The sequence below is a fragment of the Pseudomonas boreofloridensis genome (assembly GCF_030580795.1).
Lineage (GTDB): Bacteria > Pseudomonadota > Gammaproteobacteria > Pseudomonadales > Pseudomonadaceae > Aquipseudomonas > Aquipseudomonas boreofloridensis.
Window position 1 is genome coordinate 1 of the sequence record NZ_JAUQOQ010000010.1, and the last position, 56319, is coordinate 56319.

The following is a 56319-nucleotide window of genomic DNA, read 5'->3' on the forward strand; positions in this document are numbered from 1 at the left end:
CCCCCCCCCGCCAGAGCCCCCCCCCGGGGGTTGACAAATTGGTTTTTTAATTAAATTTAATGTGCAGGCCGCCCCCCCCGGGGGCCCCCCCCCCCCCCCCCCCAGGTCCGCGCGGGTGAACGGTGGCCGGTGCAGGCCACCGCAGTACGTTTAGAAGCGAACCGTGATGCCCGCATTCACCGAGTGGAAGCGGGTGTCCGAACCGAACTGGCCCTGGTACGACAGGTCCAGGTCGGTCTGGCGGGTCAGACGCATCTTCGCGCCCACTTCGGTCAGTGCCACGTTGCGTGTCTGGGCGATGCCCTGCACTTCGAAGTCAGGACCGCCCGCGAAGGACTGCTCGTTGCGTGGGTCCAGGTCGCCATAGGCACGGCGCCAGCCGAGCGAGCCATACACCTGGGTGTCGCGGTTGGCCACGCGGGTATGGGTGGAGGCGCGCATGCCCACGGTCGAGAACCAGGTGTCCTGTTTCTCGCTGGACACGTCCAGCGCCGCGGCACCGCCTTTTTCGCGGAAGCTGTCGGCGTCGTACTTCACGTAGGACACGCCTACGAACGGTTCCAAGGCCACTGCGCCCAGGCCGATGCGGTAAGCCGCCTCGCCACTGGCTTGCAGGGTATTGGCGTCGCGCTTGCCCTTGAGGTGGTCGTTGAACCCGGCGAAGCCCACGTTGCGCTCGCTGTCGAGCTTGTGCCAGGTGTAGCCGACATCCGCACTCAGACGCAGGGCATCGAGCTGGGCACCGGTGTACAGACCCAGGTGGTAGTTGTCGCTGTTGCCCTTGGCGTCGCGGTCGTCAGCATCGAACTTCGAGCGGCTGTAGCCCCCGTAGACGCCCGCGCGCCAGTCCTGGGTGATGCTGCCGTCGGCACCGATCAGGACACCGCCGGTGCGCTGGCGCAGGCCGCTGGAGCCGTTGTTGCCGTCCAGGCGCGACCAGTTGCCGAAGGTCTGGGCCCAGGCGCCGCCCTGGTAATCGGGTGCGGCGGGCATGAAGCTCGAGGCGCCGAGCGGCATGCGCACGGTGTTGCTGTCGAGCAGCGTGCGCAGGCGCGAGCCCAGTACGCCGGACACCACCTGGCTGTTGGCGATCAGCGCGGTACCGGTGCTGCTGTGGTAGTCGCCGGAGAGCTGATCGATGGCGTTGCGCGCGCTGGCGGCATCGAGCACCAGCAAGTTGTTGTACAGGCGCAGCGGATCACCGCTCTGCTGCAGCACGCTCAGGGCTCCGGCGGTGTTCCACTGGTTCTCGGTGAGCGCCACGGTCTGGAAGATGCCTGGCGTGCCGCCGGTTGCCGGTGGCTCGACCGGAGGCTGCACAGGCGGTTGGACGGGTGGCTCGACCGGGGGCTGAACCGGCGGCTCTACGGGTGGCTCGACCGGGGGCTGAACCGGCGGCTCTACGGGTGGCTCGACCGGAGGCTGAACCGGCGGCTCTACGGGTGGCTCGACCGGAGGCTGAACCGGTGGCTCTACGGGCGGCTCGACCGGCGGCTGCACAGGTGGCTCGACTGGCGGCGTGGTGGTCTTCTGCGCGATGGTCAGGTTCAGGGCGTTGGCCGTGCGCTGCAGGCTGACGTCGAGGAAGGCCGAGTTGCTGAAGGCTTGCGCGTAAGCCGTGCCGGCCGCCGCACCGTCGACCACGCCGCCTTGGGCGGTGAGCAAGGTGTAGGTCTGGCCGTTCTGGTAGCTCTGCGCTTCGTTGAGCGTGGTGACGTCCACGCGGGTGCCACGCAGGGTGGCGGTGCCGCTGACGTTGACCTGGTCAGAGCCGCCATCGCCGGCGATGTCCGCCGCGTAACGCGAGCCCGCCGCCATGTCCAGGTCGCCTTTGATCGACAGGTTGCCCAGTGCGCCTTCACCTGGCGACAGGGTACCGCCGGAAGCCACTTGGGTGCTGCCGACCTGGCCGCGACCGGCCAGTACACCGCCGTCCAGCACCTGGGCGCGGTTGCTGTAGTTGCCGGAGGCGTCGGTGTGGCCGACGGTGCCGTTGACCACCAAGGTGCCGTTGCCCACGCTCAGCAGCGAGGTGCCGCGCGGGTTGGTCTGGTCGACGTCGCCGGCCAGCACCAAGCGACCGCCACGTACCACGGTGCTGCCGGACAGCCCGGTGAGGTCGCCGCTCAGGGTGGTGTTGCCGCTGAACGAGTAGACCCGGCCCGCGCCGCTGATGCGGTTGCTCAGTTGCAGGTCGCTGTCGGTATGGTTGAAGGCCAGCGCGCCGCTGCCGGCACCGAAGCGGATCGCCGTCTGCGGGTCGAGGCGACCGGCAGCCTGGGCGGCGCTGGCGGTGATCGAGTCGATGTCGGTACGGTCGTCGTCGCGCACCACGGCGCCACCGATGCTCAAGGCGCCACGGGCCGCGGAGTTGATGCTGGTCAGCACGCTGATGTCGATGCCGTCGGTGCTGCTCAGCTCGGCGCCATTGGCCAGCATCATGTTGGTGCTGCGGGTGGTGGTGCCCAGGGTCAGCGTACGGGTGGCCAGGCGCGTGCCTTCGCCGGAAACGCTGACCACGGTGTTGCGGCCGATGCTGGCTGCGCCCAGTTCCATGGAGTCGCTGGTCAATACGGCGCCGTCGCTCAGGCTGAGGTCGTTGCGGTTCTTGAAGGTGCCGGTATTGTCCCAACGCGTGCCGGCGCCGGTCAGGGTGCTGATCGAGTCGATGGCGACGCGTTCGCTGGCGAGCTGGCCGCCGTTCTGCAGGTTGATGCGCGAGTCGTAGATGAAGACGCCGCCGGAGGTCACGTTGACCGCATCCACCTTGGCGTTCTGGCCGCTGACCAACAGGTTCGCCCGGGACAAACCGTTGCCGGCGTTACCGTTGTCGCTGAGCTGGAGATCGCGCACCGACACCTGGCCGCCGTCGAGCACGTTCAGCGTCCCCTGGCCCGCACCGCCTATGACGATGGCGTTATCCAGCACCGCGTTGGTGCGTGGCACGACCCAGCGGGTGCCGGCGCCTTCGACCACGACGGTGGCCATGGCCGTGTTGGCTTCGCTGTTGGTCGATGAGCCGCCGATTCGTCCGCCTTTGCTGACGACTTGGGCACCGTTGTTGATGGTCAGGCCGGCTGGGGTGCCGTTACTGGGGCGAAGCGAAATCGCGCCATCGATGCCGCGATCGCTACTCCAGGTTTCCTGCCCACTGTTGATGTTGTAGTCCGCCGCCTGGGCATTCGGGAGCACGCTGAGCGTGATCGCAAACGCGAGCGGGGAGAGTTTGAATAGGGGGTTCATAGCGACTCCAGATACTCCATTAGAGGCCACGCTAGTGGCTGCCGGCCATCAAGGCCTTGGCGTTCCATAGGTGCGACGTGTCAACAGGGGGAGTATCCGGAGCGCTCGGCGCGCTGAAAATAGTACGCATGTGCTAGCGTCTTGCAGAACGTGATGCCGCGCACATCAAGGGCTGCAGCCCGATGTCGGGGTGCAGGTCGCGATCTGTCGCGCACACTGCGACAATTCGGTCATGAGGCCCTGTCACGCTGGCGCAGTGGGTCGAAGGTAAAGGGGAAGGCGATGGCAGGCAGGTTGATCTACCTCATCGGGCCGTCCGGTTCAGGCAAGGACAGCCTGCTGGACGCGGCTCGCGAACAGTTGACGGCCAAGGGCGCGTGCATCGCCCGGCGCGTCATCACTCGCTCGGCCGAGGCCACCGGCGAGGCCGCCATGGCGGTCAGCGCGGCGCAGTTCGAGCAGATGCGCGAGGAGGGCGCCTTTGCCTTGCATTGGCAGGCCAACGGGTTGCAGTACGGGATTCCACGGATCATCGACCAATGGCTCGAGCAAGGGCACGACGTGCTGGTGAACGGCTCACGCGGGCACCTGGCCCAGGCCCGGCTGCGTTATCCACAGTTGCAGGTGGTGTTGCTCAGTGTGGCGCAGGACGTGTTGCGTCAGCGGCTGCTGGCGCGCGGTCGGGAAACCCCGGAGGAAGTGGAGGCGCGCCTGGCGCGCAACGCCCGTTTCGCCAGCGAAGCGCGCGAGGCCAACCCCCGTTTGTTGCTGCTGGATAACTCAGGGCCGCTGGCTGAGACGGTGGCGCGGCTGCTCGCCCATCTGCAGCGATAGTCGGGCAAGGTTTCGGGGGAGCGCTTGAAGCGGCTCCCCCGATCGACTCAGTGCAGCTTCAAGCGCGGCTCGGTGCCGCGGCCGATCTTGCTGCCCAGCATCAGCATGGCCGTGCGGAACACACCGTACAACGCCATCTGGTGCATGCGGTACAACGACACATAGAACATCCGTGCCAGCCAACCTTCGAGCATCACGCTGCCGGTGAGGTTGCCCATCAGGTTGCCCACCGCCGAGAACCGCGACAGCGAGACCAGCGAGCCGTAGTCCTTGTAGGTGTAGGTGGCCAACGGCTTGTTCTCCAGCCGAGCCTTCAGGCTCTTGGCCAGCAGCGACGCCTGCTGGTGCGCCGCCTGGGCGCGCGGCGGCACGTTGCGGTCGCTGCCCGGCTGCGGGCAGGCGGCGCAGTCGCCGAAGGCGAAGATGTCGTCGTCGCGGGTGGTCTGCAGGGTCGGACGCACCACCAACTGGTTGATGCGGTTGGTCTCCAGGCCATCGATGTCCTTGAGGAAGCCCGGCGCGCGAATGCCCGCCGCCCACACCTTCAGGCTCGCCTGGATCACCTCGCCGCTGGCGGTCTTCAGGCCGTCCTCGGTCACCTCGCTGACGGCCGCGTTGGTCATCACCGTCACCCCGAGTTTTTCCAGGGTCTTGTGCACCGGCTGGCTGATGCGCTCGGGCAGCGCCGGCAGTACGCGCGGGCCGGCCTCGATCAGGGTGATGTGCATATCTTCCGGACGGATACGGTCCAGGCCATAGGCCGCCAGCTCGTGGGCCGCGTTGTGCAGCTCGGCCGCCAGCTCCACGCCGGTGGCACCGGCGCCGACGATGGCCACGCTGATCTTCTCGCTGGCGGTGTCGCCGGCGTGGGCGCGCAGGTAGTGATTGAGTAGTTGCTGGTGGAAGCGCTCGGCCTGCTTGCGGCTGTCGAGGAACAGGCAGTGCTGCGCCGCGCCCAGGGTGCCGAAGTCGTTGGTGTTGCTGCCTACGGCGATCACCAGCGTGTCGTAGCCCAGGGTGCGCGCCGGCAGCAACTCGCGGCCTTCTTCGTCGAGGGTGGCGGCCAGTTGGATGCGCTTGCCTTCACGGTCCAGGCCGCTCATGCGTCCGAGCTGGAAGTTGAAGTGATTCCACTTGGCCTGGGCCACGTAGTTGAGCTCGTCTTCGGAGGAATTGAGCGAACCGGCGGCCACTTCGTGCAGCAACGGTTTCCAGATGTGCGTCAGGTTGGCGTCGACCAGGGTGATCTCGGCGCGCTTGCCCTTGCCCAGGCTCTTGCCCAGGCGGGTTGCCAGTTCCACGCCGCCGGCGCCGCCGCCGACAATCACGATGCGATGAGTCATGGGGATATCTCACAAGTTTTACGGAATTCGGGGACACCAGGTCCGGCCGCTTCGACACAGGGGAGGGCGAGCGCAAGGCAGCTCATAGCACCGGTCCACGTGGCGGGCAGCTCGACGGGCAGCGTCCGGGGTAGGACGGCGCGTCGTGGGGTAGACGTCTTGGAGTGCAGGCGCGGTACAACGTTTCCTACAGCCTTGGAAAGAAGTTGAAACGAATGATAATACCTTTCATCTGCGCCGCCGAGTGTACGTCATTGCACCGTCACACGGCACACGATCAAAGGCTGATGCCGACGTCGAACACGATGCTGCGGCCCAGGTTGGCGCGCAGGAAATCCGGCGCGTCCGGGTGTGCGAACAGCACCCGGGCGAAGGTCGGTCCCACCAGCGACAGTGAGCGCCAGCCCTGGCGCAAGTACTCGGTGGGCGGCGGGAAGTGGCTGTTGAGGTCGAGCACTTCGCGCTTGAGGCTGGCGAAGGCGATGATGTCCAGCTCGCCCAGGTCCAGCCCGCGCTCGCGGTAATTGCGCGCTTTCTTGCCGAGCGTCGGCCCCAGGCGACCGATCAGCTCCTGAGCGCTGATGCGCCGTGGGCGCGCCTCGCGACGCACCAGTTGCGCCAGCGAAAAGGCGCTGCGCCGACGCTGCAGTTCCTCGCGCCATTCGTCGTTGAGCCGGCGGCCCTGGTCGAGCACGAAGAACACTTCGAAGGCCGCATCGCGAAACAGCACGTCCGGTGGCTCCTGGCCGGCCGGGGTGAAGTCTTCGCTGCGGTAGGGGATGTTCAGCCCTTGCAGCAGGCGCTGGCAGACCCAACGCTCACGCTCCCATTTGCGGGCATTGGACAGGAAGGCATTGGCTTGTTCGGCCTGGATGGTAAGCAGGCGCAGGTAATCTGAGTCATCCATGGCAACAAGCTTAGTCTGCAATTGTGAAGGATAAGGTCTTGTCTTCACGCAAGATTCGCGAACCGGCTTCGGGTGTAGACTCGGCGGCATCCGCCACCGATGCGAGGTCGTCATGATCAGCGCCCAGGTCCTGTCCAGCACCAGCCTGACCCTCGGTTGGCTGGCCTACGCACCGCTGCTGCTGTGGGCCGCCAGCCGCACCCGCTGGGTCGAGCTGTTCAGCGACCCGCGCCGCCAGCACCTGCTGTTCGGCACGGTGCTCGCGCTGTTCGCGCTGTGGATGGTGCGGCGCGATTTCGACTCGGGCGTGTCCTACCATTTCCTCGGCATGACCGCCGTGACGCTGCTGTTGGATTGGCCGCTGGCCGTGCTCGGCGGCTGCCTGGCGCAGCTCGGCCTGCTCGCCCTGGGGCGCCAGGACCTCGCCGCCCTGGGCATCAACGGCCTGCTGATCGTGGCCTTGCCCGTGCTGGTCACCGAAGCCTGCGCCACGCGGGTCGAACGTGCCCAGCCACGCAACCTGTTCGTCTACATTTTCTGCTCCGGCTTCTTCGCCGCCGCCCTGGCAACCCTGGTGTGCCTGCTGGCAGGCATGGCGCTGCTGTGGCTGGATGGCCTGTTCGCCATGCCCGAATGGCTCGGCGACTTCATCGGCTACCTGTGGCTGATGATGTTCCCCGAGGCCTTCATCAACGGCACCGTCATCAGCGCGTTGGTGGTGTTCTGTCCCGAGTGGCTGGAAACCTTCAACCGCACCCGCTACTTGCAGGCGCCGTGGAAGGAAGACTGACGGCGTTGAGCTCGCCGCGCTCAATGCCGGGGTTCAAGATCCCCCGAATACAGTTCGTCTTCGGACTCCGGTGCCGCCGGAATCTTGTGCTCTTCGGCCGCCCAGGCGCCCAGATCGATCAACTTGCAGCGGTCCGAGCAGAACGGCCGGTTCGGGCTGCTCGCGCTCCATTCCACGGGGGCGCCACAGGTGGGGCAATCGACGGTCATTGGCTGGCTCAAGGCTGGCCTCCTCGTAAAGTCAGGTAAAAGGCATGCAACTGATCGATCTGCTGATGTAGCCACGGCAGGTCGCGGTCGTTGACCACCACATCGTCGGCATGGCGCAGACGTTCCTCGCGCGACAGCTGCGCTGCCAGGATCGCCTGCACCTGGGCTTCGCTGGTGTCGTCGCGTTGCAGCGTGCGAGCGATCTGCACGCTTTGCGGCACGTCGATCACCAGGATGCGTTGGGTTTTCTGGTACTGGCCGGATTCGATCAGCAGCGGCGAGACATACACCGCGTAGGGCGATTGCGCTTTGGCCAGGTAGCTGAAGATCTCCTGGCCAATCAGCGGATGCAGCAACTGTTCGAGCCAGCGCCGCTGCGTGGGGTCGCTGAAGATGCGCTCGCGCAACGCCGAGCGGTTTAGCGTACCGTCCTCCAGCAAGACCCCCGCACCGAAGCGCTCGACGATGCTGGCCAGGGCCGGCCGGCCCGGTTCCACCACCCAGCGCGCGGCCTGGTCGGCGTCCACCAAGTGCACGCCGAGCTCGACGAAGCGTTCGGCCGCCGCACTCTTGCCGCTGCCGATGCCGCCGGTGAGGCCGAGAATCCAAGGGGTGAAGGCTGCAGTGGTCATCAGTATCCAAACAGTTGCAGGTAGGAAGCGTGTATTTCATCACCCCAGAGCCAGGCGATCCACCCCGCGATGGCCAGATAAGGTCCAAACGGCAGTGTGGTCTGCAACGAGGCCTTCTTGATCTTCAGCACACACACACCGACCAGCGCCCCCACCAACGAGGCCAGCAGCAAGGTCAGCGGCAGCACCTGCCAGCCGCCCCAGGCTCCGAGCAGCGCCAGCAGTTTGAAGTCGCCGTAGCCCAAGCCTTCCTTGCCGGTGATCAGCCGGAACACCCAGTACACCGACCACAGGCTCAGGTAACCGAGCACCGCCCCCCACAGCGCATCGGCCAACGGCACGAACACCCCGAAGGCATTGATCACCAGGCCCAGCCACAGGGTCGGCAGCACCAGTACGTCCGGCAGCAACTGATGGTCCGCATCGATCAGGCTCAGGGCCAGCAGGCACCAGGTCAGCAGCAGGCCCAGCAGCGCCTGCTCGCTCACGCCGAAATGCCACGCCACCAGCCACGACAACAGCGCGCAACTCAATTCCACCAACGGATAGCGCAGACTGATCCGCCCCCGGCACGCCGAGCAGCGCCCGCGCAACAACAGGTAACTGAGCAGCGGAATGTTTTCCCACGGCCGAATCCGATGCTGGCACGCCGGGCAGTGCGACGCAGGCAGGCACAGGTCGAAACGCGGGTAGGACACCTGGCCCAGGCCCAGCACCTCACGCGCCTCCCTCTGCCATTGGCGCTCCAGCATCACTGGCAACCGCAGCACCAGCACATTGAGGAAACTGCCCACCAACAGGCCAAGCAGCGCCGCACCGGCCAGGAACAGTCCTGGCTGGTCGACAAGCAATATCCACAGGTTCATGTCAGATCAGGCTACCCAACTGGAAGATCGGCAAGTACATGGCCACCACCAGGCCACCCACCAGCACGCCGAGGATCAGCACGATGGCCGGCTCCAGCAGGCTGGTCAACTGTTCCAATACCAGACCCACCTGTTCCTCGTAATGACAGGCCGCCTTGTCCAGCATCGCGTCCAGCGTGCCGCTGGACTCGCCAATGGCCGTCAACTGCACCAGCAACGGCGCGAACAGCGGCTCCAGCGCCATCGCCTGGTGCAGCCCCAAACCATTGGCCATGCCCTGACGCAACTGCCCGACCGCCCGCTCGTGCAGCGCATCGCCACACGCCGGCGCCACCGTGTGCAGCGCATCGAGCAACGCCACCCCCGCGCCATAGGCCGTCGCCAGACTGCGCGCGAAGCGCGCCAGCGCCGCATGGCTGAGCAGCCGCCCGAACACCGGCAGCCGCAGCGCCTGACGAATCATCCACAGGCGCGTCGGCAGATGCCCACGGTACAGTTGCACACAGCCCACCCCGATTATCCCCAACACCGTCAGTATCATCAGCAGATGCCGACCCAGCCCGTCGGACACATCGATCACCCACTGCGTGAACACCGGCAGCTCCTTGCCCACCCCCGTGAACATGCCCTCGAAGCGCGGCACCACCTCCAGCAACAACAAGGCCGCCACCGCCAGCCCGGTCAGCAGCAGGATCAACGGATACAGCATCGCCTTGCGCACACGTCGCTTGAGCGCCTGACGCCGTTCGAGCATGTCCGCCAACTGTTCCAGTTGCCGATCCAGCGTCCCCGACTGCTCACCCACCCGCACCAGGTTGCAGTACAACCCATCGAAGCCGCGCGGCTGACGCTGCAACGCCTGCGCCAAACCCAACCCCGCCGCCACCTCCTGCTGCACCCGCCCCAACAGCGCCACCATCGCCGCATCCGCGCCACTGCGCCCCATCACCTCGAACGCCTGCAACAATGGCACTCCCGCCTTCAGCAGCGTCGCCAACTGCCGCGAAAACCCCGGCGCATCCACCCCCTCGCGCCGCCCCGGCAACCGCCAGCCCACCTCGCTCGCCGGCCACACCCGCGCCGCCTGAACACCCTGGCGCAGCAACCCCGCCCGCACATACGCCGGACTGCGCCCCTGCACCCGACCCGTCAGCCGCGCCCCGTGCGCATCCGCCCCTTCCCACGCATACCACCGCATCGCCCCCATCACAGCCTCCTTGGCCACCGACAAGCCCGGTAACAGCTCGCCACGCCCTTCCCAGGGCAGAAATTGCAGACGCTCACTAGAGTAGGTCAGCGGACATGACGTCCCACCGCGCAGGGGTGACAAAAGGTGTCCATTGGGCTCTACTGCGCGCCAGCCGGCTCCCGACCCCAGGTCGCGGCCAGACCGAATCGACAAGGAACCTGTTATGAAAGGGCAACGCGGCATCACCCTCATCGAACTGATGATCGTCGTAGCGATCATCGGCATCCTCGCCACCATCGCCATTCCCATGTACACCAACCACCAGGCCCGCGGTAAAGCGGCCGCCGGGTTGCTGGAAATTTCCGCCCTCAAGACCCCGATGGATCTGCGTTTGAACGAAGGCAAGGACGTGACCGACGCCCCCAGCCTCGGCGGACAGGCCAGCACCGCGCACTGCGCCATCCTCGCCAGCGGCACGGCGGCGGCGGGCACCGGCAGCCTCGTCTGCACCCTGCTCGATGCACCCGCCAACGTGCTGGGCAAACGGCTGACGCTGACCCGTTCGGCCACGGGCTGGGCATGCAGTACGGACCTGGAAAGCGATCTCGCGCCCAGCGGTTGCGCCGGGTTGGCGGGGCAGGGCGAAGGGCAGGGGAATAAGTGAGGCGAAACAGAGGTTTGCGTAACGCGCACGGCAGTGGTAGCGTTGCGCACACGCCGGTGTAGCTCAGTCGGTAGAGCAGCGCACTCGTAACGCGAAGGTCGCAGGTTCGATTCCTGTCTCCGGCACCAGTTCAGGTTTCAGCGAAGGCTACCAAAATCTCTGGAACCCCCGTAAAACCCGCCTTTTGGCGGGTTTCTTCGTTATGGCGTTCCGTTGGATTTTGACAGATGTCGGCCGATTTAGGGGTAACGTTTGGGATAAAGTCGATTCGATAAAGCGGTTTACCCTTATGGCTCGTACTACTGCTCCCCTGACCGACACCGCATGCCGTTCGGCCAAACCCACTGACCGCCCCTACAAGCTTTTTGACGGTGACGGTCTTTACCTCCTCGTCTACCCCAACGGCCGCAAAGGCTGGCGTTTCCGGTATGTGAAACCGGATGGTCGAGAGGGGCTGACCTCGTTTGGCAACTACCCCGTCATCGGGCTCGCAGATGCTCGGCAGAAGCGTCTGCAGACTAAGCGGATGCTGGCTGAAGGCATTGATCCGATTGCGTCCAAGCAACAGGCCAAGGCCGAGGCGGTTGTCAGAGGTCACACATTCGAGCGCGTTGCCTTGGACTGGCATAAGGAAATGTCCGTGAAGTGGGCGCCTGGCCATGCGAGGACCGTGCTGAGTCGTTTGAAGACTCACGTTTTCCCGCTGCTCGGCGCACGCGCCGTCGTTGATCTGGATACCTTCGACCTCATGCAGCCACTTGAGGCGATAAAGACGCGCGGCACGATTGATGTGGCTTTGAGGGTACAAAACTACCTGCAGAGCATCATGCGTGAGGCGAAGAGGCTACGGCTGATCACGGTGAACCCTGCATATGACCTTGAGGGCTTCATCAGCGCGCCACGGGTTACGCATCGGCCTGCACTCCCGCTGTCACGCCTGCCTGAGTTGATGGACCGCATCGAGAACTACAAGGGGCGTACGCTCACTCGGCTGACAGTCATGCTGTCACTGCATGTGTTTGTTCGGTCCAGCGAACTGCGCTTCGCACGCTGGAGTGAGTTCGACCTGAAGCGCGGTATCTGGGAGATACCTGACACGCGGCCCGCGTTGGACGGCGTTCCGTATTCGGCCAGAGGCACGAAGATGGCGGGCGACATCCATCTGGTCCCTCTGTCACCGCAAGCGGTGGCGTTGCTCGAACAGATTCACGCGATCACGGGGTACTTCGATCTGGTGTTCACCAGTGACGCTCGCTCGTGGAAGCCTATGTCCGAGAACACGGTCAATAGCGCTTTGCGGAACATGGGCTACGACACCAAGACCGAAATCTGTGGGCATGGCTTTCGGTCCATGGCGTGCAGTGCCTTGGTCGAATCCGGGCTGTGGTCAGAGACCGCTATACAGGGCTGCAAAGCCGCCCTGTTTGGATGGACCTCACCTAAAAACATCAAAAGCATCACATCGGCCACTGGTTGCCACGGTAATCCGCTCACGCCCAATACCATTTTCAATCGCAAAACCATGCGGGACACATCGCTTGACCCTCTAGAATTACGGGCGTAGAAAAGATAGTGCAAAGGCTGTCGTTGACAGCACCCCAGGTGACCCGAGCCTTCAAGGTCACGCCGTTCTTGCGGTGGTTCTCCCCCCCAAATGGCGATTCGCGTCCGGCAGCTCGCCCGGTCACCTCCCCGGTGATGGATGCCTACTTCAGATCATGGCCCTCGTGCGCCAGACAATACTTTCTACTTCGCTGCCCTGCAGCAACCTGTCCGCTTGGTCGAATCTCGCGCCAACCTGCGCCCGTCTCTTTCTCCTGGAAAGAGACGGGCGCTTCTAACACTGCTGCAGCCCTTATCGCATTTGGTTTTGCGGCTACTCCACTCGTGACAATCGGCGTGACAAACGCCGATGTCACCAGCAACAGCCTTGTATATGATGGTGCCGCAGACCAGGGAATGGGCTGCCCTGACTGACAGTCAGGCACGCCCCGGTCATCGCATCGCTGTGTTCACCCGGCTCAGGATCTTCAGGCACTGGTCTCGTCAGCCAATGCAGCCTCCACCCGCCCACCGGTAACGGTGTTCAGGAGGCCAGATCATGAGATGCCCTTGCTTCTGGTCGTAAGGAGCCGCCAGTCCCGCGTTAGAGGACAACCCCACAGGTCGCGGGGGCCTTGATCCCTGATAACACTCAGCATTCTTGGCGGGATGACGTGGGGCGAGGATTTGAGAGCAGAAGATGAGGTGATCGACATGGCGTTGGTGGGTAGACGCGATGGCCGCAATTTCGGTTACGGCAGGCAGTTAAGCTACGCAGGGCCGCAAGCGCTAAAAGATATGTGTGGCGGAGGCCATTACGGCACGGTCAAGGCGCACTGTGATCGGTGGCAGGCATTCGTGAGGTGGTGCCGCTCCGAAAAGGGGCCCGGTATCAATGATGCGCGGCAGATTGATCGAAAGGTGTTGGCAGACTACGCGGCGTATCTGCGCGACATGGTTAGGCGCGGTGATCTCGCCGTCAGCACCGCACAAAACCGCCTATCCAGCGTTAACAGGACCATGGCGGCGCTTCGCGGTGATCAGTTTGTGAAATTGCCAAGTCCGAGCAAGGCTTTGGGTATGCAGCGCATCGGGGTTCGACAGTTGGTGCCTCAGGGCCAAGACCGCACTAAAGTTAAGCAGATCGTCGAGATGCTTTGCCGCCATCATCATCTGCGGGCTGCCGCGATTGTTCGGTTGGCGCGAGCCACCGGCATGCGCTTGCGCAAGGCCATCTTGGATGACCTGCCACGGCTAAGGAAACTCCGAACAAGTTGCTCATCAGCCGGAAGTGGGCGGCTGAGCGATGCCGACAAGCCCGATTTTCAGTCGCTGATTATTGGATAACCAAGGCAAAGCCTTGGTTTTCTGCCCTCACGGGCGCATCTCTCCCGCAGCAGGCAATAATTGCCGGCGCACCATCCACAGATTCGACAGGGCAAACAGTGTGGTCAGTTGCGCCGTGTTCTTGGCCAAGCCACGGAAGCGGGTTTTCACATAGCCGAACTGACGCTTGATCACACGAAATGGATGTTCGACTTTCGCTCGCGTTTGCGCTTTGACCTTCTCGATCTTGCGTCTGGCTTTGTAGAGCACGCTGCGTTTGCTCAAGTGCTTGTAGGTACTGCGGCGGGCTGCGACCTGCCAGATCACCGGCCGCCCTTCATGCTCCGGTCGCTTCTCTACGCCGGTATAACCCGCATCGGCACAGATTACATTTTCGTCGCCATGCAGCAGGTGAGCGACCTCCGTTACATCAGCCACATTCGCCGCTGTGCCGTGGACGTGGTGCACCAGGCCCGATTCAGCATCGGCACCGATATGCGCCTTCATGCCAAAGAAGTACTGGTTGCCTTTCTTCGTCTGATGCATCTCGGGATCGCGCTTGCCGTCCCTGTTCTTGGTCGAACTGGGCGCGTGAATGATGGTGGCATCGACAATGGTGCCCTGGTCGCAGGTAATTGTTGATGGTTTCCAGAATGCCCGCCGCCAGTTGGTGCTTCTCCAGCAGGTGCCGGAAATTCTTGATCGTCGTGTCTTCGGGGATCGGAGCGCTGAGCGTCAGACGAGCAAACTGGCGCATCGAAGTGATCTCGTACAGCGCCTCTTCCATGGCTGGGTCGCTCAACGGGAACCAGTTCTGCAGCAAGTGAATGCGCAGCATGGTTTCCAGTGGATACGGCTTGCGGCCACCGCCAGCCTTTGGGTAGTGAGGCTCGATCAACGCCACTAACCCGCTCCACGGAACCACCTGCTCCATCTCGGCCAGGAAACGCTCGCGACGGGTTTGCTTGCGCTTACCGGCGTACTCGAAATCGGAAAAGCTCATCTGACTCATGGAATGGCGGGCTTGTAGAGGGCAGTTGGACGGAGGGCTATTTCAGCACAGGTCATGTGGCCTGTGCTGACTTGATCGGAGAATCCCTAAGTCGTGAGGCTAACGACCTAGGCAGGATCAACATCTAGAACGGCCCCAAAGACGGTCGCTCCAGTGCCTCTGCCCCGCGTTGGATTACGGTGGATGACCATTTTTGTGATGCACTTGAATTTGCACAGAAGGTGTCACCTGAGGGTAGCCGCAACCCGATTGCGCCACACGAAAGTTACCTACATCTTCTGGAAGAAATCATCCGTCCTGCGCGGGACACCCTCCATGCACACAATCTTAAAGATTTCCATGAGCTACGAGCGGTGTACGCGTGCGAGTGTTATGAGCAGATCACCCAGAGTCGCTCGCCTATCAGCGGCGGTGCCTGTCGCCAGACGGATTGGTGCTTTGATCGTGAGGCCCGAAGGCAGATCAGCTACGAGCTTGGGCACGGCCGGATCGATGTGGTTGCTGCCTACGTTGGAGGACGGACATGAGCAAGCCCTTCGATATGGAGTTGTTCTTGGCTGGCGTGCTGACCGGATCGCGTGCCACGCAACACCGCCATTTACGGCAGGCAACAATCATCCAAACTGAAATCTCACACCGCTGGCAGCGACAGACGCCTCTGGCAGAGCAGCATGTAGCGTTGTATGTTCACCATCGTCTAGACGCTATTACTACGTACTGACTGGTTGGCTGCTTGCTCGTCGTTTGGGGAGGTCATGGGTATTCAACAGCTGAAGGAGGGCGGGCGTGAATCGTTCGACTGACCGAAATAGCCTTTCCACGTGCCTAGGAGGAGCCGCAATGTCCGTCATTACAGAAGGTTCGGCAAAAAAACACTCGATATACGGTAACTTTACGTTTTTTGGTACCGCGGACTTCGCATTGATTGCCGGATCTCGCACGAATGGCATACGGCTATCCATAACTGATCAAGGGTATGGCATTTCGGCATCATTGAATATAAGCTTAGTCATCTGCCAAAAAACAGCCGTTCGGAAGGGCACATGGAAAGCCTAAGAATCAAAAACCTCAGAAGCTTGAATGATACTGGTAAAATAAAGTTCAAAAAAATCAATGTATTCCTTGGCCAAAACAGCTCTGGGAAAAGCTCATTCATCAGAACACTTCCATTGTTGAAGCAAAGTGCTCAAGTTAAAACGCTGTCTGAGATACTATGGTATGGCCCGCTTGTCGATTTTGGATCTTTTGACGAGGCGATATCACGTAACGCGGAAAAGCGTGCAATTGAGTTCTGGTTCGAGTTAAGCATAAATAATAGAGCGTTGTTACGGCAGAGTAGGTATCGTCACAGAATTGCGGACGGGAATACTCATGTTGAACTAGGAGTGTCGATACGCCCCGAGAAGTCAGGCATAAACAGTCCGCTATCAACTGAATATAGTATTAAAATATTTGATAGTGATATAACTCTTGCAATAAATGAAAAATTAAAGATTACCAACTTTCTAATTAATGGCGAAGATTATACTTCGATAACAAGCAATTATTTGCTGTTTAGAAGCTTTAATCTGTTGCCTAATATTATCGAGACTAATCGCCCGGAACTCCGGATTCAGCTTCATAAGAACATTGTAGATGTTGTGAAGAAGCACACTCATAAAAATAAGCAAGACGAAAATATTGGTGCCACAGCTTCTCGACTTTATCCGGCTAGTCCGGAATTGGTTCTTGAACAGCTTAAGTTTCTAGACTTTGGTACGCATTGGAAATATAAGACAACTAGCTGGATAGCTGAGTCGGAAGATGTTCAGAAGATAACAGAGTTACTAATTGCAAAGCATTTCTGTGAGATTTTTGAAGGGATAGCGGAGTTCCTTTCTCGCACCTGTCATGGGATACAATATATTACACCATTGCGTGCGACAGCTGAGCGATATTATAGGATTCAAGGGCTTGCGGTGGATGAAATTGATCCGCAGGGGAATAACCTGGCAATGTTTTTAAAAAATCTCTCAGCAGAAGAGTCTGAAGGTTTTGCAAAATGGACAGGTAAAACCATGGGGTTTGAGGTCCGAGCAAAGTTATCTGAGGGGCACGTTTCCATCGTGTTAAGCGAGCGAGGGGGTAAAGAAAAAGTCAATCTTGCAGACACAGGGTTTGGCTACTCTCAAGTTCTTCCAATTATTGCTCAGCTTTGGACAATGACTAGGAAGAAGAATTACGCTCATTATACTAGGTTTTTTGCAATTGAGCAGCCAGAACTTCATCTTCACCCAAGAATGCAAGCGAAATTGGCTGACCTTTTTACATCCTTGATCAATGAGTATCCAGAATCAAATTTCAAGATAGCTATAGAGACGCACAGTGAAGTTATAATTAATCATCTAGGTAAGTCGATTGAAAAGGGCACTCTAGCGGCTGAAGATGTGGGGATTTATCTTTTCGATCAAGAGAATCTTGAAGGTTCTACGATTGTCAGGGAGTCAACCTTCGATAAGGAAGGTTATCTTTCCGACTGGCCTGTCGGTTTTTTTGACAGCGAGGCTTTGTGATGTTCTTTCGAATTGACGAAACCATCATGTCTCTGATTGATCAGCAAATGTTACCGGCCAATTTTACTATTTGCATTGATGAATTATTCAGAGCACGTAGGCTTGGGAAGCATTTAATCTACTGTAAACCGTCACTGCTAGAAAAAATTGAAGCCTTACCAGATATCAGTGGGGCAACAAAGCTTACAATTAGAAAAATTAAATCGCTGCAAAGGTTCAAGAAATCAATTTTTGAGGCAATGACAACTTATGTTAATGTTGTTGCAGCACCAGGAACAATAAGAACGGTCGTGGCAAATGGGAAAACCATCATAGAAATTTCTATTGATAATTTCGCGAGTGGAGATTTTCTTGAGTCGACCGTGCTTTTAGCTGAAAATATTACTGACTGTGCGATTTTTCAAAATATAGCAAAAATCAAGAATAGCAACTCTCCATTTTTGCAAAACTTGAGGCTAAATGCGCACTTTGTTTCAGGGGGCGGTAGCCAGACGCCGAGGCAATTTGGTATCAACTCTAGTGAGAAACGCTTGAGTCTATGTATAGTCGATGGTGATCTAGAGTATGAGGGAGCAAGTCTCGGTACGAATACCGCTACGCCAATACTGCAGCAGTATACAAATTCCCCAATGCCTCACTGCTATCCAGTGATACTTAACTGCTATTCAGTTGAGAATCTTATTCCTTTGAGCCTAATCACGAAGTCTACTAAGCAGGAGCTCAATCAGTCGGTTTATTTGCAAGAGATTGAAATCTTGCAAAAACAAGACTTTTGGCCGTATATACCTTTGAAGATAGGGAAGGATTGCACAGGTTTCGTGAATTCCGGCGCAAAAGGATCGTACTGGTATCAGCGGAAGTCGGTGTTTACCCCCAAGCAGCAGGGCTGCCTAACATGGAATGGTGGTAATTGTGCTCCTGGATGTATTGTTTTAGATAAAATGCCCGATAAAACGGCAAGAACTGTTGCTGAATATCTGGATTCGACAATTGCAAATGGGCAGTTTCGCGAAGTGGCGAGAAGCATTTCATCTCTCCCGTCTGAAATTGACAAGTTGTGGAATGAGATTTCTAGTCACGTTAATTCTTGGGCCTGTAGCGGTGATAGAATCACGGCATTCTAAATGACTTGCTCAAATCTAGGGGGACTAATAAGTACTGAGTACTGTTAAGGAAAGCATCGAATCTATTCGGCCCCCCTGTATTTTCAGCGGGGAGCCTGATCGTAATGTTGTGAGGGTCAGAGCTATACTTTATTCGAGGCTGTCGGCTAGGTCATAATCTGGTGAGCTTACCCCAATATCCATTAAGTCGTCGTATACAATCCACTCTTTAGGGAAGAACTGATGAGAGTCAGGGTTGAAATGGCCGACTATAATGCCTGTGGATGCATGCGAAGAAATAGAATGAAATTTTCTCATCTGCCTGGTGGTTTCTTCAATATCTAGCTCGTTCAAGCAAGTATAAACAACAATCGCTGCATCAAGCTTGTGTTTCGATAGCTGGTAATTAGCTTGCGACTGGAGTAGCGGTAAGCGACGGTTTATCTGAGCGACCAAGCTCTTGCTTGGTAGCGGTTCGACAATGATGCCTATGTTTTTGTCATTTTTGTATATAACAAAGTCCGGCTCACGATAGCCGCTTAAAACTTCATAGGGGTAAGTAGCGGCAACCCAGTTTTCGACTGCTGCCTTTGCGCTTGCGTGTAGCTCATCCATGCCAACTCTAGAGGGCTTTATGAAGTTGTCAGATATATCCCTTACTTCTGTAAGTGTTTCGTCGGATACACTGGCCTTGAGCATTTGCTTAGCATGGGATAAAAATTGTTCGGGTGAGTACATTAAAAAATGTCGCACGCCGGCCATAGATATGGCCTCATTTATTAGTTCTGGTCTAGGGCCGAGAACTTTGTTTGAGTCCCCTTTTAACCACCAGTCCTCTTTTCTATCATCAGTAATATAGATCAGCCAGTTTGCATCTGCTGACTTGGCGTATTCCAGCATCTGCCTCCATACCAGGTAATCTCCATATTTTCTCTTGTAAAATATTCCGTTGTGAAGATACTCGTCGGTCTGCCCCTTGTCTTTTTCCTTGTCTTTGTACCCCGGAGGGATTTTCAAATCATATCGAGCTTGAGCAAGCTTATATATGCTGTCTATTTCTTTTTGTTCAGTTGGGCTAGCTCCTACACGTCCTTCGAATAGTTGCTCTATTGTGTCTTTTATGAAGTCCAGAGAAGTTGGCGGCTGGTTTGCTTCCTCTAATGCTTTGAGTTCGTCAAGAAACCCTGTCATCGCCTCATTTATTTTGCTTTGAAGGTCATCCGTTTTGATCGAAGAATGACGTTTTCTAAGATTTAGATTTGCAATTCTGTTATGCAAGTCTTCAACAGACGTGCTGACAATTTCACGTACCTGCTTGTACTTTGAAAACTGCTCAAAGATTACTCCGGAGCGGTTTCTATAGAATTCAAGAGCTACGTGATGAGGAATCCATATTCGCTTTGAAAGAGATTTTAGTACGTTAATTAACTCGTCGCGTGTGGCCGCCTGATATCTGTAGAAATTCAGCAGTACATTAGTGTCGAAAACTAAAAGCCCACGCTTCCAAGCATCTTGATACTCTTTTTCGGTTAGTGTCTTAAATTCGGGGAATATAGATTTCATCGTCCAGTCCTTGTTCGTTGTGGCTAGTGTACCAGTACTTTGATGAGCGTTCGATAGGGATGGCGATCTGTTGGATCATTTATGTTAATAAGCCAGATTAAAAATTAGGATGCGGCTAAAATGACCCAAAGACGGCTAAAAGTCACGACTAGTTGGCAAGGACGCGAGCATTAAGGTGAATCTGTAATCGGGGCTATCGTAATGTTATATCTAGGTGATTGGATCCTAAAGCTTATAATCGCCAATTTGCATAGCGCTAATGTATGTGGTGCAATTGTGTTTCAATTGACCCAAGCCTTCTAGGATAAAAATTACCCCCTTTTTCTGATTTCTGCAGTTTACCATGTAGGACAATAAAATTAACTGGTCTCGCTTTTCAAAGAGACGTCCTCAAAAAATCTTGTCGTCAGCACAATCCATCATCTATAAGAGATTCGGCGAGTGGATCTCTAAATACCCAGTTCGATTCCACAGAAAGCCATAAATAGCGTCCTGTCTCAAAAATAAATGTCCCATTTGAGTTACGCTTCCTTAGTCAGACGGGACGCGGGGTGGAGCTATGAATTCTCAAGACATCGTGCTAAGTGTCGACGAGCAAGTTGAGCTAAACCGACGAGTTCGGTCTGTCACCATCAGCTAACGCGATGGTCGTCGAGCACGTGTAATCTTGCTGGCCTCTCAAGGTCATTCACGTAATGAAATCGCTGAGCTGACAGGCCTCTCCGTAGTTTCCTTCACCCGCTGGTGCGAGCGGTTTCAAGCACTGCGTCTTCAGGGTCTGGTAGATTTGCCGGGGCGAGGCCGCAAGCCTTCATTGCCTGCCGAGGCCTTGAAGCGAACACTTGAGCAGGTCACTCAACCGCGCATCGGTCAGCCACGCTGGAGCTGCCGTAGCATGGCGCGTGTCGCGGGTATTTCTCCCGCCAGCGTTCAGCGGATCTGGGCTGCCAACGGCATCAAGCCGCACCTCACCCGCACCTTCAAGCTGTCCAACGATCCTCAGTTCGAAGAAAAATTCTGGGACGTGATCGGCCTGTACCTGGCGCCACCGGATAAGGCGTTGGTGCTCTGCTGCGATGAAAAGAGCCAGGTTCAAGCCCTGCAACGCACGCAACCAGGCTTGCCATTGGGCATCGGCCACATTCGCACGCAAACCCATGACTATGTCCGCCACGGCACGCTAACGTTGTTCGCCGCCATGGACTATCTGCAAGGTCGGCTGATCAGCAGCATCGAAACCCAGCATCGGCATCAGGAGTGGCTGGCCTTCCTGAAAAAGATCAACCGAGAAACACCCAAAGGTCTGCAATTGCATTTGATCGTGGATAACTACGCCACTCACAAGCATCCCGTGGTCAAGGAATGGCTCAGGCGGCATCCACGATTCCACCTGCATTTCACCCCGACCTCAAGTTCCTGGATGAACATGGTCGAGCGCTTCTTCCGGGATATCACCGTTTACCTGCGCGACGGCAGCTTCAGTTCCACACGTGAACTGGCCAGCTCCATTACCACGTTTTTAGCGTTGCACAACGCTCAGCCCTGCCGGTACGTCTGGAGCGCGAAAGGTGAAGACATCTTGCGCAAGATCCAGGGTGCCCGAGAGGCCATGGCACGCGAGAACAAAGAGAACGTTTTATCGGAGACAGAACACTAGCTGATCTATTTATAGATACCCTATGAGGTACATCAAAAAATCCACCAAATTCCACTCCCTAGAGTACCGGGCCTTCACAGCCAACAACAGTCCGTCTGTCTCCGGCACCACATCCAGCTCCACTGCATTCCGCTGAATGCTTTGGAAACCTTCTAAACCGGCCTTCTGGCCGGTTTTTTCGCTCCCACGACCCACTGGCGGTCAGCTCACGGGCTTAGTTTTCCGATTCATGAGGTCATTAGGCTGCGCGCTGACCTCTCTTCAAATGCGAGGGTGACTATGCAGGAGCGCCTTGGCCAAGATGCCATTGAAGTCTTGTGCGGGGAGGTCATTCGTAATGTCGAGTTTCAATGCTAGCTTCTTTCCGATGCGTTGGCACTCCTCTGGTGCGATGGTAAGCAGCATCAATTTCTTCTGAGCTACGGCATTCGATTGTCTACCTAGAGCCGAGCGTACCGGCCATAGGCCGCTGAATAGCCGCAAGATCCTTGTGACTGCTCTAGGCCCAAAGTAGCCACCCATCCCAGCCTCTGATGTGTAAGCTTCATCCCTCACGCAACGACTCCCGATTGCGCCAGTCAGCAAGTCCCCGCTACTCGAGGCCCTCAACATCCCCCACCGAAACGATCCAGCCAACGCGCTCGCCTACATTCGATGATGCTCCAGCAGAAAATCCACGAATAACCGCACCCGCGCCGGCATCGTCGGGCCGCCAATGAAAACCGCATGAATCGGTTCTCGGTCACCGGGGTTCCAAGCTTGCAGCAGCGCTACAAGGTCGCCCCGCCGCAGGTCATCGCTGACGGTGAACTCGCCGATACGTGCAATACCAGCGCCGACTCGCGCAAGTTGGGCAAGCGCTTCTCCGCTGCTGCACTCGATGTTGCCGCTGACTTTGAGGGAAAATTCCTTACCGTCGCGCGCAAACGGCCAGTTGGGTTCAGCACGCCGGAAGTTGAAGCGCAGGCAGTTGTGCCGCAACAGGTCTTCAGGTTCCTGAGGGGTGCCGTGGCGCTGTAGGTATTCGGGCGATGCCACCACCACTTGACCAGTGTCGCCGATCCTGCGTGCGGTAAGCGGGCTGTCGGGCAGGTGGCCAAATCGTACGGCCACATCAGCTTGGCCGCCGAGGATGTCGACCACTTCGTCGCCCAAGGTGAGATCGACGACGATGTTCGGGTATTGCTCGCTGAAGGCCGCGACCAGCGGAACGATGGACAGGCGTCCATGGCCAAGGGCAGCGCTGACCCGCAATCGCCCCCTGGGTACGCCTTGGTCAGCAATGGACTCTTCCACCTCATCCATGTCGGCCAAGATGCGGCGAGCGCCGCGCAAAAACGCTTCGCCCTCGGCGGTGAAGGTGATCGCCCGGGTGGTGCGTAACAACAGCCGGGTACCCAGGCGTTTTTCGGCACGCGCGATGATTCGACTGACTGCCGAGGGCGTGAGCGCCAATGCACGTCCGGCGGCAGACAGACTGCCTTCTTGTGCCACGGTGGCGAATACGAACATTTCACCTGATCTACCGTTGAAGTCCATTTGTGCCTCTTAGGCAAAGGTGATTACCAAAACCGCCATCTACCGCCATAAAGCGCCGGATAATAGCATTGCGGGCATAGATAAGGAGCCTGCCATGCGTATCAATCCACCTCTTGTTGCACTCGCCGTAGGTGCCTTTGGCATCGGCGTGACCGAATTCGCCCCCATGGGCATGTTGCCGGGCATCGCTGCGGACCTCGGCGTTTCGATTCCGGCTGCGGGCTTGCTGGTAAGCGCCTATGCCCTGGGCGTGCTGCTGGGCGCGCCGCTGATGACACTCACCACCGGCAAGATTCCCCGACGCTATCTGCTGATAGGCCTCATGGCGATTTTCACCCTGGGCAACCTCATGTCCGCACTGGCGACCGACTACTACAGCCTCATGATCGCCAGGGTGGTGACCTCACTGAATCACGGTGCATTCTTTGGTGTCGGTTCCATCGTCGCCGCCAGCGTGGTGGCCCCTGAGAAACGTGCTGGCGCAGTAGCAGCCATGTTCATGGGGCTCACCCTCGCAACCATTGGTGGTGTGCCGCTGGCCGCCTGGTTTGGCGAATTGTTCGGTTGGCGCACCGCTTTCTGGGGGATCACCGGCCTCGGCGTGGTGACCATGGCCGCATTGTGGTTCGCCCTGCCCGACCTCCAGGCATCGCCAAGCGTCGGTGTCATGGCCGAAATCCGGGTAATGGGTCGAGCCCCGGTGTTGGGCGCGTTGGCCCTGACCGTCGTCGGCTCGGGGGCAATGTTCACCGTCTTCACCTACATCGCACCGATCCTCAGTAGCGAAACTCACGTCTCCTCTGCCTTCATCACCGCCATGCTGGTGTTGTTCGGCGTAGGGCTGACACTGGGCAATATGTGGGGTGGCAAAGCCGCCGACCGCTCGATAGACCGCACCCTGATCATCTCGCTGAGCGTGCTTATCCTGGTCCTGCTGGCGTTTACCGTATTAATGCGCTGGCCGCTGCCGGCCGCCGCAGCCATTTTGATCTGGGGCATCGCCAGCTTCGCCTTGGTGCCACCGCTGCAAATGCGCGTCATGGAAGCCGCCAAGGACGCGCCTAATCTCGCCTCGGCGGTGAACATCGGCGCGTTCAACCTTGGCAACGCAATTGGCGCGGCGCTGGGGGGCGCGGTGATCAAAGCAGGGTTGGGTTTTCCGGCGATTTCCCTGGCGGGGGCGGCGATGGCCGGGTTGGGTTTGTTGATGGTGTTGGGCTTTGCTTGGCGGGCGAGGGCCTCGGAGGTGGTGGCGGTGTGAGGAGGATTAGAAGGGCTCTTGGGCGTCATTTTTGAGTGTCGGCTAGCACCTCACTCGATGGCGAGGATCGCGTTCCGGGAGCCAGTCAAAGGCACCGCTCAGACGAGAGGATGCTCATGCGCCTTTTCCAGCACAGATTTGCTGTCTCAGGCATCAACGCCTTCTGGATCGCCTATGGCCCCACGCTTATCTACCGTATCAACCCTGCCAACACTTCGGCACTGAGAAAAAGTCCGGCCCCGAACACCAGGTGCGTGACCAAGCTCTTGATGCAATTAACCAACGGCGTCGGAGTTTTAGACGCGAAGAACCCCGCCCCCATGGCCGGCTGCAGGATGCAGAGCGGTGCAGCGACTGTAACGACCCCAACCACCAGCGCCGGCCCTAGCGTAGGTGCCAACAACCAACCCGTGCCCATGACACCCACTAACACCACCGCGAACATCACGCCAACGGCGTAATGAATCACCCAGCCCACCCATCGTTCATGCCGCACCGGCTCCGCTTTGGCAATCGCCGTGTGCTTGAAACGCCTCTTCGGCAAGTGCCCCGCCCAGCGGCCGACCATCGCGAAGTCGAGTGTGGCGACGCCCAGCCGCTTCAAGATCAAACTCCACACATCCATCACCACGGTGGCGCCTATGCCAATCGCCAGTGCTGCGAAAAACAGTGCAGTGATCGTCATGTGAAACCCTCTCGTTGATTGACGTCGATCTTTACGCCGCGCAGCATACAAGTTGAAGTCGACTTCAACTCAAGAGGCAAAGATGGACATTGCAGACGTCGCCCGGCGTACGGGCGTGCCCGCTTCGACATTGCGTTACTACGAGAAGAAGGGCTTGCTCACTTCGCTGGCCGGTCACGGGCAACGGCGGCAGTTTGCGGCGGACGTGATAGACCGTCTGGCACTTATCGCGCTCGGGCAAGCGGCGGGTTTTTCCTTGGAAGAGGTGGGGGCCATGCTGGTCGAGGGGCAGGTCGATCGCAGCAAGTTGGTCGCCAAGGCCGATGAACTGGATGCACGTATCAAACGTCTGCAGGCCATGAGCAAAGGGTTGCGGCATGCGGCGAAGTGTCCCGAGCGCGATCATCTCAGTTGTCCGACATTCCAGAGAATCATCAAGATCGCTGCTGCGGGGTATTGGCTGGGAGGCAGGTCAGGGCAAACGCGGCTCAGCGCGTGGGCGAGCGCCCGGGTGCCAGCCTCGGGCGCTGTGCGGTAGCGTGGATTACGAGGCCAGGACGATGATCCCGTCGTCCGTGAGCGTCCACTGGGCTGTATGGACTATTACTCGTGGTGTTGTCACCAGAGCGCGACCTCGTAGGTCAAGTAGATCCGGTTACTGTCGCGTCCGCGGGCGAAGTCAGAGCGGTAGACATAGTTGCGCAGTCTGACGCCCAGCCCTTTGATGGGGCCGGACTGCACGACATACGCCAGCTCCATGTCCCGCTCCCATTCGTTGACTTCAGCGTCGTCGGAGCGTCCATTATCTCCGCTCAGGTAGCGCGCCATGAAGGTAAGCCCTGGAACCCCTGCGGCAGCAAAATTGTAGGCGTAGCTGGCCATCCAGGTCTTCTCGTCTTCTTCGATGAACTTGCCGATGCCGACGTTGCTAAACGAGTAGACCGTCGCCCCGCTGATATAGGGCAAGCCCGCTTCGCCATTGAGAACCTGGTAGCCGGCCCCAACGGTGTGGCCGGAGTGGGTATAGGACAATTGCCCGCTGAACAGGTCGTTATCGATCACGCCCCCATAAGCGGCGCCACTGTCGCGGCTCTTGAAGTAGCGCAGGTCGGTAGTCAGAGCGCCGCCGGCGACGGGGAGTGTGTGGACCAGGCCCAGGTAGTCCTGGCGATAGAAGTCTTCCAATCGGCCGTGGAAATAGCTGAGGCGTAGTTGCTTGCTCAGGGCGTAGTCAGCGCCAGCAAACTTGAAGTCGCCCGATTGCCCGCCGCCATAGCCATCCAGGTACAAGCCGTTGCTGTTGGACGAGTCACGCTGCTTGAAACGATCCAGGTAACCGGCGCTCAAGGTGAGCCCTTCGATGTCAGTGCTGGTCAGTTGGGTGCCTTGGTAGGTCTGCGGCAGCAACCGTGCGTCGTTGTAGACCAGCACCGGAATCTTGGGTAGCAACGTGCCATGTTTGACCACGGTCTGTCCTGCACGCAGCTTGGCCGTCACCCCGGCACTGGCGAATTCCTCGGCGGCGCGGCCACCCTCGTGTACCGGTAGCAGACCGGTCCCGCTGCGACCGCGCCCCGAATCCAGGCGTAGGCCAAAGAGCCCCAAGGCATCGACTCCGACGCCCACGGTGCCTTGCGTGAAGCCTGACTGGTAGTCGAGCAGGGCACCTTGCGCCCATTCCACCCGCTCGCTTTTGGCGTTGGCGGCCGCGCGGGGGCTCATGCCCTGTTCGTCACGGAAATTTTCGTTGAAATACACGTTGCGCAATTGCAGCTTGAGCGCGCTGTCTTCGATGAAACCGGCAGCGCCGGCCACAGGCAACCAGCCGCAGAGCACGCCACAGGCGGCCCCACGGAAAAGGATTCGGGACATGTGCGGTACTCTCTTGTTGTTATTGGATAAGCGGGCGCGCGCTGCGCCCTGGACAGATCAGACGAAGAAGGACAGTGCCCCGGTGAGCAACGCCAGCGCGGTAATGACCAGTGATGTCAGTACCGCCCATTTCACGGTCGCTTTCTGGAAGTCGCCGATATCACGATCCACCATGCCGACCAGCAGCAGGGTCGAGGCCACCAGCGGGCTCATCAGGTGCACCGGTTGGCCCAGTACCGAAGCGCGTGCGATTTCGATGGGATCGATGCCATAGGCAGCGGCGGCGTTGGCGAGAATGGGCACCACGCCGAAGTAGTACGCATCGTTCGAGAGAACGAACGTCAGCGGCATGCTGGTCAACGCCACCACGAGTGGGAACCAGTGGCTCCAGGCTTCCGGAATCCAGTCCACTAGCGTTTGGGCCAGCGCATCGACCATTTTCGTGCCGGAGAAGATACCGGCGAAGATGCCGGCTGCAAAAACCAGCAGCACGACAGTCATGGCATTGCCCGAATGGGCCAGAATGCGTTCTTTCTGCAACTCCAGTTGCGGGTAGTTGATCATCAGGGCGGCGACGAAACCGATCATGAACAAGATCGCGGCGTGCATCACCCCCAGCACCAGTGCGGTCATGACGGCGATCACCAACACCAGGTTCACATAAGCCAGTCGCGGGCGTTTATGCGGCGCCTCCCCGAGAATCTGCTTGATGTAGCAATTCCCGCCGCCGGACTCCAGGGCAATGTTGCCGATACGCTTGCGCTCGGCTCGGCCCAGCAGGTACGCCGTGAAGACCACCCAGGCGGCTCCGCCGATCACAGTCGGCAGCATCGGGATGAAGTATTCGGTCGCATCCAGCCCGAGCGCTGCGATAGCGCGGGTCGCCGGTCCTCCCCAAGGGCTCATGCCACTCATGATGCTCAGCGACAGCATCGATACCGTGGCGAGGATCATCGGATTCATGCCGATGCGCTTGTACAGCGGCAGCATGGCTGCGCAGGTGATCATGTAAGTGGTGGTGCCATCACCGTCGAGCGCCACGAGCAACGACAGCAGCGCAGTACCGATGGCAATCTTGATCGGGTCGCCGTTGACGCGTTTGAGGATCATCCGGATCAGCGGATCGAACAGGCCAGCATCGATCATCAGGCCGAAGAACAGGATGGCGAACAGCAACAGCGCCGCTGAGGGGGCGACCATCTTCAAGCCATCGAGCATCATTTTTCCCAGCTCGGGAGCAAAGCCTCCGATCACCGCAAAGACGATGGGGACGACGGTCAGGGCAACGATCGGCGACAGGCGTTTACTCATGATCAGGTAGGTGAAGGTCACCACCATGATCAGTCCCAGTAGTGCGAGCATGGTTTTCTCTCTTGTTTTTATTGTCATGTGGCCATCTGCAAGGCAGACGGCCTCCTGTCCCATGGCATCTCTCAACGAGGTGCCGTGGGATTTCGATGCGACAGGAGGCGAATGAGGCGTTTAGCCTTGATGCCCAGACTCGGCAGACCAGGCGACCTGCGTTTTGGGCGAATCCGATGGGCGCTCATTCAAGTGGCGCAGCAAGGTTTCGCGATCGCAGGCGTTTTCCGACAGGGACATGACCACGGTGGCGACGGCATTGCTGGCCAGGCTGGTCAGGGCACGTGCCTCAGACATGAAACGATCGATGCCGATCAACAACGCCAGTCCTGCCAGTGGGATGTCATGAATGACAGTCAAGGTCGAGGCCAGTGCCACGAATCCGCTTCCGGTGACCCCGGCCGCGCCCTTGGACGACAGCAACATGATTGCCAGCATGGTGACGGTCTGGCCGAGGGTCAGATCGATGTTGCAGGCCTGAGCGATGAACAGCGCGGCCAGCGACAGATAGATGGCTGTACCGTCCAGGTTGAAGGAGTAGCCGGTGGGCAGTACCAGTCCGACCACGCCTTTCTTGCAGCCCAGCCTTTCCAGCTTTTCCAGCATCCGCGGCAAGACCGGTTCGGTGGAGGAGGTCCCGAGCACGACCAGGAATTCCTCTCGGAAATAGCGCAACAGCTTCCACAGGCTGAAGCCGTAGGCCCGGCACAGGCCACCGAGCACCACCAGCACGAAAAACGCGCACGCGATATAGAGCGTACCTATCAGCTTGGCCAGGGAACCGAGGGAGGACACGCCGTATTGTCCAACCGTGAAGGCGAGTGCGCCGAAGGCGCCCACTGGTGCGAAACGCATCAGATAACCGAAGATGCGGAACACCATGGTCGAGGCCGACTCCAGCACCTGTAATACAGGCTTGCCCTTGTCGCCCATTGACGACAAGGCGAAGCCACTGAGCACGGCGATGAACAGCACCGGCAGCACTTCGCCATGGTTGAACGCGCCGATGAAGGTGTCCGGGATGATGTGCAGGAAGAAATCGACCACGCTCAGCTTGGCCGCCGAGGCCGTGTACTGATCGAGCCCCGCGGTGCTCAGGGTGGCCGGGTCGATGTTCATGCCGACGCCGGGGCGCAGCAGATTGACCGCTGCCAGGCCGATGATCAGGCTGATGATCGTGAGCACCAGGAACAGCATCAGCGTCTTGCTCATCAACCGACCCAGCGATCGCTTGTCGGTCATGCCGGCGATACCGGTGACGATGGTGCAGAAGACGACCGGGGCAATCATCATCTTGATCAACTTGATGAAGGCATCACCCAGTGGCTTGAGCGCAACGGCCTGCTGCGCCCAGAAATGACCGACCACCACGCCCAGCAGGACGGCGCAGAGAATCTGGAAATACAGTGATTTAGCGAGTTTCATGTTGCATCACCCATTATTGAAATTGTGCGGATGTGCTGGTAAGCGATGTGTGGCTAGGCCTGCCTAGCCCGCCAACCTACGCAGGGTCGGGGCGTATACGAAGCCAGAGAACAGTCGACGGGCAGTCCGGACGACGGAAGCCTGCAACGTTTTGCCGTCGGTGCCCGTGCGCGAGAGCGCCACATCGATGCCCCCACTGGGGTGTTCCAAGCGTACCTCTTCCAAGTGCTGGGCCTGACCGCCAAGCATATCCATGATTACCGTGCCAGGGCTGACGCAGGCGGTCGCCAACCCGATTGCACCGGTGATGGCCAGTGCACGATGGCAGTTGTGAGGCATGAAGTAACGCACTTGCAGCGTCCCGTCATGACGCGGTTTGGAAACCAACACGGGCTTGGGAACCACCATGGCGCTGACGTCACCTAGGCCCATGGCCTTGCCCGCTTTGAGCCGCAGTGCTTCCAGGCGCCGCAGCAGGGGCTTGTTCGCATCCAGTTGCGCTGGGGTTTCCGAGCCGGTGATGCCCAACTGATGGGCATCGATGATCATCATCGGCATGGCCATGTCGATGCAGGTCACCGCTACGCCGTCGATCACTTCCTGGGCCTTGCCGGTCGGGAACAGCTTGCCGGTTTTGCTGCCCACCGCGTCGAGGAAGGTCAAGTGCACAGGGGCCGCCGTGCCGGGTACGCCGTCGATGGCCGTACGGCCCTCGTAGCGCACGATTCCTCCAGGCGTTTCCACCAGAGAATTGACCAAGGTATCGGTATTCAGATTGCGGATGCGCACCAGCGTCTTGCCATCTTCAGCCTTGACCAGTCCTTGCTCGATGGCGAAAGGGCCTACGGCGCAGAGCATGTTTCCGCAGTTGGGGGCCGTGTCGACTCGCCGATCAGCGACCATCACTTGGACGAACAGGTAGTCGACGTCCGCATCGGCATGCAGGGACGGACTGACGATCGCCACTTTACTGGTCTGTGGGCTGCCGCCACCGATACCGTCGATTTCCAGTTCGTGCCCCGAGCCCATCAGGTTGATTAGCAATTCGTCGCGTTCGACCACGTTGGCAGGGAGATCCCAGGCATGGAAAAAAGGCCCCTTGGAGGTGCCGCCGCGCATGAGCACGCAAGGAATTCGTTGCATAATTTCGCACTCTTGTTGATCAATGGGCATCATTGATGTTGTGAGGGCAAGAGTGACAGGGCCTCATCAATCAATCCAATGCAAAAATCGTCATGATTATTTCGTATGGCGAAATAGTTCGTTGGCAGTCAGAGAGTGATCCGAAATGGAATATGAGCTGCAAGATATTCGATCTTTCGTGAAGATCGCGGAAGTTGGCAGCTTTCATGAGGCAGCCGAGCTCCTGCATCTTTCCCAACCTGCGTTGAGCCGCCGAATAAAAAAATTGGAAGACGGGCTGGGCACCCCCTTACTCGAAAGGACCACGCGTCGCGTCAGCCTGACCAGCGTTGGACGGGATTTTCTGCCCAAGGCTCGACGCCTGCTCGATGACTTCGAGGATTCGATCCTGAGTATTCGGGAACTCGCTGAGCGTCAAAGCGGACAAGTCACACTGGCGTGCATTCCGACGGCGGCGTTCTACTTTCTGCCCTCGGTCATCCGCGACTACAACGAGCAGTACCCGAAAATCCGCATCCGCCTCTTGGACCTGAGCGCCAACGATGGCCTGGAGGCGGTGTTGCGCGGTGAGGCTGACTTCGGCATCAACATGATGAGCGGCCAGCATCCGGACATCGAGTTCGTTCCTTTGGTGCAGGAGCATTTCGTGCTTGCTTGCCGGCGTGACCACCCCTTGGCCAAACAGGATGCCGTGACCTGGACCGAGCTGGCCGACTATCGATTGATTGGCGTAGGCCGACTGAGCGGCAACCGGATGCTGCTCGACCATGCGTTGGCCGGACTCACGCTGCGGCCGAAATGGTTCTACGAGGTGCAGCACTTGTCGACGTCTCTGGGCATGGTCGAGGCCGGCTTGGGCGTATCGGCCATGCCCAGCTTGGCGATGCCCAATGCCGACCATCCCACGTTGGTCAGTGTGCCGCTGATCGATCCCCAAGTCACCCGGACCCTGGGATTGGTGTATCGCCGAGGGGCGTCTCTGTCGCCAGCGGCGGAGAAGTTCGTATCGATTCTGTTGGCCAAATGGCCTAATCGTTGACGGTCACGGGGGGGCGCGCATCGCCGTTGCCAGAGCTGTGGCCCAGGGCGGGCTCGGTTGTATGACCTGACCCGCGCGCGGGGGCTTGTCGGTCACCCGCTCAAGCCCCACGTTGCGCCCGGTCTGACACGCATCAGTGTGCTGAATGAGCCACTGGCTTCAGGCCGCTGTCCTGGATCGCTTTATCAGCTTTCGTCGATGCCAGGTAATCGAGCAGCGCCTGGGCTGCTGCGTGATGCTCGCTCTTGCTGACGACTGCGCCAGAATACAGGGTCATTTTCTGCGCTTGGTCGGGAATCAGACCGACGATGTCGATACCCTGTACCGGCTTGAGTTCGCTTAGCTGTTGGAAGCCGATTTCGGCCTGGCCGCGAGCGACCACCGAGCCGACCGGTTCAGCAGGAATCATGTGAGCCTTGGCCAGAAACTGCTCGCCCAGTTGCATGCGCGGGAACAGAGTCTTGGACAGGTAGACACCGCTCGCGCTGTCGGAGTAAGCGACCGAGCTGCTGTTCAGGAGCACTGTGCGAAACTGCTCCATGGTGCCGATCTGCGGTTTCGGGGCGCCTTTACGCACGGCCATGGCAATGAACGATTCGCCGAGGTCGACCCGGCTGGTTTTATCCACTTGGCCCGCTTTCACCAAATTGTCCAGCGCCGAACCTACCATGAGCACGACGTCAGCGTGCTCACCACGCGCCAGCCTGTTTGGAACGGCCTGAGGCGTGTCGCCCATCGAGGGCGCGGCAAGCACTTCGAGTTTCACGCCGAACTGCTTTTCATAAGTCGGCGCGACGGCCTGGATCGCACCCATGATGCCGCCGGAACTCAGAACGGTGAGGGTCTGTGCCGACGTTGCATCAGCGGCCGAGCATGTCATGGAAGCGACCATAAGGGCCGCGAGGGACAGTATGCGAGTCATCGGTATTTCTCTGGGTAAAAACACCATGTTAGCGACCGCCAGGACCCAGCGGGACTAATACGTTCTGAAGAATGTTTCATGTAGTTCCGGTCCTAGCGCCGCCGCCTATCGCCCGTTTGGAGAGCGAGCCGCTTGATGAGCAATGTTCATGTCGATTTCCTTGGTGAAGGATGGCGCGCTTGTGCAACGCAGTGCTGCGCGTCGGACGGTTCCCAAAACTTACGTCGCAGCGCGGCGCACGCCCTCAGCGGCTTGCACTGAGTCAGCGATAGGCCTGAATTCTGTCTGTCGCGGCAATCTCCGCGATCGGGTTTGGCGACCCGGGACAACTTGGCGCAGCGGCGCCCCACACGATTGCAGGCGCTTTTTTTGCGTCCGCAGCCTCGTGCCATGGCGGCTGTGCGTGGGAGACCTGCGGGTCTGCCGGGTTCCAAGTTCCCGGTTCGCCAACCTGCGTACAGCTGCCACCCAATTGTTTGGCGACGATGCGTGGCAGCTCCAACCTAACTTGGAGTTTCATGCATGCTCACCGCTATCCCTCGCAGGATCCTCGCATCCGTTCTCCGCCGCTCTGCACGTGGCGCCCCTCCATACCCCGCTCATACCGAATTCAAGCAACAGCCCAGGCAGGTGCGTCATGACTGACCGGGAGCGGCTTTCGACCATTCAATCCTATGCCTGGACACTCGAGTTACTGGGCGAGGCGCTGGCCCAGCAGGATGACTTGCTCGAGTGCGAGCACAATCCGCAGTTGAGTGTGCACAGTACGGCGGGCATTCATCAGGCGATCCGTATCATCACCCGGTTGATGGCAGAGCAATGCGGTGCGTTGTTCGACGGCTGTGGAGGAGAGGGCCAGTAGCCGGTAGGGGAGTTGCCTCGCGGTGAAGTGACTGGGTGTTCTCCAGGCGTTGCTCAGTAAGTACACAGCCTTGAGGCCTGTAACTCTGCGCGGATCTGTGGCGACACGAGGCTGCTCCCATAAGACGCGCGCGACAGTGTCGGATGGTGTGGATTTCAGAACGTGTGTGACAAGCGTTCACGCATTCGACGAATCACCTTTACCCGCTTGCATAATTGGCGGTAGCGACGGCTGTTGAAGCAGGCGAGGGCCGCGCAAGATGACAGCATGCCGATCACAGAGAAGATCTCCATTCCGGGCTTCAAGTACATCAACGCGCTGGCCAGCAAGTAAAGGACCAGCAAGACGACGATTACCCATGTCGCTTCACTGGTGCCGCGCATGACCGCGTATTGAGCAGGCCCCACTGTGAACGCGCCCGCCGCCAGCATGCCGATGGAGTACAGGTGATAGTTGGGGTCAGATTTAAAAAAGAATGCCGCGACGGCATCGGTGGCTATGACCGATACCGTTAATGTCAGTAAAAGGCCTAGGATCGCGACTGGGTAGAATCGCTTAATAAACGTAAAGATGGGAAATGTCAGTATCGTCATGGCGAATCCCGCAAATTAGCTTGGCACATGCTCAGAACTGCCTTCGACCCCTGCGCAGATGCCGATTGATGCATCGCGCGGCCCAATAGCGCAGCGAGTGCCCGGTGATGGTGAGTTCGAGAGCTTAGAAATTCAGCGCTTTGATGTATGTCGGACGCGTCTTGAACAGAGCCGCGATGAGTCGGGCGCACGAGGTAGAAGGATGAACGGGGACGTCCCTCAACCCATTGACGCCCCCCAAACCCCACGCTACGTTGCCCCTACCACACCGCCCGCCCCCCAACCGCCATGAGCTACGACATCATCCTTCTCAAGCCAGACGACCTCGATATCGACGACCTGCAAGACCTCGACGAGGTGCACGAGATCGGCAGCGAGTCATTCGTACTCGACGCACTCAATGCCGTATTCCCCGGCTGCATCGACGGCTTTTTCGCCCACGGCGAGACCTGTACGGTCGAAGGCAGCCTCAGCGGTCAGCCCGTCACGTCAGTGCATTTATCGCTCAGGTTCGGCGCCGCCTGGTCCGATGCTTCGTTCAGCGAAGTCGAACAGCAACTGACGCGGCTGTGCCAATCGCTACAGGTGTGCGCATTCTCGGTGGATGACAACTCGCGCCTTGCCGGGCCGCTTTGATCGCATCGCTGGCGAGCCACTGCGCCTCGCGCTCAGCCGCGCAGCCGCTCCACCAGCGGCAATGCATTCACTTCAGGTTTGGCAAACAGATACCCCTGCATCAACTCCACCCCCAGCCCGGACAGGGCATCGCACTCGGCCTGGGTCTCGATGCCCTCGGCGACCAGCGTGATGCCCAAGCGCAGCGCCACCAGCACGATGCCGGCGACGATAGCCTGGCGCACGGGGTCTTTGCTGATGCGGCGGGTCAGGGCCATGTCCAGCTTGAGGATGTCCGGCTGGAACTCGGCCAGCAGGTTCAGGCCCGAATAGCCCGAGCCGAAGTCGTCGATGGCGGTGGTGAAGCCCTGGTTCTTGTATTCGGCGAAGATCGACTTGAGGTGTTCGGGATCCTCCACGCGCTCACCTTCGGTCACTTCGAAGATCAGTTTGTCGGCCGGGAAGTCGAAGGTGCGGGTGGCTTCCAGGGTAGCGCGAATGCAGGTGCTGGCGCGGTAGACGGCGTTGGGCAGGAAATTGATGCTCAGCTTGCAGTGGTCCAGGTGATTCAGGCCCAGTGCCGCCGCTTGCTCGATGGCTTTGACCCGGCAGGCCTGGTCGAAGCGGTACATGTTGTCGGCCGAGACCTTGGCCAGGATGTCCGCCGCGCCTTCGCCGTTCAGCCCGCGCACCAGCGCCTCGTAGGCGAAGGGCTTGCCCGTGGGCACATGGACGATGGGCTGGAACGCCATGGTGATGTCGAAACCCAGGCTTTCCAGGTTGCGGCACTGGGCACAGCCAATGGCTTCGAAGGGCTGGGGAAAGATGGGCTGGCTCATGGCGGCTCCGGGCTAAGGCAGTGAAGTCGGCTGTGGGTTGGCGTTCTGATGACGCAAGCCCTCGGCTTATTCGATCTCGGTCAGAGCTTGGACCACCGCCTGTCGCAGACGTGCCGAACGACGCTGAACAAAGCCGCTTACGGACGCGTCTGCGCCGCTTGCCCGTCACCCTGCGGCGGCACCAGCGAGGCCAGGGCCTGGCGCAGGCTGGCGAGATCCTCGAAATGACGCTCGCGCACCACCTTGCCCTGGTCCATGTCCAGCCACTGCACGGTTTCGCGATCACCCGCGTAAAGTTCGGCCACCTGGCCGTCGCGGTCGAGCAGGATGCGGTAGTTGGCCGAGCGCATGTTCGGCACCAGGAATTTGAGTACCAGCCCCGGCACGCGGGCGATGTCGGCGACGAAGACCACCTTGCGGGCATCCAGATAGCCGGGCTGGGTGTGCTCCACGGCGCTGTTGACCAGGTTGGCGGTGGCGTGGCTGCGGGCGATCAGTACCACGCGTGTGGTTGGGTCCAGGGTGTAGGCGGTGTCGAACTGGTCCTTGAGGGTCCAGGCCGCCGGCGCGCTGGTCTGCGCCTGGGCGAGCGCGCTGGTGCAGGCCAGCACGAGGGGAATGAGGAAGCGGCGCATCGGGGAGGCTCGGGCAATGAGGAGTGCCGAGAGTAACGGCAGGAAGGGGCGTTGGAAACCATCGACTCGCCGACCGGGGCCTATTTCATCCGCCCCGGCAACGACTCACCGGCGCGCGTGTCACACCGGCAGGCCGGTGGGGCTGCCCAGTTGCACGCGGTCCTTGCCGGCGCGCTTGGCCCGGTACAGGTTGCGGTCCGCATGGATGAGGATGTCCGACAGCGCCTGGCCGTGGACGAAGGGCACCAAGCCCGCGCTGAAGGTGAAAGGCGCGGGGGCGTCGCGCGACTGACGTACCTCCTGTAGCAGGCTTTCTGCCCAGGCCACGGCCCGCGAAGCGTCCTGGGTATTGAGAATGATGCCGAACTCCTCGCCGCCCAGACGGCCGACATAGTCGGCCCCGGCCTTGGCTTTCAGGCGCCGGGCCAGCAGGCACAGCACCTGGTCGCCCGCCGCATGGCCGAGACTGTCGTTGACCCGCTTGAAGTCGTCGATGTCGATCATCATGAAGTAGCCCGCCGGGTGGCTGGCGACGAAACGCTCGAAGCGCTCCATGAGCGCGCGGCGGTTGAGCAGGCCGGTCAGGTGATCGGTCTCCGACAGCGTGCGGTAGTGCTGCTCCACGTCCAGGGTGACCTGCAGCGCGCGCAGGTAAGTGCGGCTGTTGATCCAGCCCAGACCAATGGAAAAGGTCACGAACAGCGCCAGATAGCTCCAGCGCGCGCTGTCGTGCGCGGAGCCGGCGAAGGGCCAGACCAGCAGCCAGGTGAGCGAGGCGACCACCAGGTAATCCATCGGTCCGCGAATCAGCAGCGAGGCACCGACCACCGCCAGCACCGTCAGGGGCAGGGCGTAGTGTTCGTACAGCAGCGGGTATTCCTCGAAGATCAGGCGAAAGCCGCTGACCGCTGCCAGGACGAACAGCAGCCCGGAAAACCGCCAGACGCGGTGGGAAACGGTGAAGGTCTGGATCAGAAACAGCCCTGACAACGTCGCCAGGGTGACCCAGGCGCCGGGCCGGCTGAGGCGTTCGGCCAGCATCACATGCACCAGGCCCCAGGTGACGATCACCAGCAACTGGACGGCAATGATGCCCTGGCGCAGCAGCAGCCGGATACGCTGTTCATGGCTAGCCGAGACACTGGGCATCGGGCTGAGCGATTCGAGATTCCTGGGCATCCACACACAACTCCATGCTGACCTGCGCGACGGCGAAATTGATTGCCATGGTGTGCCTGACCAGCTCGGCGAAGGCCGGTCGCATTTCCACCAGCGTGCCCACACAACGGAAGTAGCCCTTTTGCTCGCCTTCGCGTACCAGCCGCATCAGGTGGGTCTTGGACACGCACAGGCGCGCCGACAGCTCGGCGTAGGTCGAGACCTTGTAGCCGCCGCCCACCGAGCGATGGGCCAGGGCGTCGAGGTGCAGCGCCAGCATCGGCAGGTGACCGCCGTCCTTGTTCATGATCCATTTGGCGCCCGGCAGCAGGCTGTCGAGCATCAGATCGGCCTCGAGCAACTGGCCCAGCCTGACGAAATAGTCGCGCAGCCAGGGCTGCGGGTTCTCCAGGTCCAGCGTCAGGGCGCCTGGGCGCAGCAACTGGGCGGGCAGCAGATAGGCGCGGGTGACATTGACGGCTTCTTCCAGCGCCGTGCGTGTCGGTCGGTACAGGCGCAGCCGGGCGTCCTCCGGGTGCGTCCAGACATGCATGTAACCGGTGATCATGAAGAACGAGAAGTACGATTCGAGGCTGTTGCGCGACAGGTAGCCGCGCTGCTCGCAGAACTCCTTGACCCGTGACAGCGGTGTCAGCGGGTCGCGGAAGTGGAAGCACAGCAGCGCCATCACCACCATCAGCCGGTCGTACTTCATCAGGCTTTTGTAGAAGAAGGGTTTGCGCCGGTAGTGGCCGAGCATCAGCTCCAAGTGGCGAGTGACCGCTTCATCGATGTCGCCTCGGTAGCATTCGTCGATCCCGTGTTGCAATCGACCCATCAATTCGGCTCGCTTCATCGATTCCCCGCGTACCCGACAGAAGTGACAATCATTGCCATCATTTGGCCAGATGCGAGTATACGGCGTTGCTCTGGGTGTCCCGGTCCACCCCAAAAATGTTTCGCGCCAGCGCGATGGCGGCGATCAGCCGGTGAGTATGTTCAGGTGCGGCAGGCGCGCCTCACACCTCGCCCATCGCCGCCCGCACCCGCGCCGCCAACTCTTCCACGGCGAAGGGTTTGGTCAGCACCTGCATCCCTGCCTCCAACTGACCATCGCCCACGGCGGCGGTCTCGGCGTAGCCGGTGATGAACAGGATGCCCAGGCCCGGACGCAGTTCGCGGCCGGCGTCGGCCATCTGCCGGCCGTTCATGCCGCCGGGCAGGCCGACGTCGCTGATCAGCAGGTCGATGTGCACGTCCGAGCGCAGCACCTTGAGCCCGGCGACGCTGTCGGCGGCCTCCATCACCGCGTAGCCCTGGTCGCGGAGCACATCGGTGAGCAGCATGCGAATGGTCGGCTCGTCGTCGACGATGAGGATGGTCTGCCCCGCGCGCGACGCGGCATCGTGCGACTGTTCTTCCAGGTTCTGTTCGCGCTCGACATCGCCCACGTAGCGCGGCAGGTAAATGCTCACTTCGGTGCCGACGCCCACCTCCGACTGCATACGCACCTGGCCCCCGGACTGCTTGGCGAAGCCGTAGATCATCGACAGCCCCAAGCCGGTGCCCTGGCCGAGGGGCTTGGTGGTGAAGAACGGGTCGAAGGCCTTGGCCACCACGTCGGGGCTCATGCCGGTCCCGGTGTCGCTTACGCTCAGCGACAGGTATTGGCCCTGGACCAGGTCCAGGCTGCGTGCCACCTCGTGGTCGATCCAGCGGTTGGCGGTCTCGATGCGCACGCGACCGCCGTCGGGCATGGCGTCGCGGGCATTGATGCACAGGTTGAGCAGGGCGTTTTCCAGTTGGCTGGGGTCCACCCGCGCCGGCCACGGATGGCTGGCGCCGAGTGTCTCGATGCTGATGGCCGGGCCGACCGTGCGCTGGATCAGGTCGGTCATGCCCATGATCAGCGCGTTGACGTCGGTCGGCTGCGGGTCGAGGGTCTGGCGCCGGGAGAACGCCAGCAGCCGGTGGGTGAGGGCAGCGGCGCGGCGGGCGGCGCCCTGGGCGGCGGCGATGTACTTGTCCAGGTCGGTCAAGCGACCCTGGGCCAGGCGCGCATTCATCAGTTCCAGCGAGCCGGAGATGCCGGTGAGCAGGTTGTTGAAGTCGTGGGCCAGGCCGCCCGTGAGCTGCCCGACCGCTTCCATCTTCTGCGACTGCCGCAGTTTTTCCTCGGCCTGCATCAGCTCGGCGGTACGCTCGGCCACCCGCTGTTCGAGGGTGTCGTTGAGGGCGCGCAGGGCGGCGGTGGCGCGGTCGCGCTCGGCCTCCAGGGTGCGCCGGTCCTCGACATCGATGAGCACGCCGGGGAAATCCTTGGGCTTGCCATCGGCGTAATCGACCCGGCCGTTGGCTTCCAGCCAGTAGTAGCAGCCGTCGGCGCGGCGCACGCGGTACTGGTGGGCGTAGGCGCCGCCACGGCCGATGGCGTCGTCGATGGCGGCGATCAACCCGGCGCGGTCGTCCGGGTGCACGGTGGCGATCACCTGTTCCAGGCTCAGCCCCGTGCGGCCCAGTGCCGGGTCGAGGCCGAAGGCCTGGGCGAAGGCCGGGTCGACGGTGAAGCAGTTGGTGGGCAAGTCCCAGTGCCAAGTGCCGATGATGGCCCCGGCGGCCAGGGCCAGTTGCACCCGCTCGATGTTCGAGCGCGCCAGTTCCTCGCTTTCACGCAGCCGTTCCTGGGCGTTGCGGCGGGCGGTGACGTCGTTGAAGAAGATGCCGATCTGCCGCTCGCTGGGGTCGCCCACCGGCACGGCGCGCACGTCGAACCAGCGGCCGAAGGCCTCGGCGTAGTTCTCGAAATTGGCGGGCTCGCGGGTCTTGGCGACATGGCCGTAGGTCTGGAACCAGAAGCTTTCCAGGTCTGGCGCGTATTCGGTGACCCACTTGCCGCGCAGGTTGACCCCCGACTCGCGCTCGAAGGCCGGGTTGACCTCGATGAAGCGGTAGTCGACCGGTTCGTCGCGTTCGTCGAACTTGACCTCGACGATGGCGAACGCGGTTTCGATGGTCTCGACGATGGTGCGAAAGCGCTCCTCGCTCTTGCGCAGGGCGGTGGCGGCCGAGCGGGTGTGGGTCAGGTCGAGCATGGCGCCGATCATGCGCACGGCCTGGCCCTGGGCGTTGCGGATGACGTGGCCTCGGTCGAGCACATCGGCATAGCCGCCGTCGCTGCGGCGGAAGCGGTACTCGTCGGTCCAGGCACTGCCTTCGCCATCGATCACGGCATGGATCGAGGTGTGCACGCGGGCGCGGTCTTCGGGGTGGATGTGCTCGAACCACCATTCGCCGGTCGCCAATATCTGCGCGGGCGAATGGCCGTAGGCCTGTTCCAGGGCAGGGTTCCACTGCACATGGTTGCACACCAGGTCCCAGTCCCAGATCGCGTCGTTGGTGGCCTTGGCCGCCAGGCGATAGCGTTCCTTGGTTTCGTCCAGGTGCTCGACGTCCAGGCCGGCCGTGGTCAGGGCTTCGCGCAGGCGCGCCACCTCGGCTTCAAGTTGTTCGCGGGTCAGGTCGTTCACGGTCGTTTCCACTTGAAGCACTCACGAAAGGCTTCTCGATGATAGCATTTTGCCTTGCTTGCCGACGGCCCGGTGTTTAGCGCACCAGCCGCGGAATCAGCCGTACATAGACCAGTTCGCCGATCAATTCGATCAGCGTCTGGGTGATCACCGCGGCGGCGGCCAGCGCCCTCAACGGCTCCGGCAGGGCCAGGGCCAGCGGCAACACCACCAGCGAGTTGCGCGTGGCGGCGCTGAAGCTCACGGCACGCGCCTGTTCTGCCGGTAGGCGCAGGCACCGGGCGCAGGCCCAACCGAGCACAGGCGCCAGCACCATGAAGCCGATGTACAGCGGAATCAGCGGCAACAGGCGGGTGACATCCTCAGCCAGCGCGGCGATCTGCGAGCCGATCACGGCCAGCAGCACCAGCGCCATGGCCGGTACGGGCAGCCAGGCCCAGGCCGCGTTCCAGCGCGCCAACACGACCGAGCGACGAGCCCCGGCGCCGCTCAGCACGGCCAGGGTCAGCGGCAGGACGATCAGCAGCATGAAGGCTTCGACGAACGGCGCGACGGAAAGTGCCACAGGTGGCGAGCCGTCGAGCATGACGGCCAGGTACAGCGGCAGCAGGAGCAGTTGCAGCACCAGCAGCAGCGGCGTGGCCGCCAGCGTCAGGCGTGCGTCGCCCCGGCCCAGGTGGGTGAACACCACCACGTAGTCGATGCACGGAGTGAGCAGCACCAGCAGGGCGCCGATCAGCAGGGCGGGGTGGTCCAGCAGGGAACGGGTGGCGGCCCACACCAGCAGCGGAACGAGGACGAAGTTGGCCAGCAGCAGTGCGGCGATGAAGCGCCGGTTGGACAGGCTCTGGCGCAGGTCCAGAAATGGAATCTGCAGGAACATGGCGTACATCAGCACGGCGATGGCGGGCGTGATCAGCGCCTGCAGGGTGCTGCCCACGCCCGGCGCGAGCAGGCCGATGGCGAGGGCGATGCAGACGGTGCCGAGATAGACGGGAATCTGCTGGGTTTCGAGTTGGTCGCGGGTCACGCGGGCATCCTGATCGGCGGGTGGACTGGGCGGCTCATGATGCCAGGGATGGCGGACAATGAGGTTCCGGCCCGCGCCAGGCTAGCCCTGCGTCAATTCCTGCTGAGCCTCGTTGCCCACGCTCGTCGCGGATTCGGCAAACCACCGAGGCCACGAACTGCGCTGCCGCCCGCCCACCTCCACGCACGGAATCAGGCGCTGCGCGAGCACCTCGGTCTGCCCCACCGACACCGCCGTGCGGTACTTGCGGCTATGGATGCATTCGCGGTCGCCGAACTCGCAGCGGTTCAGTTGCGTCCCGCCACACGGCCCGTTGGCCAGGCCTTTGGGGCAGGTTTCCGGGCAGATGTACAGGGTGTCCTGCAACCGGCACTGCCCGCAAGTATCGCACCCCACCAGCGGCCGCTTGAGGCTGCGCTCCAGCCGGTGCAGCAGGCGCGCCGCCTTGGGCGCGGACCACAGGGGCTGGCGCACGCCCCAGCCGAATGCCCTGCTGAGCAGCGTCTGGCGGTCGAACAGTTGATGGTGCAGGGCCGACAGCAGGTGGTAGCGGGTCTGTTCGAGCGCCGATGCACGCACCCCGCGCTGGCCTTCCTGCCAAGGGTGGCCAGGCGGGTGGAAGCTCACCGTTTCCACGCCCGCCATCTGCCAGGCCTGGTCCCAGGCTGTCTGCCAGTCATCGAGCGTCTGCACCTGCGCCAGGCGGGTGTCGAGCGCCTGCTCCAGCGCCACGAACTGCTCCAGCGAATGCACCCCGGAGAGGTTGATCCCGGCATAGCCCAACAAACGCAGGCCGATGATTTGCAAGGCCAGGCGCTCGATGCCGCGCTGGCTGGCGAAAGCCTTGGACACGGCGGCCTCGGCGGTCAGCACCCGGCGCATGGCCGGGCTGACGGTGACGCCAGCGACATGCTCGAGCATCGCCGCACGACCTTCAGTGAGCGCCATGATGCAGGCCAGCATGGGCCGGGGCGTGGGCTGGCGCTGCATCCAGCGCTGGGCCTCGCGGTATTTCTGGAAGTCGAAGCCCAGTTGCAGGATGAAGAAGTCGGCCCCGGCCGCGAGCTTCTTTTCGGCCTTGAAATACTGCGCACCGCCTTCCTCTTCGCGGTACTTGAACGGATTCAGCGCCGCGCCCAGCAGCCAGTCGGGGCGCGCCTGACGCACGATCTGCAGCGCCGCCACCGACTCCAGGTAACGCACCGGACGCTGCCCCGGCGTGTGACCGGGCAGGCGGTCGCCGGTCAGCACCAGCAACTGGTCCAGGCCGGCGGCATCCATGCGCGGCAACTGCGCCAGCAGCTCCTGGCGCTCACGGTCCTTGCCGGAAAAGTGCAGCAGCGTCGGCACCGGCGTCTCGAAACTCTGGCAGGCGTCGAGCGGCGACAGATCCAGCGCGCTGCCGACGCGATCGCCGACCGACACCGCCAGCGGCCAGCCGCACAGGTGCTCGCGGGCCATGATGCTGGCCAGCTCGGCGAAGCGCTTGGCCGAAGGCTTGGGCACGAACTCCATGACACAGACGAAGGAGTGGTCGTGCAGGGCTTGTCTGAGCAGGCTCATGAAAAATACCGAAGGACGGGCAGGATCACAGTGTTGCCTGGGCGCAACGCGGCGGCTTGTCTGCACGCGTACGCGACCGCTCTGGAACAGACACAGGCGCCAGGGCGCGACGCAGAGGTTAGGTCAAACATGAGGAAAAATGAACTTGATCTCAAATTTTGTGAGTTTGTCTCACGTTCTGCGTACCGCCAGAATTCGCTTCATCGAATTTTCCACGGCAGGGGTAGGACAATGGCACTGGCACATAACCTGGGTTTTCCACGCATCGCACATGATCATGCGTTGCAAAAAGCCCTGGACGCCTTCTGCGCGGGTGAATTGGATGAGGCCGGCCTGCGTGCCGTCGGTCGCACGTTGCGCGCCAGCCATTGGCAGGCGCAGAAAGACGCCGGTATCGAGTTGCTGCCGGTCGGCGACTTCGCCTGGTATGACCCCGTGCTGACCCATTCGCTGGCCTTCGGTGTGATCCCCGAGCGCTTCGGTCAGGCGCCAGGCGCTGCCTCGACCGTGCACACCTTGTCCGACCTGGCCCGTGGCGCTGCCCATGGCCAGGAAACCACCCAGTGGTTCGATACCCCTCACCACTTCGTGGTCCCGCAATTGAGCGCTGACCAGCGTTTCACCCTGAGCTGGGAGCCGTTGTTCGAGGAGGTCGACGAAGCCAAGGCCCTGGGTCATGCGGTGAAACCCGTGGTGCTCGGTCCGTTGACCTACCTGTGGCTGGGCAAGGCCAAGGACGCCGGGTTCGACACGCTCGAACTGGTTGATCGCCTGCTGCCGCTGTACGACGACATCTTCAATCGCCTGGCTGCCCAAGGCGTGGAATGGGTACAGATCGACGAGCCGATCCTGGGACTGGACCTGCCTCAGGACTGGAAGAATGCCTACGAGCGCGTTTACAACATCCTGCAACGCGCACCGCTAAAAAAGCTGGTGGCCACTTACTTCGACGGGCTTGCAGGCAACCTGGGGCTGGCCGCCAACCTGCCGGTCGATGGCCTGCACATCGATCTGGTGCGCGCCCCTGAGCAGTACCCGATCGTCCTCGACCGTCTGCCGGCTTACAAGGTGCTGTCGCTGGGGGTGGTCAACGGCGGCAACGTCGGCGCCAGCGACCTGGACAACGCCTTCGAGGTGCTGCGCCATGCCGCCGAGCGCCTGGGCGACCGACTGTGGGTGGCGCCGTCGTGCCCGCTGCTGCACGGTGCAGTGGAGCAGGGCGGTGACCACTGCGTCGATTCGAAAAGCGCGCTGGCTTTCGCCGTGCAGAAATGCCGGGAAGTGGTGCAACTGGCCAAGGCCGCCAGCGCCCCGGAGCTGGCGGTCCTGCAGAAGACGGCGGCCTAGCGCCGCAGCGTCAGCGCCACGCCTTGGCCACCGCCGATGCACAGGGTGGCCAGACCTTTCTTCGCGTCACGCTTGATCATCTCGTGCAGCAGGGTCACCAGCACCCGGCAGCCCGAGGCGCCAATGGGATGGCCCAGGGCGATGGCGCCGCCGTTGACGTTGACCTTCGCGGCGTCCCAGCCCAGTTCCTGACCCACCGCCAGGGCCTGGGCGGCGAAGGCTTCGTTGGCTTCGATCAGGTCAAGGTCCGCCAACTGCCAACCGGCTTTGTCCAGGCAGCGACGGGTCGCCGACACCGGGCCGATGCCCATGATCGCCGGATCCACCCCGGCGCTGGCGTAGCCACTGATGGTGGCCAGCACCGGCAGGCCCAGCGCCTGGGCTTTTTCCACGCTCATCAGCAGCACCGCAGCGGCGCCATCGTTCAGGCTCGACGCGTTGCCCGCCGTGACGCTGCCATCGGCTTTGAACGCCGCCCGCAGTTTGCCCAGCGACTCGGCCGTGGTGCCGGGGCGCGGTTGCTCGTCGGTGTCGAACACCCGCGGTTCGCCTTTGCGCTGGGGAATGTGAATGGGCGTGATCTCGTCCTCGAAGCGCCCGGCCTCGATGGCCGCCAGTGCTTTGCGCTGGGACTCGGCGGCAAAGGTGTCCTGGGCCTCGCGGCTGATGCCGTATTGGCTCACCAGGTTCTCGGCGGTGATGCCCATGTGGTAGTCGTTGAAGGCGTCCCACAGGCCGTCGCTGATCATGCTGTCGACCAGTTGACCGTGACCCATGCGCTGGCCGGTGCGTGCCGAGGGCAGCACGTACGGCGCCAGGCTCATGTTCTCCTGACCGCCGGCGATCACCACCTCGGCATCGCCGCAGCGAATCGCCTGGGCCGCCAGGTGCACGGCCTTCAGGCCCGAGCCGCAGACCTTGTTCAAGGTCAGTGCCGGCACCGCGTGGGGCAGGCCAGCCTTGACCGCCGCCTGGCGCGCGGGGTTCTGCCCGGCGCCTGCGGTGAGTACCTGGCCGAGGATCACCTCGTCGACCTGCGCCGGGTCCAGGCCGGTCTGGGCCAGCAGGCGCTGGATCACCGCAGCGCCCAGGTCGACGGCCGAGACGTTGGCCAAGGCCCCTTGGAAGCTGCCGATGGCAGTGCGGGTGGCGGCGACGATGGCGACTTCTTTCATTGTTGTTCTCCGCAGACGGTGAAGGATGGCACAGCATCCCTGGCGGGCGCTGATTTGAGAAGTTTGTTTTTCTTTGCCATTGATCGGCTTTGCAAATGAATCAGCTCGGCACCCGCACGCGCACGCCGAAGCCGCCGCCCTCGCGGTTGAAGAACTCCAGTGCGCCATCGAGCTGGTCGATCACCAGCGCCACGATCGCCAGCCCCAGGCCGGCGCCGGCCGGGTTGTTGGCGCTGTAGAAACGGTCGCTCAGGCGGGTGAGCGCTTCGCTGGCGACGCCGGGGCCTTGATCGAGCACCTGCAACTCGGTCCAGCCCGGTTGGCGGCGCAAGGTCACGGTGATTTCGCTGCCGGGCGGGCTGAATTGCAGCGCGTTGCCCACCAGGTTCTGCAGCATCACGGTCATGGCCGTCGGGTCGGCGTGTACCGGGCTGGGGCCGTCTTCGTCCAGCACCAGTTCCACGTCGCGGCGCAGCGCCAGCGGGGTCAGTTCGGCCAGCTCCTCGCGGGCCAAAGCGTCCAGCTCGATGCGTTGACGGGCCTGGATCAGCGGTTCGAGGCGGGCCATGGTGAGCAGTTGGCTGGCCAGGCGCGTGGCGCGGGTCACACCCTGTTCGAGCAAGGCCAGCGCTTCGTCGCGGGCCGCCGGGTCCGCTGCCCGGCGGGCGTTGCTGGCGTGGATCGCCAAGACCGCCAAGGGCGTGCGCAGTTCGTGGGCGGCGTCGGCGATGAAGCGTCGTTCGCGCTCCAGCAGGCGCGTGAGTTGCAGCAGTTGATGGTTCAGGGCATCGGCCATGGGCGCCAGCTCTACGGGCAGCGCGGCGCTCGACAGCGGTTCGAGGCTGTCGATGGGCCGCGCGCGCAAGTGGCGGGTGAGACGGCGCAGCGGGCGCAGGCCCCAGCCCAGCAGCAGCCAGATCAACAGCGCCAGGCTCGGAATGCCGATCAGCGCCGGGGCCAGCGCCTGGTCGGCGATGCGCTGGATCAGGTCCTGGCGCAGGTCGTCGCGCTCGCCGACCCAGATCAGCAGCCCGCGCTGGCTGTCCTGAAGGAGCACGCCGCACCAGTCCTGGCCCAGGTACAGCACGTCGTGGATGCCGGGGGCAGGCGGCGTTTCCAGCGGTGGGGCGTCGGCCGAGCGCATCAGCAGTTCGCCGTCGCTGCGCCAGATCTGGAAGGCCAGGTTGATTTCGTAGGGATGACTGAGGATCGAGGCGCTGGACTGGTCCATGGCCTGGTCCAGTGCCTGGCGGATCGCTTGCCAGTCGGCGTCGGCGGGCATCTGTCGCAGCAGGCCCTGGAGCACTCGCGCGGCCTGCACCAGTTGGGCGTCGTAGACGTTCTCGATTTCCCGGTGGTGGTCGCGCAGCACGCTGAGCACCAGCCCGAGGCTGCCGATGACCACCAACAACAGGGTGGGCAGCAGGATGCGCGTGCGCATGGCGATCATGGCGTGCCCTCGATCAGGTAGCCGACGCCGCGCACGGTGCGGATCAGCCGGCTGTCGAGCTTGCGCCGCAGGTTGTGGATCAGCACTTCGAGGGTGTTGCCCGGTCCGTTCTCCTGCCAGCCGTAGAGCCCGTCGGCCAGGCGTTCGCGGGTCAGCACATGGCCGGGGCGGGCCAGCAGTTGGTGCAGCAACTGGAACTCCATGGCGGTGAGGGTGACCGGTGTGCCCTGGTAGCTCACGGCGTGACGGGCCGGGTCCAGGCTGACCCCGGCGTGCTCGATCAAAGGCTGCGCACGACCCTGGCTGCGGCGCAGCAGGGCGCGGATGCGCGCCTTGAGCTCGTCCACCTCGATGGGCTTGACCAGGTAGTCGTCGGCGCCGGCGTCCAGGCCGAGAATGCGGTCGCGGGTGGTGTCGCGGGCGGTGAGGATCAGCACCGGCACATCGCCGTCGGGCTGGGCGCGCAGGTCGCGCAGCAGGCTCAGGCCATCGCAGCGCGGCAGCCCCAGGTCGAGCAGCACCAGGTCGAAATGCTCGGCACGCAGCGCCGCCGCAGCGCTCAGCCCGTCGGCCAGCCAGTCGAGGGTATAGCCTTCGTCGCGCAGGGCGCTGCGGATACCCTGCGCCAGGGACTGATCATCTTCAACCAGCAGGACGCGCATGCCAGGGGTCTCTTTCCCGTGAAAGCCGCCATGATGGGCCTTGCGGCCAGGCCCTCGTCCAGTGAAATGTAACCAGTGATGACTGACTAAGCTGGCATTAAGCTTGGCGGCCCATCGTGCCTGGCACCTTCACCACATGAGTTCGATGCCATGCGTACCTTCCTTGCCCTCGCCCTGCTGCTGGGCAGCAGCGCCAGCTTCGCCGCCACTCAATGCACCACCGCCGACAAGGCCACCTGGCAGGACCCGGCGGCGTTCCAGGCCACACTCAAGGACCAGGGCTACACCATCAACAAGTTCAAGGTCACCCAAGGCAACTGCTACGAGATCTATGGCTTCGACAAGGACGGGCGCAAGGTCGAGATCTATCACGACCCGGTCTCCGGCAAAGCGGTGAAGACCGAGATCGAAGACTGATGTGCGCGGCCAGCGTGCGGCTGTGGGACCCGCTGCTGCGACTGTGTCACGGGTCGTTCGCCGCGGTGTTCGTCGCCAACTACTTCCTCAACGAGGAGGGCGAGCGCTGGCACCAATGGCTGGGCTACTACGCGGCGGGCTGTCTGGCGCTGCGTGTGCTCTGGGGCTTCGTCGGTCCACGCAGCGCCCGCTGGGCCGATTTCTGGCCCACGCCGGCGCGCCTGGCGGCCCATGCCAGGGCCTTGCTGCGCGGGCAACCGTTCCACCGCCTGGGCCATTCGCCGATTGGCGCGTTGGTGATGCTGGCGATGCTCGGCTGCATCGGCGGTCTGGGCCTGAGCGGCTTTCTGATGCGCGAAGTGGACGCGCTGTGGGGCGCGGACTGGCCGGCCAACCTGCATGCCTGGCTGGCCGACGGACTGTTGGTGCTGGTGTGCGTGCACCTGCTGGCGGCGCTGGTGGAGAGCCTGCGTTTGCGCGAGAACCTGCCGCTGTCGATGCTCACCGGCCGTCGCCGCGTGCCTGACGATCACTGACCGCGAGAGCCTTCATGTCGATGTTCTTCACCTTCATTCGACGCAATGACAGCGCCGCCGCTTGGCTGCGCCTGCTCGTCCTGGCCAGCCTGAGCTGCGTGCTGCTGCTGGCCGACGATTTCATCCAGCAACGGTTCAGCCCCAACAACCGCGCCGAACTCGAGGCCGGCTGGGTGGCCGGGCTGTGGGTGTTCTGCCTGGCCCTGTGGCTGTGCAACCTGCGCGGGCTGGTGGTGGCGATCCTGGCAGTGTTCGCCAGCATGCAACTGCTGCAACTGGCCAACATCAGCTTTTTCGGCGAGCCGCTGAGCGCCATCGACATCCGCAGCCTGCTACGCGAGCCTGGCGAAGTCGGGCAGACCGCCTGGCACAGCCTGGGCGCGCACTGGCATGCGGCGTTCAGCGTGCTGTTGCCCTACAGCCTGCTGATTGCGCTGCACTGGCAGGTGCCTTCGCAGGTGACCCTGCCCGCCAGCCGCTGGGCGCTGGTGCTGATCGCCCTGGTACTGCTGGCCAAGCCGTACCGGGCCACCTACCGCAACCTCGATTCGTTCACTCCGGGGCCGACCCGCAGTGGGCTGCACAACAGCCTCAATGCCTATTCCGCCTGGGCCGTGCGCCTGGCGCTGCGCAGCGAGCCGAGCCTGCCCCCGGCGCCGTTCGCGCCGTACCGGTTGAGCGCGATCCCCAGCACGGCCAAGCATGTGTGGCTGGTGGTGGCCGATTCGCTGCGCAGCGAGCGCATGGGCGTGTACGGCTACTCACGGCAAACCACGCCCAAGCTTCAGGCCTACTTGCGCGAGCATCCCAGTGCCGTGTTGCGCCCCGGGGTGTCGGCGGGCGTGGCGACCGATGTGAGCTTGCCTTATCTGCTCAACCCGATCCGCGAGCCCGGCCAGGACCACTTGCTGCGCGAGGGCCAGGTCAATCTGTTCCGCCTCGCCCGCCAGGCCGGCCTGCGCACGCACTGGATTTCCTCGCAGGAGTCGCGGCTGCTGGCGCACCTGGGCAGCCGCTACCTGGACGTGTCGATCACCCGCGAGGACCACCCGCTGCGCTTTCTCGAACGTCAGGACCATGCGCTGCTGGAGATTCTCGACCGCCAGCGCTTCGCCGAACGCAATTTCGTCGTGCTCAACCTGCGCACCGCGCATCTGCCTTATGCCCAGAACTACGTGCATCAAGGCGGCAAGGCACCGTGGCCGGACCAGGGCGCGCAGGCCCAGGGCAACGCCTACGACAACTCGATCCATTACCTGGACGGGCTGCTCGATGAGCTGATCGCCCGCTTCGACCAGCTCGACGGCGAGCGCTACCTGGTGATCACCGGCGACCACGGCCAGCGCCTGGGCGAGAACGGCCAGTGGGGGCACAACGACCTGGTGCCGGAAGTCAGCGACGTGCCGATGATCGTCATCAGCCGCGACGCGCCGCAGCAGGCGCTGGAGGCGCTGAAGCGCGAACGCTGGATCAGCCACTACGAGATCGGCAAGTGGTTGGCGGCTCGGCTCGGTACGCGCATCGACAACCCCAACCTGCGCGCCAACGAGCACTTCGTGCACGGCAAGCTGCTGTTCAGCGACAACTTCATCCAGCCGGTGTGCGAAACCCCGGCGGGGCTGGTGCACCTGCCGCCGATGCAATTGAGTCAATGGCTGGGCAAGGCGCGGCTGCAGGGCTGTGGGTCGTGAGCAGGGCATCGGGCATGGAATCTCGCCCAGGCACTCCGTAATATGTGTCGGATGACCTGTGGGGGTAGTCTCACCCCCTGATCGAACGGAATCGCCCTCGACGGCGCTTCCCCAGCATAAACCTGACGAGGTACAGACATTGGCCATCATTCATCCCAAGGTACGCGGTTTCATCTGCACCACGACTCACCCCAAGGGCTGCGAGCTCAACGTCCGTGACCAGATCGAAGCCACCCGCAAACTGGGCGTGCGCGAGGATGGTCCGAAGAAAGTCCTGGTGATCGGCGCCTCCAGTGGCTATGGCCTGGCCGCGCGCATCACCGCAGCCTTCGGCTTCAAGGCCGACACCCTGGGCGTGTTCTTCGAAAAACCAGGCACCGAGACCAAGGCCGGGACCGCTGGCTGGTACAACGCCGCCGCGTTCGATAAATTCGCCAAGGCCGACGGCTTGTACAGCAAGTCGATCAACGGTGACGCGTTCTCCGACGAGGCGCGGGCCAAGGTCATCGAGCTGATCAAGAACGAGATGGGCGGCAAGGTCGACCTGGTCATCTACTCCCTGGCCTCGCCTGTGCGCAAACTGCCGCAGACCGGCGAACTGGTGCGCTCGGCGCTCAAGCCGATTGGCCAGCCGTACAAGTCGACCGCCATCGACACCAACAAGGACAGCATTATCGAGGCCAGCATCGAGCCGGCCACCGAGCAGGAAATCGCCGACACCGTCACCGTCATGGGTGGCCAGGACTGGCAGCTGTGGATCGACGCCCTGAGCGGCGCCGACGTGCTGGCTGAAGGCGCGCGCACCGTGGCCTTCAGCTACATCGGCACCGAGATCACCTGGCCGATCTACTGGCATGGCGCCCTGGGCCAGGCCAAGCAGGACCTGGACGAGACCGCACTGCGCCTGGACAAGAAGCTGGCCGCCGACGTGAAGGGCGGGGCCAACGTGGCTGTGCTCAAGTCGGTGGTCACCCAAGCCAGCTCGGCCATTCCGGTGATGCCGCTGTACCTGTCGATGGTGTTCAAGATCATGCAGGAGAAGGGCGTCCACGAAGGCACCCAGGACCAGCTCGACCGCATGTTCCGCGATCGCCTGTACCGCGCCGATGGCGCCCCGGCCGAAGTCGACGAAAAGGCGCGCCTGCGTCTGGACGACTGGGAACTGCGCGATGACGTGCAGGACGCCTGCAAGGCCATGTGGCCACAGGTGACCACCGAGAACCTGTTCGAGCTGACCGACTACGCCGGTTACAAGAAGCAGTTCCTCAACTTGTTCGGCTTCGAGCGCGCCGATGTCGACTACGACCAGGACGTGGCCACCGACGTGCGTTTCGACTGCGTCGAGCTGTAAGCCAGACCACCGCCGCGCCGTCACATGATGGCGGTGCGGTGGCCCTTATTTTTGAAATACCTTGTAACAACTTCCTTGGCAATCCCTGCCGCTTCCCTTGACCTCCCTGTTCTATACAGCAGCTACTGGCCGCTCATTTTGCGCGGGCCACAGGAGCATGCATGGGCGTATTAGAAAAACTACAACAGCGCATCCGTCAGAAAGGCTTCAAGCGTGTGTGCAAGACTCTCTTCGAGCGCTACGTCTTCTTTCACTGGGAATTGCTCTGGACCGAACGTGACCTGACCACGCCGGCGCCCGAACACCGGCTACGCGCCCATCCCCCGGTCACCCGACTGGAAATCACACCGGACAACGTCGAGGCATTCGCCGGCAACTTCGCCGATCGCGTGCAGACCATGGCCGAGCTGGCCCGGGAAGGGCATACGGGTCTGATGTACGTGGACGAGCAAGGGCAGGCGGTCGCGTTCATCTGGGCCAGTACCGGCGACTACCACGACCGCCATTACTACGGCTGTACCTTCGCCATCGAGCCGGGCGAGTACTTCCAATTCGGCGGCGAGATGACCCGGCGCTACTTCGGCAGCGAGCTGTCGGTGACCGCCCAAGCCGATATGTGGCAGCTCATGCACGACAGGGGCTACCGCAAACTGGTGGATGTGGTGGAGACGCACAATGTGCCGGCGATGAAGATGCACCTGCGCATGGGCTACCGCGAGCAGGGCCGGGTGACCCATATCTACGGGCTGTTCGGGCGTTGGAAGTTCTCCCGGCAGACGCGCTATCGCGGGGCGCGCCTGGAGGCGTTGCGCACGCCCGGGGTGACGCGGCCGCTGTCGTCCGGTTGAGGGGACAGCCGCCGCGCTTGCCGCCTCAGGCGTTGCGCGTGAGCGGCGGCGCTTCGAAGGTCACCCCGGCCAGGCCGTGGATCATCAGTGCGCGAATGTTGGCGTGGTCGCTGCCTTCGGGCGTGGCCAGCACGCTGCGGTAGTGCTCGCCGAACGCCAGCAGCGCTTCCTGGTCGCTCAGACCTTCGAGCAGGGCCAGGCCGAGGGTTTTGCACGAGCCTTCATTCTGCCCAGCGGCACTTTTCACGCCGCCGTTATCGAAGGCCTGGGGCTGGTACTGGTAGTTCGCGGCGACGAAGGCCAGGGTGTCGGCGAAGGCATGTTCGCCGCTGGCCAGACGGCTACGCAGGGTGTTCAGGTCAGTCACGGGGTTTTCCTTGTTCGAACGCCGCTTTCTGCTCGGCGCTGGCTTCTTTCTGGTGGAGGGCTTTCCACTCGGCGTAGGGCACGCCGTAGACCGCCTCGCGGGCGTCGTCCAGGCTCAGCTCGACCTGGCGCTCGTCGGCGGCAGCCTTGTACCACTTGGACAGGCAGTTGCGGCAGAAGCCGGAGAGGTTCATCAGGTCGATGTTCTGCACGTCGGTGCGCTGTTGCAGGTGATCGACCAGGCGCCGGAAGGCGGCGGCTTCGAGTTCGAGTTTCTGTTGCTCGGTCATGGTCTTGCCTCAGGTCATGCGGTTCTTCAGATGGCGGCCACCGTTGATGACCACCTGGCTGCCGGTGCTGTACTGGCTGTCGAGCAGGAACATCACCGCCTCGATCAGCGGCTGGGCACCGGGTTCGAATTCCAGCAGGGCCTTTTTCAGGGTCTGCTGGCGATACTGTTCGTCGCCGCCCTCCTTGAGGATCAGCAGGCCGGGCAGGATACCGTTGACGCGCACCTTGGGCGCGTACTTTTCGGCGAACGACAGCACCATGTTCTGCAACGCAGCCTTGGTGGCGGCATAGCCGATGTGGCTCTTGCTGCCGCGCGAAGACGTCTCGTCGCAAATGTGGATGATGTCGGCCTTGTCCAGTTTGGCCAGGTGCTCGCCAAGGGCCAGGTTCAGGTGGTAGGGCGCTTCGACGTGCAGTCGGAACATGGTGTCCAGGCTCTGCAGGTCGTCGTCCAGCCACAGCGACGCATTGTGGATGATCGCGCGCAGGCCGTCGTAGTGCTGCTGCAGGTGCTCGATCAACGCCAGGCGGTCGGCTTCGCGGGTGAGATCGGCCTGGAATTGCCGGATGTTCGGGTGAGCCGCCTGTGGCTGCAGGCGGCGGCTGGCGCTGACCACCTGATGGCCGGCCTCGGCCAGCGCCAGCGCCAGGGCCAGCCCGACGCGCTGGCTGGCTCCGGTGATGAGGATTGGGCTGTTCATGTGCGGGGCAGTCTGTTCGTCCGTTCGTTCGGGCCCCAGCATACCCGAACTGTGCAGGCTTGCGAGTCGCCCGCTCAGCGGCTGCGCAGGCCGTCGCGCGGTGCCTGCGGCGTGCGGCGCGGCGCATGCAGCCACGCGGCTAGCAGCCGAGTGGACAGGGGGATGAACAGGTACACCATCAAGGGCGTCAGGGCCAAGGTGCTGACCAGCACGCGCGGCAGCAAGGGCAGCGGCGCCAACCAGTGGCCGAACAGCAGGTTGAACAGCAGCGACACTGGGAAGAATGCCAACCAGATGGCCGTGGCCTGCTTCCAGCGCGGCGGCGTGCGCACTGTTTCGGTGCCGAACCAGCCCTCGATGCCGCTCACGCGCCGCTCTTCGGGGCGCTCGAACAGCCCGTCGCCGCGTTGTAGCCAGGCTCGCCGCGAGGCCGAGTGCTCCCAGGCGTGCAGGGTGGGCTCGTCGCTGAAGCGAAAGATGATCTGGAAGGCGTCGTCCTCGGCGGGTGGGGCGAGGATGCCGGAGCCGAGGTAGCCGGGAAAGTCGGTGGCCAATTGCTCGCCTTCGTGCAGCCAGGCCAGCAGGTCCTGGTAGCGGCCATCGGCGGCGCGGCGCGACACCATGAGGGTGACGGGTGCGGTAGACATCGTGTATCTCCTGACGACGGGGCTGGCGGGTAGCCGGCCCCTGGCCTGTGCCCGGGGTGGTGGGCGACGCAGGCTGGTATGCAAGAATCGGGCGCGGAGTATGACAGCCGTCGAGGTGATCGGTCAGGCCGAGGTGCGGGCGTTCAATTCGGGATGCGCCTGCAGGATGTATTCGCGCAGTCGGTCGATTTCATCAGGCGCACTGTGGGCCAGGTCGTAGGCCGCCAGGTCGGCGTCGATGCACCGGCGCAGCGTGCCGATCAAGGCGATCGGTTGCAGCCCGCACGGGGCGAAGAACAGCTCGAAGCGAGCCGGTGGCGGGCGCTTGCCGCGCACTTCCAGCAGCACCCCTTTGAACGAGATGTCGCGTACCCACAGCGTGCTGGACTTGCCCTGTGCATCGAGCAGGGCCGTGGGCGGGGCCAGCGACAGGCGCCAGGGCCGCAGCCTGGGGCCTTCTTCGTAGATTTCCGGGGAGCCCAGTTGCAGGTGCACCGCGTGGAATTCGTCCTCGACCAATTGCAGGGGAATGCTGATTTGCTGGTTGTCCAACTGCGCCTGCAACGTGACCTGCTCGCTGGCCACCAGGCGAGTGAGCAATTGCTGCAGGCGCGGGTCGCCGTTGACCAGCAGGCTCGCGCTAGGCGCTGGCTGGTTCAACTGCGGCACATGCTGCATGTCCTGGATGAAATCCAGCTCATCCTGGGTGAGGAGGGCGTCTGCTGGCATGATCGGGCTCGAATCGGGCGTTTTCACGGAGTTTTACGCAGCCATGGACTGAAAATGCAGGCAAAGGTTCAGGCCGCTGGACAGGCGGTCATCGCGCTCGACCCTCCTACCCGGCCTGAACGACCGGCAGCATTAGGCATTTTCCCGGCGTCGAGTGCTAGTATCCTACGCTTTTACTCGGTTTCGGAATCCTCTGTTGATGAAAGTCGCCATTATTTCCGGCTCGGTGTACGGCACCGCCGAAGAAGTTGCCCGCCACGCTGAATCGCTGCTCAAGGCCGCCGGTCTTGAGGCCTGGCATGCCGCCCGCGCCAGCCTCGACGACCTTCGCGGCTTCGCGCCCGAAGCCTTGCTGGCCGTGACCTCGACCACCGGCATGGGTGAGTTGCCAGACAACCTCATGCCGCTGTATGCCACCCTGCGCGATGTGCTGCCCGGCGAATGGCGCGGGCTGCCGGGCGCGGTCATCGCCCTGGGCGACTCCAGCTACGGCGACACCTACTGCGGCGGCGGCGAGCAAATGCGCGAACTGTTCGCCGAACTGGGCGTGCACGAAGTGCAGCCCATGCTGCGCATGGACGCCAGCGAGACAGTAACCCCGGAAGC

48 protein-coding genes, 1 tRNA gene and 6 pseudogenes (1 of these 55 only partly in view) are annotated in these 56319 nt (G+C 61.8%); 23 read left to right on the top strand and 32 right to left on the bottom strand.

The annotated features are described in order from the left end of the window. Window positions 1-150: 150 nt before the first annotated feature. Entirely contained in the window at window positions 151-3243 is a 3093-nt protein-coding gene (locus Q6A47_RS13535) for an autotransporter domain-containing protein (RefSeq protein WP_304484547.1), read from the bottom strand. Between the two features lie 282 nt (window positions 3244-3525). Here Q6A47_RS13535 and phnN point away from each other — a divergent pair, with 282 nt between their 5' ends. Then, the gene (gene phnN, locus Q6A47_RS13540; RefSeq protein ID WP_304484548.1) at window positions 3526-4077 is read left to right on the top strand and encodes a phosphonate metabolism protein/1,5-bisphosphokinase (PRPP-forming) PhnN; all 552 of its coding nucleotides are present in this window, start codon (window positions 3526-3528) and stop codon (window positions 4075-4077) included. Between the two features lie 47 nt (window positions 4078-4124). On the opposite strand, the gene Q6A47_RS13545 is transcribed toward phnN, so the two are convergent. Together Q6A47_RS13545 and Q6A47_RS13550 are read right to left on the bottom strand one after the other, a co-directional pair. Next, window positions 4125-5420 (bottom strand): NAD(P)/FAD-dependent oxidoreductase, encoded by a 1296-nt coding sequence (locus Q6A47_RS13545; RefSeq protein ID WP_039580135.1) that lies wholly within the window; start codon window positions 5418-5420, stop codon window positions 4125-4127. A 277-nt stretch (window positions 5421-5697) separates the two neighbouring features. Further along, window positions 5698-6327: a DUF1780 domain-containing protein gene (locus tag Q6A47_RS13550; protein ID WP_039580132.1), complete on the bottom strand. Its 630-nt coding sequence runs from the start codon at window positions 6325-6327 to the stop codon at window positions 5698-5700. 112 nt (window positions 6328-6439) lie between these two features. On the opposite strand from Q6A47_RS13550, the gene Q6A47_RS13555 reads away from it, so the two are divergent. After that, a complete protein-coding gene (locus Q6A47_RS13555) occupies window positions 6440-7117 on the top strand; it encodes an energy-coupling factor ABC transporter permease (protein ID WP_039580129.1) in 678 nt (225 codons plus the stop codon). Between the two features lie 20 nt (window positions 7118-7137). On the opposite strand, the gene yacG is transcribed toward Q6A47_RS13555, so the two are convergent. Genes yacG through Q6A47_RS13575 form a run of 4 tightly spaced genes read right to left on the bottom strand, consistent with a single transcriptional unit; the run spans window position 7138 to window position 10031 of the window. Next, on the bottom strand, window positions 7138-7338 hold the full coding sequence (gene yacG / locus Q6A47_RS13560; RefSeq protein WP_304484549.1) for a DNA gyrase inhibitor YacG: 201 nt from the start codon (window positions 7336-7338) through the stop codon (window positions 7138-7140). After that, window positions 7335-7958, bottom strand: coding sequence for a dephospho-CoA kinase (gene coaE, locus Q6A47_RS13565; RefSeq protein WP_116889126.1), 624 nt, complete (start codon window positions 7956-7958; stop codon window positions 7335-7337). The genes yacG and coaE overlap by 4 nt, the downstream gene beginning before the upstream one ends. Then, a complete protein-coding gene (locus Q6A47_RS13570; protein WP_304484550.1) occupies window positions 7958-8824 on the bottom strand; it encodes a prepilin peptidase in 867 nt (288 codons plus the stop codon). Before Q6A47_RS13570 ends, coaE begins: the two co-directional genes overlap by 1 nt. A gap of 1 nt (window position 8825) precedes the next feature. Continuing rightward, complete coding sequence (locus Q6A47_RS13575) at window positions 8826-10031, bottom strand: type II secretion system F family protein (protein WP_304484551.1); 1206 nt, start codon at window positions 10029-10031, stop codon at window positions 8826-8828. A gap of 205 nt (window positions 10032-10236) precedes the next feature. On the opposite strand from Q6A47_RS13575, the gene Q6A47_RS13580 reads away from it, so the two are divergent. The 4 genes and pseudogenes from Q6A47_RS13580 to Q6A47_RS13595 all read left to right on the top strand — a co-directional run. Continuing rightward, entirely contained in the window at window positions 10237-10677 is a 441-nt protein-coding gene (locus Q6A47_RS13580) for a pilin (RefSeq protein ID WP_304484552.1), read from the top strand. Window positions 10678-10729: 52 nt separating this feature from the next. Continuing rightward, window positions 10730-10805, top strand: a tRNA-Thr gene (locus Q6A47_RS13585). Between the two features lie 74 nt (window positions 10806-10879). Continuing rightward, window positions 10880-12241: a tyrosine-type recombinase/integrase gene (locus tag Q6A47_RS13590; RefSeq protein ID WP_304484553.1), complete on the top strand. Its 1362-nt coding sequence runs from the start codon at window positions 10880-10882 to the stop codon at window positions 12239-12241. Window positions 12242-12933: 692 nt separating this feature from the next. Continuing rightward, window positions 12934-13482 (top strand): annotated as a pseudogene (locus Q6A47_RS13595) (site-specific integrase); the annotation flags it as partial. Between the two features lie 111 nt (window positions 13483-13593). Here Q6A47_RS13595 and Q6A47_RS13600 read toward each other — a convergent pair. Continuing rightward, window positions 13594-14557: pseudogene (locus Q6A47_RS13600) on the bottom strand (IS5 family transposase). Between the two features lie 86 nt (window positions 14558-14643). Between Q6A47_RS13600 and Q6A47_RS13605 the strand changes: the two are divergent. The 4 genes and pseudogenes from Q6A47_RS13605 to Q6A47_RS13620 form a co-directional block, all read left to right on the top strand. After that, a pseudogene (locus tag Q6A47_RS13605) lies at window positions 14644-15084 on the top strand (integrase domain-containing protein); the annotation flags it as partial. Continuing rightward, window positions 15081-15331, top strand: a pseudogene (locus Q6A47_RS13610) (hypothetical protein). The pseudogenes Q6A47_RS13605 and Q6A47_RS13610, both read left to right, overlap by 4 nt. A 269-nt stretch (window positions 15332-15600) precedes the next feature. Then, entirely contained in the window at window positions 15601-17109 is a 1509-nt protein-coding gene (locus Q6A47_RS13615; protein ID WP_304484554.1) for an AAA family ATPase, read from the top strand. Between the two features lie 26 nt (window positions 17110-17135). Continuing rightward, the gene (locus tag Q6A47_RS13620) at window positions 17136-18233 is read left to right on the top strand and encodes a hypothetical protein (protein WP_304484555.1); all 1098 of its coding nucleotides are present in this window, start codon (window positions 17136-17138) and stop codon (window positions 18231-18233) included. Between the two features lie 129 nt (window positions 18234-18362). On the opposite strand, the gene Q6A47_RS13625 is transcribed toward Q6A47_RS13620, so the two are convergent. Further along, a complete protein-coding gene (locus tag Q6A47_RS13625; protein WP_304484556.1) occupies window positions 18363-19775 on the bottom strand; it encodes a PIN-like domain-containing protein in 1413 nt (470 codons plus the stop codon). 559 nt (window positions 19776-20334) lie between these two features. On the opposite strand from Q6A47_RS13625, the pseudogene Q6A47_RS13630 reads away from it, so the two are divergent. Further along, window positions 20335-21432, top strand: a pseudogene (locus Q6A47_RS13630) (IS630 family transposase). Window positions 21433-22077: 645 nt separating this feature from the next. Here Q6A47_RS13630 and Q6A47_RS13635 read toward each other — a convergent pair. Continuing rightward, window positions 22078-22971: a LysR family transcriptional regulator gene (locus tag Q6A47_RS13635; protein WP_304484557.1), complete on the bottom strand. Its 894-nt coding sequence runs from the start codon at window positions 22969-22971 to the stop codon at window positions 22078-22080. A 94-nt stretch (window positions 22972-23065) separates the two neighbouring features. Between Q6A47_RS13635 and Q6A47_RS13640 the strand changes: the two genes are divergently transcribed. Beyond that, entirely contained in the window at window positions 23066-24232 is a 1167-nt protein-coding gene (locus Q6A47_RS13640; RefSeq protein WP_304484558.1) for an MFS transporter, read from the top strand. Window positions 24233-24422: 190 nt separating this feature from the next. On the opposite strand, the gene Q6A47_RS13645 is transcribed toward Q6A47_RS13640, so the two are convergent. Continuing rightward, a complete protein-coding gene (locus Q6A47_RS13645; protein ID WP_304484559.1) occupies window positions 24423-24917 on the bottom strand; it encodes a DUF2938 domain-containing protein in 495 nt (164 codons plus the stop codon). An 82-nt stretch (window positions 24918-24999) separates the two neighbouring features. Here Q6A47_RS13645 and Q6A47_RS13650 point away from each other — a divergent pair, with 82 nt between their 5' ends. Next, window positions 25000-25455 carry a helix-turn-helix domain-containing protein gene (locus Q6A47_RS13650; RefSeq protein WP_304484560.1) on the top strand — a complete coding sequence of 152 codons (456 nt, stop codon included), beginning with the start codon at window positions 25000-25002 and terminating at the stop codon, window positions 25453-25455. An 80-nt stretch (window positions 25456-25535) separates the two neighbouring features. On the opposite strand, the gene Q6A47_RS13655 is transcribed toward Q6A47_RS13650, so the two are convergent. From Q6A47_RS13655 to Q6A47_RS13670, 4 genes are all read right to left on the bottom strand, one after another. Next, window positions 25536-26789, bottom strand: coding sequence for an OprD family porin (locus tag Q6A47_RS13655; RefSeq protein ID WP_304484561.1), 1254 nt, complete (start codon window positions 26787-26789; stop codon window positions 25536-25538). Window positions 26790-26846: 57 nt separating this feature from the next. Then, window positions 26847-28151, bottom strand: coding sequence for a CitMHS family transporter (locus Q6A47_RS13660; RefSeq protein ID WP_039580104.1), 1305 nt, complete (start codon window positions 28149-28151; stop codon window positions 26847-26849). Window positions 28152-28271: 120 nt separating this feature from the next. Further along, window positions 28272-29576 carry a dicarboxylate/amino acid:cation symporter gene (locus tag Q6A47_RS13665; protein ID WP_304484562.1) on the bottom strand — a complete coding sequence of 435 codons (1305 nt, stop codon included), beginning with the start codon at window positions 29574-29576 and terminating at the stop codon, window positions 28272-28274. Between the two features lie 63 nt (window positions 29577-29639). Next, window positions 29640-30719, bottom strand: coding sequence for a 4-oxalomesaconate tautomerase (locus Q6A47_RS13670; protein WP_304484563.1), 1080 nt, complete (start codon window positions 30717-30719; stop codon window positions 29640-29642). A gap of 145 nt (window positions 30720-30864) precedes the next feature. Between Q6A47_RS13670 and Q6A47_RS13675 the strand changes: the two genes are divergently transcribed. Beyond that, window positions 30865-31758 (top strand): LysR family transcriptional regulator, encoded by an 894-nt coding sequence (locus tag Q6A47_RS13675; protein ID WP_304484564.1) that lies wholly within the window; start codon window positions 30865-30867, stop codon window positions 31756-31758. A 133-nt stretch (window positions 31759-31891) separates the two neighbouring features. Here Q6A47_RS13675 and Q6A47_RS13680 read toward each other — a convergent pair whose 3' ends face one another. After that, window positions 31892-32680, bottom strand: coding sequence for a substrate-binding domain-containing protein (locus tag Q6A47_RS13680; RefSeq protein WP_304484565.1), 789 nt, complete (start codon window positions 32678-32680; stop codon window positions 31892-31894). Between the two features lie 637 nt (window positions 32681-33317). Between Q6A47_RS13680 and Q6A47_RS13685 the strand changes: the two genes are divergently transcribed. Beyond that, a complete protein-coding gene (locus Q6A47_RS13685) occupies window positions 33318-33542 on the top strand; it encodes a hypothetical protein (protein ID WP_304484566.1) in 225 nt (74 codons plus the stop codon). 155 nt (window positions 33543-33697) lie between these two features. Here the strand turns inward: Q6A47_RS13685 and Q6A47_RS13690 are convergent, their stop codons facing one another. Then, window positions 33698-34135 carry a hypothetical protein gene (locus Q6A47_RS13690; RefSeq protein ID WP_304484567.1) on the bottom strand — a complete coding sequence of 146 codons (438 nt, stop codon included), beginning with the start codon at window positions 34133-34135 and terminating at the stop codon, window positions 33698-33700. 288 nt (window positions 34136-34423) lie between these two features. Between Q6A47_RS13690 and Q6A47_RS13695 the strand changes: the two genes are divergently transcribed. Then, window positions 34424-34771 (top strand): hypothetical protein, encoded by a 348-nt coding sequence (locus Q6A47_RS13695; RefSeq protein ID WP_304484568.1) that lies wholly within the window; start codon window positions 34424-34426, stop codon window positions 34769-34771. A gap of 32 nt (window positions 34772-34803) precedes the next feature. Here the strand turns inward: Q6A47_RS13695 and Q6A47_RS13700 are convergent, their stop codons facing one another. The 7 genes from Q6A47_RS13700 to Q6A47_RS13730 all read right to left on the bottom strand — a co-directional run bounded on the left by Q6A47_RS13700 (window position 34804) and on the right by Q6A47_RS13730 (window position 43502). Next, window positions 34804-35589, bottom strand: a complete 786-nt coding sequence (locus tag Q6A47_RS13700) for an EAL domain-containing protein (protein WP_304484569.1) — start codon at window positions 35587-35589, stop codon at window positions 34804-34806. 137 nt (window positions 35590-35726) lie between these two features. Beyond that, window positions 35727-36224 carry a hypothetical protein gene (locus Q6A47_RS13705; RefSeq protein ID WP_304484570.1) on the bottom strand — a complete coding sequence of 166 codons (498 nt, stop codon included), beginning with the start codon at window positions 36222-36224 and terminating at the stop codon, window positions 35727-35729. 120 nt (window positions 36225-36344) lie between these two features. Then, complete coding sequence (locus tag Q6A47_RS13710) at window positions 36345-37403, bottom strand: GGDEF domain-containing protein (RefSeq protein WP_080754760.1); 1059 nt, start codon at window positions 37401-37403, stop codon at window positions 36345-36347. Next, entirely contained in the window at window positions 37354-38220 is an 867-nt protein-coding gene (locus Q6A47_RS13715; RefSeq protein ID WP_240326881.1) for a hypothetical protein, read from the bottom strand. The genes Q6A47_RS13710 and Q6A47_RS13715 overlap by 50 nt, the downstream gene beginning before the upstream one ends. Window positions 38221-38401: 181 nt before the next feature. Continuing rightward, entirely contained in the window at window positions 38402-40909 is a 2508-nt protein-coding gene (locus Q6A47_RS13720) for a PAS domain-containing hybrid sensor histidine kinase/response regulator (RefSeq protein ID WP_369811502.1), read from the bottom strand. A gap of 76 nt (window positions 40910-40985) precedes the next feature. Continuing rightward, window positions 40986-41939, bottom strand: coding sequence for an arsenic resistance protein (locus Q6A47_RS13725; protein ID WP_304484571.1), 954 nt, complete (start codon window positions 41937-41939; stop codon window positions 40986-40988). 81 nt (window positions 41940-42020) lie between these two features. Further along, window positions 42021-43502, bottom strand: a complete 1482-nt coding sequence (locus Q6A47_RS13730; RefSeq protein WP_304484572.1) for a methylenetetrahydrofolate reductase C-terminal domain-containing protein — start codon at window positions 43500-43502, stop codon at window positions 42021-42023. Window positions 43503-43733: 231 nt separating this feature from the next. On the opposite strand from Q6A47_RS13730, the pseudogene Q6A47_RS13735 reads away from it, so the two are divergent. Further along, window positions 43734-44825: pseudogene (locus tag Q6A47_RS13735) on the top strand (5-methyltetrahydropteroyltriglutamate--homocysteine S-methyltransferase); the annotation flags it as partial. Window positions 44826-44845: 20 nt separating this feature from the next. On the opposite strand, the gene Q6A47_RS13740 reads toward Q6A47_RS13735, so the two are convergent. The 3 genes from Q6A47_RS13740 to Q6A47_RS13750 form a co-directional block, all read right to left on the bottom strand. Beyond that, window positions 44846-46024 carry an acetyl-CoA C-acetyltransferase gene (locus Q6A47_RS13740; RefSeq protein WP_304484573.1) on the bottom strand — a complete coding sequence of 393 codons (1179 nt, stop codon included), beginning with the start codon at window positions 46022-46024 and terminating at the stop codon, window positions 44846-44848. Between the two features lie 100 nt (window positions 46025-46124). Then, window positions 46125-47474, bottom strand: coding sequence for an ATP-binding protein (locus tag Q6A47_RS13745; RefSeq protein WP_304484574.1), 1350 nt, complete (start codon window positions 47472-47474; stop codon window positions 46125-46127). Next, window positions 47471-48136: a response regulator gene (locus Q6A47_RS13750; RefSeq protein WP_304484575.1), complete on the bottom strand. Its 666-nt coding sequence runs from the start codon at window positions 48134-48136 to the stop codon at window positions 47471-47473. The genes Q6A47_RS13745 and Q6A47_RS13750 overlap by 4 nt, the downstream gene beginning before the upstream one ends. Before the next feature lie 150 nt (window positions 48137-48286). Here Q6A47_RS13750 and Q6A47_RS13755 point away from each other — a divergent pair, with 150 nt between their 5' ends. From Q6A47_RS13755 to Q6A47_RS13775, 5 genes are all read left to right on the top strand, one after another. After that, window positions 48287-48553, top strand: coding sequence for a PepSY domain-containing protein (locus tag Q6A47_RS13755; protein WP_029614391.1), 267 nt, complete (start codon window positions 48287-48289; stop codon window positions 48551-48553). Beyond that, the gene (locus Q6A47_RS13760; protein ID WP_295487320.1) at window positions 48553-49089 is read left to right on the top strand and encodes a cytochrome b/b6 domain-containing protein; all 537 of its coding nucleotides are present in this window, start codon (window positions 48553-48555) and stop codon (window positions 49087-49089) included. Before Q6A47_RS13755 ends, Q6A47_RS13760 begins: the two co-directional genes overlap by 1 nt. Window positions 49090-49103: 14 nt before the next feature. After that, window positions 49104-50780 carry a phosphoethanolamine transferase gene (locus tag Q6A47_RS13765; protein WP_304484576.1) on the top strand — a complete coding sequence of 559 codons (1677 nt, stop codon included), beginning with the start codon at window positions 49104-49106 and terminating at the stop codon, window positions 50778-50780. A 139-nt stretch (window positions 50781-50919) separates the two neighbouring features. Continuing rightward, window positions 50920-52131, top strand: coding sequence for an enoyl-ACP reductase FabV (fabV, locus tag Q6A47_RS13770; protein WP_029614389.1), 1212 nt, complete (start codon window positions 50920-50922; stop codon window positions 52129-52131). A gap of 161 nt (window positions 52132-52292) precedes the next feature. Further along, window positions 52293-52979 (top strand): GNAT family N-acetyltransferase, encoded by a 687-nt coding sequence (locus Q6A47_RS13775; RefSeq protein WP_039580063.1) that lies wholly within the window; start codon window positions 52293-52295, stop codon window positions 52977-52979. 25 nt (window positions 52980-53004) lie between these two features. On the opposite strand, the gene Q6A47_RS13780 is transcribed toward Q6A47_RS13775, so the two are convergent. The 5 genes from Q6A47_RS13780 to Q6A47_RS13800 form a co-directional block, all read right to left on the bottom strand. Continuing rightward, a complete protein-coding gene (locus Q6A47_RS13780; protein WP_029615007.1) occupies window positions 53005-53346 on the bottom strand; it encodes a HopJ type III effector protein in 342 nt (113 codons plus the stop codon). After that, complete coding sequence (locus Q6A47_RS13785) at window positions 53339-53635, bottom strand: DUF1244 domain-containing protein (RefSeq protein WP_304484577.1); 297 nt, start codon at window positions 53633-53635, stop codon at window positions 53339-53341. Before Q6A47_RS13785 ends, Q6A47_RS13780 begins: the two co-directional genes overlap by 8 nt. 9 nt (window positions 53636-53644) lie before the next feature. After that, window positions 53645-54337 carry a dihydromonapterin reductase gene (gene folM / locus Q6A47_RS13790; protein ID WP_039580055.1) on the bottom strand — a complete coding sequence of 231 codons (693 nt, stop codon included), beginning with the start codon at window positions 54335-54337 and terminating at the stop codon, window positions 53645-53647. 74 nt (window positions 54338-54411) lie between these two features. Next, window positions 54412-54984, bottom strand: coding sequence for a putative antibiotic biosynthesis monooxygenase (locus Q6A47_RS13795; RefSeq protein ID WP_304484578.1), 573 nt, complete (start codon window positions 54982-54984; stop codon window positions 54412-54414). Between the two features lie 123 nt (window positions 54985-55107). Continuing rightward, a complete protein-coding gene (locus Q6A47_RS13800) occupies window positions 55108-55713 on the bottom strand; it encodes a hypothetical protein (protein WP_029615005.1) in 606 nt (201 codons plus the stop codon). A 199-nt stretch (window positions 55714-55912) separates the two neighbouring features. On the opposite strand from Q6A47_RS13800, the gene Q6A47_RS13805 reads away from it, so the two are divergent. Beyond that, on the top strand, window positions 55913-56319 hold the 5' portion of the coding sequence (locus Q6A47_RS13805) for a flavodoxin (protein WP_304484579.1). It continues 49 nt past the right edge of the window; the window shows 407 of its 456 coding nt (coding positions 1-407); it begins with the start codon at window positions 55913-55915; the stop codon falls past the right edge of the window.

Excerpts from the sequence above, each read along its gene's own strand:
- Q6A47_RS13535 (WP_304484547.1), bottom strand. The coding sequence starts at position 3,243 with ATGAACCCCCTATTCAAACTCTCCCCGCTCGCGTTTGCGATCACGCTC.
- Q6A47_RS13705 (WP_304484570.1), bottom strand. The coding sequence starts at position 36,224 with ATGCGCCGCTTCCTCATTCCCCTCGTGCTGGCCTGCACCAGCGCGCTC.
- Q6A47_RS13655 (WP_304484561.1), bottom strand. The coding sequence starts at position 26,789 with ATGTCCCGAATCCTTTTCCGTGGGGCCGCCTGTGGCGTGCTCTGCGGC.
- Q6A47_RS13555 (WP_039580129.1), top strand. The coding sequence starts at position 6,440 with ATGATCAGCGCCCAGGTCCTGTCCAGCACCAGCCTGACCCTCGGTTGG.
- Q6A47_RS13545 (WP_039580135.1), bottom strand. The coding sequence starts at position 5,420 with ATGACTCATCGCATCGTGATTGTCGGCGGCGGCGCCGGCGGCGTGGAA.
- Q6A47_RS13625 (WP_304484556.1), bottom strand. The coding sequence starts at position 19,775 with ATGAAATCTATATTCCCCGAATTTAAGACACTAACCGAAAAAGAGTAT.
- Q6A47_RS13680 (WP_304484565.1), bottom strand. The coding sequence starts at position 32,680 with ATGACTCGCATACTGTCCCTCGCGGCCCTTATGGTCGCTTCCATGACA.
- Q6A47_RS13635 (WP_304484557.1), bottom strand. The coding sequence starts at position 22,971 with ATGGACTTCAACGGTAGATCAGGTGAAATGTTCGTATTCGCCACCGTG.
- Q6A47_RS13695 (WP_304484568.1), top strand. The coding sequence starts at position 34,424 with ATGAGCTACGACATCATCCTTCTCAAGCCAGACGACCTCGATATCGAC.
- Q6A47_RS13615 (WP_304484554.1), top strand. The coding sequence starts at position 15,601 with ATGGAAAGCCTAAGAATCAAAAACCTCAGAAGCTTGAATGATACTGGT.
- Q6A47_RS13685 (WP_304484566.1), top strand. The coding sequence starts at position 33,318 with ATGACTGACCGGGAGCGGCTTTCGACCATTCAATCCTATGCCTGGACA.
- Q6A47_RS13620 (WP_304484555.1), top strand. The coding sequence starts at position 17,136 with ATGTCTCTGATTGATCAGCAAATGTTACCGGCCAATTTTACTATTTGC.
- phnN (WP_304484548.1), top strand. The coding sequence starts at position 3,526 with ATGGCAGGCAGGTTGATCTACCTCATCGGGCCGTCCGGTTCAGGCAAG.
- Q6A47_RS13665 (WP_304484562.1), bottom strand. The coding sequence starts at position 29,576 with ATGAAACTCGCTAAATCACTGTATTTCCAGATTCTCTGCGCCGTCCTG.
- Q6A47_RS13795 (WP_304484578.1), bottom strand. The coding sequence starts at position 54,984 with ATGTCTACCGCACCCGTCACCCTCATGGTGTCGCGCCGCGCCGCCGAT.
- Q6A47_RS13715 (WP_240326881.1), bottom strand. The coding sequence starts at position 38,220 with ATGGGTCGATTGCAACACGGGATCGACGAATGCTACCGAGGCGACATC.
- Q6A47_RS13580 (WP_304484552.1), top strand. The coding sequence starts at position 10,237 with ATGAAAGGGCAACGCGGCATCACCCTCATCGAACTGATGATCGTCGTA.
- Q6A47_RS13575 (WP_304484551.1), bottom strand. The coding sequence starts at position 10,031 with ATGGGGGCGATGCGGTGGTATGCGTGGGAAGGGGCGGATGCGCACGGG.
- Q6A47_RS13650 (WP_304484560.1), top strand. The coding sequence starts at position 25,000 with ATGGACATTGCAGACGTCGCCCGGCGTACGGGCGTGCCCGCTTCGACA.
- Q6A47_RS13670 (WP_304484563.1), bottom strand. The coding sequence starts at position 30,719 with ATGCAACGAATTCCTTGCGTGCTCATGCGCGGCGGCACCTCCAAGGGG.
- Q6A47_RS13570 (WP_304484550.1), bottom strand. The coding sequence starts at position 8,824 with ATGAACCTGTGGATATTGCTTGTCGACCAGCCAGGACTGTTCCTGGCC.
- Q6A47_RS13700 (WP_304484569.1), bottom strand. The coding sequence starts at position 35,589 with ATGAGCCAGCCCATCTTTCCCCAGCCCTTCGAAGCCATTGGCTGTGCC.
- Q6A47_RS13800 (WP_029615005.1), bottom strand. The coding sequence starts at position 55,713 with ATGCCAGCAGACGCCCTCCTCACCCAGGATGAGCTGGATTTCATCCAG.
- Q6A47_RS13760 (WP_295487320.1), top strand. The coding sequence starts at position 48,553 with ATGTGCGCGGCCAGCGTGCGGCTGTGGGACCCGCTGCTGCGACTGTGT.
- Q6A47_RS13775 (WP_039580063.1), top strand. The coding sequence starts at position 52,293 with ATGGGCGTATTAGAAAAACTACAACAGCGCATCCGTCAGAAAGGCTTC.
- Q6A47_RS13740 (WP_304484573.1), bottom strand. The coding sequence starts at position 46,024 with ATGAAAGAAGTCGCCATCGTCGCCGCCACCCGCACTGCCATCGGCAGC.
- Q6A47_RS13710 (WP_080754760.1), bottom strand. The coding sequence starts at position 37,403 with ATGCCCAGGAATCTCGAATCGCTCAGCCCGATGCCCAGTGTCTCGGCT.
- Q6A47_RS13755 (WP_029614391.1), top strand. The coding sequence starts at position 48,287 with ATGCGTACCTTCCTTGCCCTCGCCCTGCTGCTGGGCAGCAGCGCCAGC.
- Q6A47_RS13690 (WP_304484567.1), bottom strand. The coding sequence starts at position 34,135 with ATGACGATACTGACATTTCCCATCTTTACGTTTATTAAGCGATTCTAC.
- folM (WP_039580055.1), bottom strand. The coding sequence starts at position 54,337 with ATGAACAGCCCAATCCTCATCACCGGAGCCAGCCAGCGCGTCGGGCTG.
- Q6A47_RS13765 (WP_304484576.1), top strand. The coding sequence starts at position 49,104 with ATGTCGATGTTCTTCACCTTCATTCGACGCAATGACAGCGCCGCCGCT.
- coaE (WP_116889126.1), bottom strand. The coding sequence starts at position 7,958 with ATGACCACTGCAGCCTTCACCCCTTGGATTCTCGGCCTCACCGGCGGC.
- Q6A47_RS13550 (WP_039580132.1), bottom strand. The coding sequence starts at position 6,327 with ATGGATGACTCAGATTACCTGCGCCTGCTTACCATCCAGGCCGAACAA.
- Q6A47_RS13645 (WP_304484559.1), bottom strand. The coding sequence starts at position 24,917 with ATGACGATCACTGCACTGTTTTTCGCAGCACTGGCGATTGGCATAGGC.
- Q6A47_RS13785 (WP_304484577.1), bottom strand. The coding sequence starts at position 53,635 with ATGACCGAGCAACAGAAACTCGAACTCGAAGCCGCCGCCTTCCGGCGC.
- Q6A47_RS13750 (WP_304484575.1), bottom strand. The coding sequence starts at position 48,136 with ATGCGCGTCCTGCTGGTTGAAGATGATCAGTCCCTGGCGCAGGGTATC.
- Q6A47_RS13640 (WP_304484558.1), top strand. The coding sequence starts at position 23,066 with ATGCGTATCAATCCACCTCTTGTTGCACTCGCCGTAGGTGCCTTTGGC.
- Q6A47_RS13660 (WP_039580104.1), bottom strand. The coding sequence starts at position 28,151 with ATGCTCGCACTACTGGGACTGATCATGGTGGTGACCTTCACCTACCTG.
- Q6A47_RS13675 (WP_304484564.1), top strand. The coding sequence starts at position 30,865 with ATGGAATATGAGCTGCAAGATATTCGATCTTTCGTGAAGATCGCGGAA.
- Q6A47_RS13730 (WP_304484572.1), bottom strand. The coding sequence starts at position 43,502 with ATGAGCCTGCTCAGACAAGCCCTGCACGACCACTCCTTCGTCTGTGTC.
- Q6A47_RS13745 (WP_304484574.1), bottom strand. The coding sequence starts at position 47,474 with ATGATCGCCATGCGCACGCGCATCCTGCTGCCCACCCTGTTGTTGGTG.
- Q6A47_RS13590 (WP_304484553.1), top strand. The coding sequence starts at position 10,880 with ATGGCGTTCCGTTGGATTTTGACAGATGTCGGCCGATTTAGGGGTAAC.